53 protein-coding genes (2 of these 53 only partly in view) are annotated in these 57,671 nt (G+C 48.7%); 47 read left to right on the top strand and 6 right to left on the bottom strand.

The genetic code is table 11. From position 1 onward, the window contains the following. The 13 genes from GYMC10_RS17580 to GYMC10_RS17520 form a co-directional block, all read left to right on the top strand. Nucleotides 1–309, top strand: partial view of a LacI family DNA-binding transcriptional regulator gene (locus GYMC10_RS17580; RefSeq protein ID WP_015735763.1) — the final stretch only. 705 nt of this gene lie to the left of the window's left edge; the window shows 309 of its 1,014 coding nt (coding positions 706–1,014); the start codon falls outside the window, past its left edge; its stop codon occupies nucleotides 307–309. A gap of 13 nt (nucleotides 310–322) precedes the next feature. Further along, nucleotides 323–1,765, top strand: coding sequence for an extracellular solute-binding protein (locus tag GYMC10_RS17575; RefSeq protein WP_260871404.1), 1,443 nt, complete (start codon nucleotides 323–325; stop codon nucleotides 1,763–1,765). 69 nt (nucleotides 1,766–1,834) lie between these two features. Then, nucleotides 1,835–2,707 carry an ABC transporter permease subunit gene (locus GYMC10_RS17570; RefSeq protein WP_009592462.1) on the top strand — a complete coding sequence of 291 codons (873 nt, stop codon included), beginning with the start codon at nucleotides 1,835–1,837 and terminating at the stop codon, nucleotides 2,705–2,707. An 8-nt stretch (nucleotides 2,708–2,715) separates the two neighbouring features. Further along, nucleotides 2,716–3,582 carry a carbohydrate ABC transporter permease gene (locus GYMC10_RS17565; protein WP_015735761.1) on the top strand — a complete coding sequence of 289 codons (867 nt, stop codon included), beginning with the start codon at nucleotides 2,716–2,718 and terminating at the stop codon, nucleotides 3,580–3,582. A 22-nt stretch (nucleotides 3,583–3,604) separates the two neighbouring features. Then, nucleotides 3,605–4,918, top strand: a complete 1,314-nt coding sequence (locus GYMC10_RS17560) for a CehA/McbA family metallohydrolase (protein WP_015735760.1) — start codon at nucleotides 3,605–3,607, stop codon at nucleotides 4,916–4,918. A 61-nt stretch (nucleotides 4,919–4,979) separates the two neighbouring features. Further along, nucleotides 4,980–5,564: a TetR/AcrR family transcriptional regulator gene (locus GYMC10_RS17555; RefSeq protein WP_015735759.1), complete on the top strand. Its 585-nt coding sequence runs from the start codon at nucleotides 4,980–4,982 to the stop codon at nucleotides 5,562–5,564. A gap of 137 nt (nucleotides 5,565–5,701) precedes the next feature. Then, the gene (locus GYMC10_RS17550; protein WP_015735758.1) at nucleotides 5,702–6,919 is read left to right on the top strand and encodes an MFS transporter; all 1,218 of its coding nucleotides are present in this window, start codon (nucleotides 5,702–5,704) and stop codon (nucleotides 6,917–6,919) included. 174 nt (nucleotides 6,920–7,093) lie between these two features. Continuing rightward, entirely contained in the window at nucleotides 7,094–8,350 is a 1,257-nt protein-coding gene (locus GYMC10_RS17545) for an MFS transporter (protein WP_015735757.1), read from the top strand. Nucleotides 8,351–8,478: 128 nt separating this feature from the next. Beyond that, nucleotides 8,479–9,435 (top strand): MFS transporter, encoded by a 957-nt coding sequence (locus tag GYMC10_RS17540; protein WP_015735756.1) that lies wholly within the window; start codon nucleotides 8,479–8,481, stop codon nucleotides 9,433–9,435. 429 nt (nucleotides 9,436–9,864) lie between these two features. Continuing rightward, nucleotides 9,865–12,483, top strand: a complete 2,619-nt coding sequence (locus GYMC10_RS17535) for a family 16 glycosylhydrolase (protein ID WP_015735755.1) — start codon at nucleotides 9,865–9,867, stop codon at nucleotides 12,481–12,483. Between the two features lie 340 nt (nucleotides 12,484–12,823). Then, nucleotides 12,824–13,276, top strand: a complete 453-nt coding sequence (locus GYMC10_RS17530) for a hypothetical protein (protein WP_015735754.1) — start codon at nucleotides 12,824–12,826, stop codon at nucleotides 13,274–13,276. A gap of 166 nt (nucleotides 13,277–13,442) precedes the next feature. Then, nucleotides 13,443–13,925 (top strand): DUF2975 domain-containing protein, encoded by a 483-nt coding sequence (locus GYMC10_RS17525; protein WP_015735753.1) that lies wholly within the window; start codon nucleotides 13,443–13,445, stop codon nucleotides 13,923–13,925. 11 nt (nucleotides 13,926–13,936) lie between these two features. Then, nucleotides 13,937–14,158 carry a helix-turn-helix domain-containing protein gene (locus tag GYMC10_RS17520; RefSeq protein WP_015735752.1) on the top strand — a complete coding sequence of 74 codons (222 nt, stop codon included), beginning with the start codon at nucleotides 13,937–13,939 and terminating at the stop codon, nucleotides 14,156–14,158. Between the two features lie 123 nt (nucleotides 14,159–14,281). Here GYMC10_RS17520 and GYMC10_RS17515 read toward each other — a convergent pair whose 3' ends face one another. Then, nucleotides 14,282–15,745, bottom strand: coding sequence for an Msr family ABC-F type ribosomal protection protein (locus GYMC10_RS17515; RefSeq protein ID WP_015735751.1), 1,464 nt, complete (start codon nucleotides 15,743–15,745; stop codon nucleotides 14,282–14,284). Between the two features lie 121 nt (nucleotides 15,746–15,866). Next, nucleotides 15,867–17,078, bottom strand: coding sequence for an MFS transporter (locus GYMC10_RS17510; protein ID WP_015735750.1), 1,212 nt, complete (start codon nucleotides 17,076–17,078; stop codon nucleotides 15,867–15,869). 510 nt (nucleotides 17,079–17,588) lie between these two features. Between GYMC10_RS17510 and GYMC10_RS17505 the strand changes: the two genes are divergently transcribed. From GYMC10_RS17505 to GYMC10_RS17495, 3 genes are all read left to right on the top strand, one after another. Further along, nucleotides 17,589–18,296 carry a DNA alkylation repair protein gene (locus tag GYMC10_RS17505; RefSeq protein WP_041622011.1) on the top strand — a complete coding sequence of 236 codons (708 nt, stop codon included), beginning with the start codon at nucleotides 17,589–17,591 and terminating at the stop codon, nucleotides 18,294–18,296. 331 nt (nucleotides 18,297–18,627) lie between these two features. After that, nucleotides 18,628–19,239 carry a glycoside hydrolase family 11 protein gene (locus GYMC10_RS17500; protein WP_041622010.1) on the top strand — a complete coding sequence of 204 codons (612 nt, stop codon included), beginning with the start codon at nucleotides 18,628–18,630 and terminating at the stop codon, nucleotides 19,237–19,239. A 172-nt stretch (nucleotides 19,240–19,411) separates the two neighbouring features. Next, on the top strand, nucleotides 19,412–20,251 hold the full coding sequence (locus GYMC10_RS17495; protein WP_015735747.1) for a formylglycine-generating enzyme family protein: 840 nt from the start codon (nucleotides 19,412–19,414) through the stop codon (nucleotides 20,249–20,251). Between the two features lie 23 nt (nucleotides 20,252–20,274). On the opposite strand, the gene GYMC10_RS17490 is transcribed toward GYMC10_RS17495, so the two are convergent. Next, nucleotides 20,275–20,616: a winged helix-turn-helix transcriptional regulator gene (locus GYMC10_RS17490; protein WP_015735746.1), complete on the bottom strand. Its 342-nt coding sequence runs from the start codon at nucleotides 20,614–20,616 to the stop codon at nucleotides 20,275–20,277. Nucleotides 20,617–20,721: 105 nt separating this feature from the next. Here GYMC10_RS17490 and GYMC10_RS17485 point away from each other — a divergent pair, with 105 nt between their 5' ends. Next, entirely contained in the window at nucleotides 20,722–21,642 is a 921-nt protein-coding gene (locus GYMC10_RS17485) for an arginase family protein (RefSeq protein WP_015735745.1), read from the top strand. A gap of 106 nt (nucleotides 21,643–21,748) precedes the next feature. Here the strand turns inward: GYMC10_RS17485 and GYMC10_RS17480 are convergent, their stop codons facing one another. Beyond that, the gene (locus GYMC10_RS17480; RefSeq protein WP_015735744.1) at nucleotides 21,749–22,621 is read right to left on the bottom strand and encodes a hypothetical protein; all 873 of its coding nucleotides are present in this window, start codon (nucleotides 22,619–22,621) and stop codon (nucleotides 21,749–21,751) included. A gap of 289 nt (nucleotides 22,622–22,910) precedes the next feature. On the opposite strand from GYMC10_RS17480, the gene GYMC10_RS32770 reads away from it, so the two are divergent. The 12 genes from GYMC10_RS32770 to GYMC10_RS17425 all read left to right on the top strand — a co-directional run bounded on the left by GYMC10_RS32770 (nucleotide 22,911) and on the right by GYMC10_RS17425 (nucleotide 34,092). After that, nucleotides 22,911–23,015, top strand: a complete 105-nt coding sequence (locus GYMC10_RS32770) for a DUF6254 family protein (protein ID WP_015735743.1) — start codon at nucleotides 22,911–22,913, stop codon at nucleotides 23,013–23,015. Nucleotides 23,016–23,225: 210 nt separating this feature from the next. Next, nucleotides 23,226–23,699, top strand: coding sequence for a MerR family transcriptional regulator (locus GYMC10_RS17475; RefSeq protein WP_015735742.1), 474 nt, complete (start codon nucleotides 23,226–23,228; stop codon nucleotides 23,697–23,699). Then, the gene (locus tag GYMC10_RS17470) at nucleotides 23,689–24,135 is read left to right on the top strand and encodes a hypothetical protein (RefSeq protein WP_015735741.1); all 447 of its coding nucleotides are present in this window, start codon (nucleotides 23,689–23,691) and stop codon (nucleotides 24,133–24,135) included. Before GYMC10_RS17475 ends, GYMC10_RS17470 begins: the two co-directional genes overlap by 11 nt. A gap of 287 nt (nucleotides 24,136–24,422) precedes the next feature. Continuing rightward, nucleotides 24,423–25,199, top strand: a complete 777-nt coding sequence (locus tag GYMC10_RS17465) for a TerC family protein (protein WP_009592465.1) — start codon at nucleotides 24,423–24,425, stop codon at nucleotides 25,197–25,199. A 396-nt stretch (nucleotides 25,200–25,595) separates the two neighbouring features. Further along, entirely contained in the window at nucleotides 25,596–25,925 is a 330-nt protein-coding gene (locus tag GYMC10_RS17460; RefSeq protein WP_015735740.1) for an ArsR/SmtB family transcription factor, read from the top strand. Next, nucleotides 25,922–26,320 carry an SRPBCC family protein gene (locus GYMC10_RS17455; RefSeq protein WP_015735739.1) on the top strand — a complete coding sequence of 133 codons (399 nt, stop codon included), beginning with the start codon at nucleotides 25,922–25,924 and terminating at the stop codon, nucleotides 26,318–26,320. Before GYMC10_RS17460 ends, GYMC10_RS17455 begins: the two co-directional genes overlap by 4 nt. A 139-nt stretch (nucleotides 26,321–26,459) precedes the next feature. Beyond that, nucleotides 26,460–28,715 carry an ATP-binding cassette domain-containing protein gene (locus GYMC10_RS17450; protein ID WP_015735738.1) on the top strand — a complete coding sequence of 752 codons (2,256 nt, stop codon included), beginning with the start codon at nucleotides 26,460–26,462 and terminating at the stop codon, nucleotides 28,713–28,715. 14 nt (nucleotides 28,716–28,729) lie between these two features. Then, nucleotides 28,730–29,437: an FAD-dependent oxidoreductase gene (locus GYMC10_RS17445; protein WP_015735737.1), complete on the top strand. Its 708-nt coding sequence runs from the start codon at nucleotides 28,730–28,732 to the stop codon at nucleotides 29,435–29,437. Nucleotides 29,438–29,558: 121 nt separating this feature from the next. After that, entirely contained in the window at nucleotides 29,559–29,927 is a 369-nt protein-coding gene (locus GYMC10_RS17440; protein ID WP_015735736.1) for an iron chaperone, read from the top strand. Between the two features lie 109 nt (nucleotides 29,928–30,036). Continuing rightward, on the top strand, nucleotides 30,037–30,933 hold the full coding sequence (locus tag GYMC10_RS17435) for an effector binding domain-containing protein (RefSeq protein WP_015735735.1): 897 nt from the start codon (nucleotides 30,037–30,039) through the stop codon (nucleotides 30,931–30,933). A gap of 271 nt (nucleotides 30,934–31,204) precedes the next feature. Next, nucleotides 31,205–33,415 (top strand): heavy metal translocating P-type ATPase, encoded by a 2,211-nt coding sequence (locus tag GYMC10_RS17430; RefSeq protein ID WP_015735734.1) that lies wholly within the window; start codon nucleotides 31,205–31,207, stop codon nucleotides 33,413–33,415. Beyond that, complete coding sequence (locus GYMC10_RS17425) at nucleotides 33,406–34,092, top strand: sulfite exporter TauE/SafE family protein (RefSeq protein ID WP_015735733.1); 687 nt, start codon at nucleotides 33,406–33,408, stop codon at nucleotides 34,090–34,092. The genes GYMC10_RS17430 and GYMC10_RS17425 overlap by 10 nt, the downstream gene beginning before the upstream one ends. A gap of 7 nt (nucleotides 34,093–34,099) precedes the next feature. Here GYMC10_RS17425 and GYMC10_RS17420 read toward each other — a convergent pair whose 3' ends face one another. Further along, nucleotides 34,100–34,507, bottom strand: a complete 408-nt coding sequence (locus tag GYMC10_RS17420; RefSeq protein WP_015735732.1) for a FixH family protein — start codon at nucleotides 34,505–34,507, stop codon at nucleotides 34,100–34,102. A gap of 365 nt (nucleotides 34,508–34,872) precedes the next feature. Here GYMC10_RS17420 and GYMC10_RS17415 point away from each other — a divergent pair, with 365 nt between their 5' ends. The 9 genes from GYMC10_RS17415 (at nucleotide 34,873) to GYMC10_RS17375 (ending at nucleotide 45,219) form a co-directional block, all read left to right on the top strand. After that, a complete protein-coding gene (locus GYMC10_RS17415) occupies nucleotides 34,873–35,301 on the top strand; it encodes a disulfide oxidoreductase (RefSeq protein ID WP_041622206.1) in 429 nt (142 codons plus the stop codon). 343 nt (nucleotides 35,302–35,644) lie between these two features. Continuing rightward, the gene (locus GYMC10_RS17410; RefSeq protein ID WP_015735730.1) at nucleotides 35,645–37,000 is read left to right on the top strand and encodes a cytochrome ubiquinol oxidase subunit I; all 1,356 of its coding nucleotides are present in this window, start codon (nucleotides 35,645–35,647) and stop codon (nucleotides 36,998–37,000) included. A gap of 6 nt (nucleotides 37,001–37,006) precedes the next feature. After that, nucleotides 37,007–38,023, top strand: a complete 1,017-nt coding sequence (locus GYMC10_RS17405) for a cytochrome d ubiquinol oxidase subunit II (RefSeq protein ID WP_015735729.1) — start codon at nucleotides 37,007–37,009, stop codon at nucleotides 38,021–38,023. A 54-nt stretch (nucleotides 38,024–38,077) separates the two neighbouring features. Continuing rightward, nucleotides 38,078–39,898: a thiol reductant ABC exporter subunit CydD gene (gene cydD, locus GYMC10_RS17400; RefSeq protein WP_015735728.1), complete on the top strand. Its 1,821-nt coding sequence runs from the start codon at nucleotides 38,078–38,080 to the stop codon at nucleotides 39,896–39,898. Further along, entirely contained in the window at nucleotides 39,895–41,616 is a 1,722-nt protein-coding gene (gene cydC / locus GYMC10_RS17395) for a thiol reductant ABC exporter subunit CydC (RefSeq protein WP_015735727.1), read from the top strand. Before cydD ends, cydC begins: the two co-directional genes overlap by 4 nt. A gap of 438 nt (nucleotides 41,617–42,054) precedes the next feature. Then, nucleotides 42,055–42,960, top strand: coding sequence for a class I SAM-dependent methyltransferase (locus GYMC10_RS17390; RefSeq protein ID WP_015735726.1), 906 nt, complete (start codon nucleotides 42,055–42,057; stop codon nucleotides 42,958–42,960). Nucleotides 42,961–43,075: 115 nt separating this feature from the next. After that, the gene (locus GYMC10_RS17385) at nucleotides 43,076–43,585 is read left to right on the top strand and encodes a GNAT family N-acetyltransferase (RefSeq protein ID WP_015735725.1); all 510 of its coding nucleotides are present in this window, start codon (nucleotides 43,076–43,078) and stop codon (nucleotides 43,583–43,585) included. A 165-nt stretch (nucleotides 43,586–43,750) separates the two neighbouring features. Beyond that, nucleotides 43,751–44,167 carry a VOC family protein gene (locus GYMC10_RS17380; RefSeq protein WP_015735724.1) on the top strand — a complete coding sequence of 139 codons (417 nt, stop codon included), beginning with the start codon at nucleotides 43,751–43,753 and terminating at the stop codon, nucleotides 44,165–44,167. A 170-nt stretch (nucleotides 44,168–44,337) separates the two neighbouring features. Beyond that, nucleotides 44,338–45,219: an ADP-ribosylglycohydrolase family protein gene (locus tag GYMC10_RS17375; protein ID WP_015735723.1), complete on the top strand. Its 882-nt coding sequence runs from the start codon at nucleotides 44,338–44,340 to the stop codon at nucleotides 45,217–45,219. Here GYMC10_RS17375 and GYMC10_RS17370 read toward each other — a convergent pair. After that, entirely contained in the window at nucleotides 45,214–46,098 is an 885-nt protein-coding gene (locus tag GYMC10_RS17370; protein WP_015735722.1) for an aminoglycoside phosphotransferase family protein, read from the bottom strand. The two genes, GYMC10_RS17375 and GYMC10_RS17370, sit on opposite strands and share 6 nt — an antisense overlap. Nucleotides 46,099–46,473: 375 nt before the next feature. Between GYMC10_RS17370 and GYMC10_RS17365 the strand changes: the two genes are divergently transcribed. The 9 genes from GYMC10_RS17365 to GYMC10_RS17325 form a co-directional block, all read left to right on the top strand. Beyond that, complete coding sequence (locus GYMC10_RS17365) at nucleotides 46,474–47,724, top strand: MFS transporter (RefSeq protein WP_015735721.1); 1,251 nt, start codon at nucleotides 46,474–46,476, stop codon at nucleotides 47,722–47,724. A gap of 174 nt (nucleotides 47,725–47,898) precedes the next feature. Beyond that, entirely contained in the window at nucleotides 47,899–48,261 is a 363-nt protein-coding gene (locus GYMC10_RS17360; protein ID WP_015735720.1) for a DUF4181 domain-containing protein, read from the top strand. 231 nt (nucleotides 48,262–48,492) lie between these two features. After that, nucleotides 48,493–49,278 carry a squalene/phytoene synthase family protein gene (locus tag GYMC10_RS17355; protein WP_041622009.1) on the top strand — a complete coding sequence of 262 codons (786 nt, stop codon included), beginning with the start codon at nucleotides 48,493–48,495 and terminating at the stop codon, nucleotides 49,276–49,278. 449 nt (nucleotides 49,279–49,727) lie between these two features. Then, nucleotides 49,728–52,154, top strand: coding sequence for an RNA polymerase recycling motor HelD (helD, locus tag GYMC10_RS17350; protein WP_015735718.1), 2,427 nt, complete (start codon nucleotides 49,728–49,730; stop codon nucleotides 52,152–52,154). A 310-nt stretch (nucleotides 52,155–52,464) separates the two neighbouring features. Then, the gene (locus tag GYMC10_RS17345) at nucleotides 52,465–53,574 is read left to right on the top strand and encodes a hypothetical protein (RefSeq protein ID WP_015735716.1); all 1,110 of its coding nucleotides are present in this window, start codon (nucleotides 52,465–52,467) and stop codon (nucleotides 53,572–53,574) included. Between the two features lie 78 nt (nucleotides 53,575–53,652). Next, nucleotides 53,653–54,246 carry a YdeI/OmpD-associated family protein gene (locus GYMC10_RS17340; RefSeq protein ID WP_015735715.1) on the top strand — a complete coding sequence of 198 codons (594 nt, stop codon included), beginning with the start codon at nucleotides 53,653–53,655 and terminating at the stop codon, nucleotides 54,244–54,246. A gap of 200 nt (nucleotides 54,247–54,446) precedes the next feature. After that, nucleotides 54,447–55,124, top strand: coding sequence for an ArsR/SmtB family transcription factor (locus GYMC10_RS17335; protein ID WP_015735714.1), 678 nt, complete (start codon nucleotides 54,447–54,449; stop codon nucleotides 55,122–55,124). 145 nt (nucleotides 55,125–55,269) lie between these two features. Further along, entirely contained in the window at nucleotides 55,270–56,577 is a 1,308-nt protein-coding gene (locus tag GYMC10_RS17330; RefSeq protein ID WP_015735712.1) for an MFS transporter, read from the top strand. A gap of 430 nt (nucleotides 56,578–57,007) precedes the next feature. Then, nucleotides 57,008–57,671, top strand: partial view of an aldo/keto reductase gene (locus GYMC10_RS17325; RefSeq protein ID WP_015735711.1) — the 5' portion only. Its footprint extends 317 nt past the window's final position; the window shows 664 of its 981 coding nt (coding positions 1–664); it begins with the start codon at nucleotides 57,008–57,010; the stop codon falls past the right edge of the window.

Genomic DNA, 57,671 nt, shown 5'->3' with positions numbered 1-57,671 from the left:
ACTTATGGAAACATGAATTATACGGCAGTCATTACGGATACGGATCGAGTGGCGCTTGGCGTGCTGAGGGCTGCCAGGGAGCTGGATATCGAGGTACCCGAACAGCTATCGGTCATCGCTCTCAGCAATGATGCTATTCTGGCACAGGATATGAATCCAAAGCTGACATCCGTGGAATTGTCGGCAGAGACGCTCGGAGCGGAAGCAGCCAAGCTGTTGTTCGAGAAAATAAGCGATAAACGTATCCACAGGCAAATCATCATACCCGCGCAGCTGGTTGTGAGGGAATCCTGCAAATTTCTTTCTTAACGACAATGAAGGAGTGGTTAGCTTGGTAAAAAGAATCAAGATCATGAGTGCAATCATGGCTGTATCTCTGTTCGGCGGGCTGCTTGCGGGTTGTTCCCCGAACGCAGGCAGCAGTAGTACACAGGAAGGCGGTAATGCCGCGTCCCAAGCTGCATCGAATGCTGAAGAACGTACGCTCAAAATCATGACGGGTGTCATCGGCGGCAAAACGCCTGAAGAGAATACGCAGTTCGAGCAGGAAATCGAGCGTCTAACCGGCATCAAGGTTACGATGAACAAGCCGGCTGCCGACTATGACCAGAAGCTGCTGGCAGCCATCGCTTCCGGGGAAAAGTTCGATCTGCTGCAGATCAGCAAAGAGAAAATGTCCACGTTCATGGATCAAGGAATTCTTACACCGTTGACCGATCAAGTGAACGGCTCCAAGGTGCTTTCGGATCCCAATGTCATTCCCGCCAAGGAGTGGGAACAAGTCAAGACGAAGGATGGCGAGATCTACGGCGTGTTCACCAAGTACCAAGGAGGAACGATGCCGATCGTTCGCAAGGACTGGCTGGACAAATTAAATCTGCCCGAGCCTGAAACGCTGGACGATTACTACAACGTCCTCAAAGCTTTCACCGAACAAGATCCGGACGGCAACGGCAAAAAAGACACGTACGGACTCAGCACGGCCGGCATGTACGAACTGCAGGGCTTCTTCAGCGCCGCAGGCCTGAAACAGCGATATGTCGAAACCGCTGACGGCAAGCTGGACGTTCCGTATTCCACGGATGCGGCCATCCCGGTTTATGAATGGCTGAACATGCTGTTTGAGGAAGGCATTCTGGATCCGAACTTCACCACGAATGACACCGGTAAAATGCGCGACCTGTTCCTTGCCGACCGCGTCGGAATGATTACGTATTGGGACGCTTGGGTCGGCATGCTGAACAACACGCGCCATGAACAAGACCCGAATACGGAATTCGAAGCGAAGGGCTTGCCGGGTGCAGCCGATGCGAACGGCAACCACATGCTGCGCAGGGGCGATCCGGACGTATGGGTTATACCCGTTAATGCGGAGCATCCGAAAACAGCTTTCGAATTCATTGAATGGTGGCATTCCGAGGAAGGGATAACCCTTGGCAGCTTAGGCATCAAGGATGTGGATTACACGGTTGACAACGGCAAGTTTACGCTGACGCAAACCGGTAAAGAGCATGCTTCCGACCATGGCGTTCCTTTCTGGTACAACCGTAATGTCGAAGCGCCTTTCGGTAAACTGCCGGGCGTGGAGGAAGCGCAGGATCTCGTCGATCAATACGCTGCTTTGGAATTAACGCCTTCCCATTGGGCAGATGCCGAGAAGATCATCAATGAACATTCCTTCAAAGCGATCATGGGCGAGATGCCGGCAGCCGACGCCGTAAAGAAAATGCGGGAAGCACTTAAAGCCGGCGGGTATATCGATTAAAGCTTTAAGAGCAGGGGGCGGTGATCACGCCGCTCCCTCTTTATTTTTCGATCATGGTGGTGAATTTCCGTGAAAGCCATATTCAAATACAAAACCTTATATTTTATGATGCTTCCCATCCTGGCCTATTTCCTCATCTTTTCCTTTTATCCGCTGGCCCGGGGACTTGCCATCAGCTTTCAAGATTACCGGCTGATCGGAGACCGGCCCTTTATCGGTTTCGATAACTATCTGAGGGTACTGAAGGATCCGGTGTTTTGGGAAGTTTTTCAAAATACGATCGTGATCGGCGCGGGAGGCTTTATCATCAACTTCTTTTTGCCGCTGATTCTTGCGCTCTCCTTAAATGAAGTGGCTTCCGCCTGGTTCAAAAAAATGACCCAGATGATTGTCTATTTACCTCATTTATTCTCTTGGGTGGTCGTAGGCGGGATGTGGATTCTGCTGTTGTCTCCGGATACAGGCATCGTGAACCAGATCATTCAGCTATTCGGCGGCCAGTCGGTCGGGTTCCTCTCTTCGGATCGTTATGCCCGCATCGTCATGATCCTTACTTCAGGTTGGAAGGAGATGGGATATACCTGCATTATGTACCTGGCCGCCATCGTGAACATTAATCCCTCGTTGTATGAGGCTGCTAGCATGGACGGCGCCAGTCGTTGGCAGAAGGTCCGTTACGTCACCGTTCCGATGCTTCGTTCCACCATGAAAGTGGTCATCATGTTAAATGTATTGGGGATCCTGCGTTTGTTCGATCAAATATTCGTGATGAGTAATGGCGCCATTGCCAAGAAAGTTGACGTCATAATGATGTACACCTATCAAAAAGGGATATTGGAATTTAGCGTTGGACCAGCAACGGCGGCCGGCTTCCTGGTGATTTTGGCAACATTCACGCTGACGTATGTAACAAGAGCGGTGATCCGCTACGATGAAGGGTGAGTCGGTATATGAAATCAACGAATAAATTTAGCTTGCCTGGCCGTTTGTTTGATACGATCAATGTTCTGTTCCTCCTTCTGCTCGTTTTGACCATGGTTATTCCGTTCATAAATACACTCGCGCTTGCATTCTCATCCAATTTTGCTTCCATGCAGCCGGGGATCGTATTCTGGCCCAAGGAATTCAGCCTCGAGGGATTCTCCACCGTATGGAACCGCATGAAGCTTTATTTGCCTTTTACGAACAATGTCATTGTGACCGTTGTCGGTACCTTAGGTCATGTCTTCCTAAGTTCCATGGCGGGCTATGTCCTGATACAGAAAGGACTTCCCGGTAAAAAGTGGATGTTATCCGCGATCCTGCTAACGATGATGATTCCAAGCGAGGCCATCATGATACCGCTCTATATCGTGAATCAGGATTTAGGACTCCTTAACACGCTGTCCTCATTAATACTTTCAGGTTTCGTATCCGGATTCAGTGTCATCCTCATGCGAAATTTCTTTTTGAGCGTTCCTTACGAAATGTCGGAATCTGCCCGGATTGACGGAGCCGGAGATCCTCGGATCTTCTTTACGATGTACTTGCCGCTTGCGAGCGCAGGACTGGCAACGGTTACGCTTTTTGAGTTTGTCAGTCGCTGGAACCAATTCACGCCGGCCGTCCTTTATATCAACGACTCGTCCAAATATACGCTGCAAATCGCGCTGAAATCGCTCATCGTCGATACCGATTCGACCTCGAGCAATTTCATGATCACGACCAATGTCCGAATGGCGGGGATTGTCATTGCTTTGCTCCCGCTCATCATCATCTATCCATATGTGCAAAAGTATTTTGTCAAAGGAATGTTTGTCGGCGCAAATAAAGAATAGGCAGAGAAGAGGAGGAAGCAATATGGCACAACAAATCGAGCGGAGGACCACATCGGTTTACAAAAGATACATTGAGCATTCGGAACAAAGCTCGTACATTGAAATTCCGTTCCAATTGCCACCGGATGTCGAAGAAATCCACGTAAGCTATCAGGTGGATTCCCATGGCGGCGATACCGCCAAAGGGGTCATTGATCTAGGGATACGTGACGCTGAGAGAGTAAGAGGCTGGAGTGGAGGGGCTCGTCAGGAATTCAATATCGGTCTCAATACAGCCACCCCGGGTTATCTGCCCGGACGGTTGGCCACAGGAGAATGGGCTATTCTCCATAATGCTTACAAGGTGCCTGCTGAGGGTTGCTTGGTCACGATCGAAATCGAGTTTATCTACAAAGCATGGCGCTGGCTGAAGGGAGATCTTCACACGCATAGCGTTCATAGCGACGGGTCTTATACGTTGGAAGAAAATGCTGCCATCATGGAAAGCCTGGGCTGCGATTTTTTGGCCATGACCGATCATAATACGAGCAGCCAGAACCTTGCTTATCCGCGCGGGACCTCGGTGCTTATGATACCGGGTACGGAGTTTACGACGAATTATGGTCATAGTAATTTCCTTGGCGTGACGAGCCCCATGGATGATTTTCGAGTATCGGGAATATCCGATGTTCACGAGAAGTTTCGAGTCGCCCGCGAGCGGGGGGCCAAGATTGTGCTGAACCATACGCACTGTGATCACTGCCCGTGGGAGTGGGATTTCGATGTGGATTACGACGGGGTAGAAATTTGGAACGGGCCATGGAGAGAGCACAACAGACGCGCGCTTTCTTGGTGGCAGGAACAGCTTGTCGCAGGGAGACGCCTGGTAGCCGTAGGCGGAAGCGATGTGCATCGCCCGGATTCCTATGTGAAGCATGCGATGCCATGCGTATGGGTCTGGACCCATGAAAATACGGTGGAGGGCGTCCTGAACGGTATTAAGGAAGGCCGCGTCGTGATTACCAATTCGCCTGAAGGCCCTTTTGCCAACCTTCAGTGCGGTGACTACGGCATTGGAGATGAAGTGCCATATGAGCAATCCGGCGAGGTGGTCGTTCAACTGGATGATGTAATGGCGGGCGATCTGATTTGCCTGTACAGCGAGCGGGGTCTTGAGGAAGAGACTGCTGTGGACTCGGAAGGTGAAGTTATACTATCGTTTGACGCTAAGCATAGAAGCTTCTTACGGGCAGAGGTTTGGCGGCAGTTCGGACAGGCGGATGGCATGTCGATGGCGGTAGTGACAAACCGCATCTATTTTGCTTCGAATGGAGGTACGGTGAAAATAAGTGATTGAAAAAATACTGGAATGTTCGTTCCAAATAGTCTATACTCGTGTTGAGAAGGAGGAGGTATGAATGGGACGGACCAAAGAATTTGACCGTGAGCAGGTGCTTCGCAAAGCGATGATCGTTTTTTGGGAGAAAGGGTACGAGGGGGCAAGCATACCGGATTTATTGCAAGCGATGGAATTAAGCAGGTCCAGCATGTACGAAACATTTCAGGATAAACAAACGCTTTATTATGAGGCCATCCAGCAATACAAAAAAATGTCGCAAAAAAAACGCGATCTGATGAACCATGCCCCTTCTGCGATCGCCGGGATCCGCCAATATTTTGAACTGCATATCACGAACGCGTTTGCGACGCACGGTGAAGCTTACCCGAACGGATGTCTGATTACGAACGCTTCCGTGGGTCTGGATGCCATGGATGAGCCCTTGCAGAATACGATTCGCCAGAGCTTTACGGAGCTCGAGCAGTTGTTCTACGAGAAATTAAAAAAGGGACAGGAAACGGGTGAAATTTCCCCCGAGAAAGACATAAAAATGTTATCGTTCCTGCTGCTTAATCTCAATCACAGCATCAACGTGATGGCCAGGATCCAAAGCGACAGCGATCAGGTCCGCGGCATGATGAACGCCGTTATCGAGTCGCTGTAGAGCTTTTTTTCATCATTCTGGAACGATCATTCCGATTAAATCCCCCTTGCTTAAGCACGGAGAGGGAACGTATTCCCATATTGGAATGAACGTTCCAATATAGTTACACTATCATTTTTATAAAAGGAGTGCTTCTCATGAATGTTAATGGAAATGCAAAGGGCAAGTTGGAGATTTCCGCGTCCCCCTGGATTATGCTGATTCTTGCTGTTGCGTGCGGCTTGATCGTTGCCAATCTTTACTATACGCAGCCTTTAGTTGAGTCGATCAGTTCATCTATAGGATTATCTTCAGGAGCCGCAGGGGTTATCGTCACGCTGACCCAAATCGGTTACGGGATCGGCTTGCTGTTCATCGTTCCTTTGGGAGATTTGCTTGAAAATCGCAAACTGGTGGTTACGCTGCTGATGCTGACGGCCGTCGTCTTAATCTTTGCCGCCGCAGCCCGAAACGCCGCTCTGTTTCTTGCCGCCTCCTTGTTTATCGGCGTGGGGTCCGTTGCGGCCCAGATCCTGGTCCCTTATGCAGCGCATCTCTCCCCGGAGGAGACGAGAGGACGCAATGTCGGTAATGTCATGAGCGGACTGTTGTTAGGAATCATGCTGGCCCGTCCGGTTTCGAGTTTGGTGGAAAATTACTTCGGCTGGCATGCTATCTTTATGATGTCATCCGCCATTCTCTTCGTGCTGGCTCTGGTTTTGATCAAAGTATTGCCGGCAAGGAAGCCGCAAACAACCGATAAATACCCTGCAATCATCACATCCATGCTGGGGCTGCTGAAAACGACGCCGATACTACGTCGCAGGGCGCTGTATCACGCTTTTCTGTTCGGGATGTTCAGCCTGTTCTGGACAACGGTTCCGCTTGTATTAACAAGTCCGCTGTATCACTTTTCCTCTGCAGGCGTTGCGTTGTTTGCTTTGGCTGGAGTATCAGGCGCGGCCGCCGCACCGCTTGCCGGCCGCTTTGCGGATAAGGGTCTGATCCGGCCCGCAACCGGAATTGCCATCGTGCTGGTGATACTATCCGGACTTTTGCCGATTGTGTTTGCCGGCGGTTCTCTGCTCTCTATCGTGATCCTGGTACTTGCCGCCATCCTGCTGGATATGGGTGTGTCCGCCAATTTGGTGTTGGGACAACGCGCGATCTTCACTTTGGGAGCCGAGGTACGGAGCCGGCTGAACGGCTTGTATATGGCGATCTTTTTTGCCGGCGGGGCCATAGGCTCCGCAGCAGGGGGATGGGCATACGCTATGGGCGGCTGGAAAGCGGCGATGTGGCTAGGCGTTCTTTTTCCGGCCTTGGCATTGCTCTACTTTCTGACGGAACGCAAGGTGGAGCGCGGCAGCAAATAAGAAAAGGCGATACATGTTTTCATCAAGCGTTTTATAGGATAACTTAGAAATATTCTGTAGGATATATGGATCGTAGATAATCCATAATGAGCAATTAAAAAGAAATGTCGCCTAACGTTAAACGGTATAATGAGTGTAATTCGCGTGAGCGAGATCATACGAAAGGGTGGGACGATGTCAGAAACCGAAGATGCCCAGAAAATCCATTGGAAAAGGAACATCATTCTCTTTTTAAGCAGCCAAACACTCTCGCTGTTCGGGTCTGCCTTGGTTCAATATGCCATTATGTGGCACATTACGCTGACGACGCAGTCGGGCATCATGATGACGCTGTATATTATTTGCGGATTCATTCCGACGTTCGTGCTGTCGCCTTTTGCCGGGGTATGGGCGGACCGCTTCAACCGTAAAACGCTCATTATGATCGCGGATTCTATGATCGCGGTGGTTACGCTGATGTTGGCCATTACGTTTATGCTTGGCTATCAGGCGGTTTGGCTGCTGTTTATCATTTCCGCCGTACGCGCGCTCGGGGCCGGCATTCAGACTCCAGCGGTCGGAGCCATATTGCCTCAAATCGTGCCGCAAGATAAGCTGACGAAAGTAAACGGTATTAACGGCAGCCTACAAGCGCTGATCATGTTCGTAGCGCCCATCGTCAGCGCGGGATTGCTCACCGTAGCAACGATCGAAGCGATTTTTTTTATCGACGTCGTTACGGCTGCGATCGCGATCTTTACATTGTTTGTCTTTCTCAAAATTCCGCTGCACAAAAAGGCGTCGGACACGCAAAGCACGGGCTATCTGGACGATTTCAAAGAGGGCTTGGTCTACATTAAACAGCATGCTTTTCTCAAGTCGTTTTTTATCTTCTTCGCCTTTTTCTTCGTGCTTATGGCGCCTGCAGCCTTTCTGACCCCGCTGCAGGTTACCCGCAGCTTCGGGGACGATGTATGGCGCTTGACGGCAATCGAAATCGCGTTTTCCGTCGGCATGATGGCTGGAGGGGGGATCATTGCTTCCTGGGGCGGCTTTAATAATAAAGTGTACACGATGGCTATAGCCAGCTTCGTCATGGCCGTGTCCACGTTTGCGCTCGGCATTGTGCCTGTTTTCTGGATTTATTTGGCCATCATGGCTGTATTCGGAGTAGCGATGCCCATATTTAATACGCCAACGACCGTCATGCTGCAGGAGAAGGTGGATGAAAATTATCTGGGGCGTATATTCGGTGTCTTCGGGATGATTTCGACTTCCATGATGCCCATCGGGATGCTGATATTCGGTCCGCTTGCCGACGTGGTCAAAATCGAATGGCTGCTGGTCGGTACCGGATTGTTCATGCTCGTGCTTACGGTTTTCTTCATGCGCAATAAGCGATTGGTTGAAGCGGGAATGCCGCTGCCGCAGGAAGAAGCCTCACCGAATTAATTTACTGGATCTCATCTCAGTAACATATAAAGCCGCATGACATATGCGGTTTTTTTGTTCTTAACGCATAATTATGCCGTTTTGTATACCAGGTAAAGTAGTATATCATAGGGATAACATAGATTAAGATGATACATGTGTGCAGGGGGGCTTGGCTTGTCGTTCTGGCCATTCCACTGGGATTAGGGGCGGGTGCTGTGGATGCCGCTTTGAATCATTATGTTGCTGAGAATTATAAGGCGCATCATATGAACTGGTTACATTGCTTTTGGGGTGTCGGGGCAACAATGGGGCCCATTATTATGTCCTCTTACATTGCAGATCATAATTCTTGGAGAAGCGGATATACAGCTGTATCCATAATCCAGTTCTCGCTGGTAATCATTTTGCTCATTACGCTCCCTTTATGGAAACGCGTCGCAGCAATGCGGGAGATTGACCGGCCGCAAACCGAAAATGTAGTCGATAATGAAAAGCGCCAACAGGAGCAGATCGTAAAAGCAGGCATATTTCGAATCAGAGGCGTTAAACCAACGCTTACGGCATTTTTATTCTATTGTGGAGTCGAAACCACGGTGGGGTTGTGGGGAGCTAGTTACCTTGTCGGTGCTAAACATATTTCAGCCGATACGGCTGCCATATGGATTTCTTTATATTACGGAGGAATTACGCTAGGCAGACTGATTACCGGCTTTATCACGCTGAAGGTTGGCAATCGTCTGTTGATCCGCTATGGACAGCTCATCACCATTCTAGGAGCGATTATCCTTGTGCTACCTCTTAGTGCTTCCTTTTCTCTGACGGGATTTATGCTGATTGGACTTGGCCTTGCGCCCATTTATCCTGGACTTCTTCATGAAACGCCGTCTCGGTTCGGAAAAGAACATTCGGCCAAGCTGATGGGTTATCAAATGGCCGTCGCCTATACGGGGACCACGCTGCTTCCCCCCATGTTTGGATTGGTCGCTTCGCAGACAAGCATCGGATTGTTCCCTTCCGTTGTGCTTGCCTTCCTCATCTTCATGTGGCTAAGCGCCGAGAAAGTGAACCGAATTTTGAGCAAGCAAGCGAACCAAGGGACGTAATTGTTAGCGTCCTCCACATGATAACCACAAAGTTGGTGCTATAAGAAAAAGGAGCTAATGAGCATTAGGCCTACAGCTCCTTTATCTATTAGGGCAAGAAAAATGAGGGAATCGATATCAGGCGATCATGAACTTTAAAGTTTACCCAATTAATATTATGTCAACTGATCCAAAAGACAAAAGGCTGCCGAAGAGGCAGCCTTCTGTTCATTGTCGTATGGAAAATAACTCTACACACCATGATTCGTTAATTTCTGACGGAAAGCCTAGTCTTTGCATTTAGTTATCCAAAATATTGAGACCTCAACCTAAATATGGTACCTATTCATCAGATTAGGAATTCGATAGAATGAAGACGTCCTCAGCTGTAAGCGTTTTCCTACAGGCGCTAATGCTGAGAGCACATAATATGAACAAGGGAGGGTATTCATGAAGAGATCTTACGCGACGGAAAGGCGGTACTTGCAAAAGGGATTGAGTTTGTTCTTCGCGGTTGTCATGCTGGCTAGTGTCGGATTATGGCCAGCTTCAAAGGTCGAGGCAGCAGATTTCACGGTTACCTCGATGGATTATTTTTCGGCGGCTGACGGACCGGTCATCTCCAAATCAGGAGTCGGACAGGCCAGCTATGGCTTTGTCATGCCCATATTCAACGGAGGCGCAGCTACTTGGAATGATGTAGCCCAAGACGTGGGCGTCAAAGTGAAAGTGGGCGGCAGCTGGGTCGATATCGATAGTGTGAGCAGCTTTATTTATAATCAGAATTGGGGACATTGGAGCGACGGAGGATTTACAGGTTATTGGTTCACGCTTTCTGCAACGACGGAGATTCAGCTTTACTCGAAAGCGAATGGGGTTACCCTGGATTACAGGCTGGTATTTCAGAACATTAACAAAACCACGATCACAGCCATGACGCCGACGCAAGGGCCGCAGATTACTGCAAGCTTTACGGGTGGCGCCGGTTTTACCTACCCTACGTTCAATAACGATCCGGCCGTGACCTATGCAGCCGTCGCTGATGATCTGAAGGTGTTTGTGAAACCGGTTAACAGCAGCACCTGGATCGACATCGACAACAACGCTGCAAGCGGCTGGATCTATGATCATAATTTCGGACAATTCACCGATGGAGGCGGCGGGTACTGGTTTAACGTTACGGAGTCGATCCACGTCAAATTGGAATCGAAAACCTCCGGGGTTAACGTTGTGTATACCATCACTTTTAATGAAGCCGTACGAAACTCATATGTCATTACGCCTTATGAGGGAACGACCTTTACGGCAGATGCAAACGGTTCGATCGGCATTCCGCTGCCTAAGATTGACGGGGGAGCGCCGATAGGCAAGGAGCTTGATAATTTCGTATACCAGATTAACATCAACGGGCAGTGGGTTGAGCTGGGGAATTCCGGCCAGAGCGGATTTACATACGCTGCCAATGGCTACAACAACATGTCCGATGCGAATCAGTGGGGATATTGGGCCGATTATATTTACGGCCTGTGGTTTCAGCCCATCCAGGAAGATATGCAGATCCGGATCGGCTATCCACTGAACGGGCAAAAAGGCGGCAGCGTGGGCAGCAATTACGTCAACTACACGTTGATCGGCAATCCGGATGCTCCTCGTCCGGATGTAAGCGACCAAGAGGATATTGCGATCGGGACACCAAGCGACCCGGCCATTCAAGGCATGAACCTCATTTGGCAGGATGAATTTAATGGCACGACATTGGATACAAGCAAATGGAACTATGAACAAGGTTATTATCTCAATGATGATCCAAACACCTGGGGCTGGGGCAACGCGGAGCTGCAGCATTATACCGATAGTGCGCAAAATGTGTTCGTGCAGGACGGGAAGCTGAACATCCGCGCACTGAACGATCCCAAGTCTTTCCCGCAGGATCCAAGCCGGTATGCCCAATACTCCTCCGGTAAGATTAACACGAAGAATCATTTTACCCTGAAGTACGGACGAGTCGACTTCCGTGCCAAACTGCCGACAGGAAATGGCGTATGGCCGGCACTATGGATGCTGCCGCAAGACAGCCCTTACGGAACATGGGCAGCATCCGGCGAAATCGACGTGATGGAAGCGAGAGGGAGATTGCCAGGCTCAACGAGCGGTGCCGTGCACTTCGGTGGAACATGGCCGGCGAACCAACATATTTCTGGCGAATATCATTTCCCGGAAGGGCAGAACATCAACAATGACTACCATGTCTATTCCGTCGTATGGGAAGAGGACAACATCAAATGGTATGTGGATGGCAAGTTCTTCTTCAAAGTGACGAATGAACAATGGTATTCATTGGCGGCACCGAACAATCCGAACGCACCTTTCGATCAGCCTTTCTACCTCATCATGAATCTGGCGCTCGGCGGAAATTTTGACGGCGGCATTTCCCCGAATCCGTCCGATATTCCTGTTACGATGCAGGTCGATTATGTGCGGGTTTATAAAGAAAACGGCAGCGGAAATCCCGGAAATGTGCCGGTTACCGGCGTCACGCTGAATCCAACCTCCGCACAAGTGGAAGTGGGTCAGAGTCTTCAGTTAAACGCCGGCATAGCGCCCTCCAATGCAACGAATAAGCAGGTGACTTGGTCCGTTTCGGGTGCGAGTGTTGCCTCTGTGAGTCAGGAAGGCGTCGTGACGGGGCTCGCTCCGGGTACGGCAACCGTTACGGCTACAAGCGTCGATGGCCAGAAAACCGCTTCTTCCACGATTACGGTGGTACCGGCACCATCCAGCGTGATTGTCATCGGCGATGAGGCGAGGGGACTGAAAAAAATCGGCAATGACCTGCTGTTCTATATCAACGGCGCTACCTTTGCCGATCTGCATTACAAGATCAATAACGGCGGGCAGCTGAACGTAGCCATGACCCCAACGGGGAACGGCAACTATACTTACCCTGTAAACAATCTCAAGCAAGGGGACACCGTCGAGTACTTTTTCACCTATAACCCGGGACAAGGAGCCTTGGATACCCCTTGGCTCACCTATATCCATGGCGTGACCCAGGGAATGCCGGAGTAAATCGATACTTCGGCAGATCATGCTATTAACTGGAGATACGGTTAACAAATTCGGTTGCAGGAGTACAATTCACATCCTCTAACAGGCGGGGGCGAAGTCTTACGACTTCCCTCCGTCTGTTATTTTGTTTTTCCTATAAGCATTGCACTGGTACCGCAACTCGGCTTGAAACATCGTGAAGAAACGCATGGGTTTAACAACTCCTTAACAGGAACCATTTTTTTTGAGTCGCTTTACCAAACGATAAGCCTTGTGTTTTGATATAGTTATGGAAGAAGCTGCCGAGACACTCGAAAACAATCTTGTCATTTAATGACTTACCACGAGGGAGGAGATGCGGATGAGCAAGCGCTTTTGGTATGTCTTTTTGGCAATCTGCGTCCTGATCCTGCTTAGCGCGACGGCATATTCGGCAAGTCAAAACCGCACCTCGTTCAAGGAGTTGGTCCTTGATCAGCTGAAGGAGTCCGGCGCGATCCGTGAGCTGGACATTGTAAGAAACCAGAACCGCCCGAACGAGCAGCAGATGAAAATGACGGATCAAGCGGAGATTGATCGCATCGTGAACGGCTTCTCGGAACTCAAACTTCGTAAGAACAGCGTAAGGGATCACAGCGGCGACGAATTTGAGATCCGGTTGAGTACCGAATACGGCCCGACCTTCACAATAGTCGTTTATAGTCCAGACCATATACTGATTTATAACCATTCGAGCAAGCATAAAAGATACGGCAAGGAGTATAAAATCGTGAGCGATTTCGCTTCAGGCGTCTTTGAATCCCTGTTCCGGTAACATTTTGTGGATGAAAGCATTCTTCTTAATGAAGAATGCTTTTTTTCTTTTGCAGAATAAAATCGTGTAACAGCAATAATATAATTAAAAACAATAATGATTTATTGTAAATCGATAAATTATATGTTAAAGTCAAAAATGAAAATATCGAAGTGAGGTGCTCTTGATGAAACAAGTTTCAACGCTCTTTTTAAAGGTGGCTGTTATTCTTATCGGTATTCCGATTCTTGCTTTGTGCATCTTTTTGGTGCCGGAGATCGCGAATTTCGCTGCCGAGCTGTATCCGGATATGAGTTATATTAAATATCTCGTATTCATCGATTTTTATGCCGCGGCGATCCCGTTTTACTATGCGCTGTATCAAGCCTTTAAGCTTTTAAGTTATATTGATAAGAACAAGGCGTTCTCGGAATGGTCTGTACGAGCTTTAAAAATTATAAAATACTGTGCAATCACAATCAGCAGCTTGTTCGTGGTTGGCCTGCCGCTGTTCTATCTTGTCGCGGAGAAAGACGATGCCCCGGGCATCATCTTGATCGGATTGGTCTTGATTTTCGCCTCCATGGTGATTGCCGTTTTTGCCGCCGTCCTTCAAAGACTGTTACAAGAAGCGATCGATATCAAATCGGAAAACGACTTAATAATCTGAGGTGAAACGACATGGCCATAATAATCAATATCGATGTGATGCTGGCTAAACGAAAAATGAGCGTTACGGAGCTTTCGGAGAAGGTTGGAATAACGATGGCCAATCTTTCCATATTGAAGAACGGAAAGGCAAAAGCGATTCGATTATCGACTTTAGAGGCGATTTGTAAGGCTTTGGAATGTCAGCCCGGAGATATTTTAGAATATCGAATGGACGAAGACCAGCTGGAATAAAAATGGAGCATCCTAATTAAACGCAAAAAGGCTTAGGACCCGCCATAAAAGGCTGCCCTAAGCCAAACGGTTTACACAGCGAAACAACATACCCTATTATCCGCTTGAAGACCCGAACGGTGATTAAGCCCTCTGAATGATTTTTTTGTCCTCGATTACATATACGGTATCGGCTACGTTCTCGATCAAACGGACATCGTGCGATATGAATATGATCGTTCCCGCATAGTGCATCATCAATTGTTCCAGCGCTTCCACCGCAGGAAGATCCAGAAAATTGCTGGGTTCATCCATCAGCAGGATGTTGTACCGTCCTAACAGCATTTTGGCAAGCTGCAATTTCATGATTTCTCCGCCGCTCAACACGGATAAAGACTTTCTTACGTCCTGTTGAGAAAATCCCATCGATGCCAGAACGGCTCGGATATCCGACACTTCATAATCACTGTCTTCCAACATGAACTCCATAACCCCTTGATCACGGTCAAACTTGTAACCCGTTTGGGCAAAATAGCCGATTTCCGCTTTAGGGGATACGGAAATACCATGCTCACGATGGAGTATCATCTTGAAAAGCGTCGTTTTCCCGGATCCATTCGCGCCGGTGACCGCAATCTTGGCGCCCAATGGAAACTGGAAGGTGGCCTCCTCGAAAATTTCCTTGCCCTCAAACTGTTTGCAAATGTCTTTCCCTGTAATCGGAAACGGATGATGAAGCTCCAAAGCTTTGCTTTGCCGAAAACGGATGGATCGCATGGCTTCAGGAGGTTTCACCTCACCAAGCGCTTGGATTCGATGCTCCATATTTTTAGCGGCATTATGGAGCTTTTTCTGTTTGCTTCCCGTCGATTTTTGATGAGCCAGACGGCCGCCGCCTTCGGAGCTGTTTTTTCGTGAAGCGCCCTTGGCCTTTTGATCCACTTTTCGAGCCTGGCTAAGCTTTTCGGTAATAGCTTTCTCCAGCCGCTCCCGTTCCGCAGTAAATTGCTTATATTTTGCAGCCTGACTATGCCGCTCCTCTTCTTTTTGGCGCAGGTAATCGGAATATCCGCCCCAGTACTCCGTGATTTTTCCCTCATTCAACTCCCAGATCTTATCGACGACTTGGTCAAGGAAATAACGGTCGTGACTGATGATGAGCAAGGCGCCGGAATAATATTTAAGCTGGTGGATCAGAAAGTCTATGCCATCCCGATCCAGGTGACATGTCGGCTCATCGGCAAAAATTCCGTGCACCTCTCCGGAGAGGGCCTGTGCTATTTTTAGCCGTGTTTCTTCACCGCCGCTCATATATTCCGCTTCACAGCTCTCAATTCCCAGCTTGCCGATTAAAGCGTAATCTTGAATCTCCTGTACAATGACATCATCCAATTGGGGAATATAACGGAAGTTGCCTTCCCGAATGACAGTACCTTGGGACAAAGGAATTTCCCCCAGCAAGGCTTTTAGCAGTGTGCTTTTACCTGCTCCGTTCGCGCCTACGAGACCGATTCGGTCATAGTCGTAAAGCTCTAGTCCATCAATGTCCAGTACATCGCGCCCCGAATATTCCACAACCATATCTTTTGCTTTTATCAAAAATCCCATATGGATTCCTCCTTCAAAAATCGCAGTTTCTGTTCGCAGGATCGCCTGCGATTGAAGAAGAGAGGTTTAAATAAAGAAGAACCAATGGATGGATCTCATAAGAATTTGCCTCATTTCATATTTATTTGTCTGAATTTCGGATAGATGGAAGCAGCACGCATAGAACTGCAATTCCTATGATGCATAGCCCAGATAACATAAACCACGTATGAATTCCAATTCGATCAGCAAATATACCCGACACGATTAATCCGATCGGCATGGCGAAGGACATCATGCTGCCCAATAAGCCGAATACACGCCCTAAATACTCAGGTTGAATTTTCTCTTGAATCAGGGCCATCTGTACGCCATTGTAAAACGGGCTTGAAAAGCCCATCAATGCGCTGCACAGAACGAAGATCAGGAAGCCGTGGATCGGCAGCAGGCCGGAAATGAACAAAGCAATTCCCATCAACGATATGGAAAAAATGATGCTCATCGCTCGGTTCTTGAAGCCGCCCCAAACACTAAGCAACAAGCTGCCAATCAACATTCCAAGAGCAAAGACGATTTCTACGATCGAAGCGTGGGTTGCCGTCCCGCCGAAATAGCTCATGCTCATTAAGGGAAACAATGCGTTGATTGGCATAAAGACAAACATATACAGCGCACCAATCCAGAGCAATGCAAACAACCCCTTGGATTCCCGGAAAATACGAAATCCTTCTTTTACTTCCTCGAAAAATTTACCTTTAACATCTTCGACCGCCGTAACTTGCGTCGGGATAGCAACCATGGCCACGGTGGAGCTGGCAATCAATGCACCTAATACATCCATGGCAATAATGGCGTTTAATTCCCATGTTGCATATAGGAAAGCTCCAATAGCTGGGCTTAGAATATAACTCACAGATTGTACCGATTGGCTGTACCCAGCGCATTTCGTTAATTGATCTTCCGGTACCAGCAAAGGCGTTACGGCACTCAAAGCAGGCGTGTGAAAAGCCGTTCCGATACTACGGACAAATAACACGATCATTACGACCCATACTGGTAGATCGATGAAGAATGCGACCATGGCCAAGGCAGCACCAGCGGCTGCTACCATAAGGTCTGCACCGATCATAACCAATTTCCGATTCCATCGGTCAACCAAAACACCGATCATGGTTCCCAAAACGGCTTGAGGCAAAAAACCTACCATGGTTGCCATGGAAAGCACCATAGCTGATCCTGTAGTCTCGGTTAGGTGCCAAATGATAGCCATTTGAAGGACGGCGCTCGTAATTAGTGAAACCGCCTGACCTGCCCAGATCGTAAAGAAATTTCGCTTCCAATTTTGTTGTATCATGTCCATTCTCCCTGTATTTTTTATTGTCCGGCTGTTTTTTGGCAATAAAAAATACAGATTCGAGTCCACAATGGGGCTTAAATCTGCATGAATAACGAGAGAAGATGGCGATACAAAGGCATAGCAAAAAAGCTAACCGTGTCGCAATCTATGTCTACATACGCAGGAAATAAGCAGCTCAAAAAAAGCCCACATTGTGGTTGGAAAATCCGCTTTTTTATTGCCAGCTTATCTTATACGCATGGAATGTAACATAGATCACGAGCCTCCTCATAAATGATACGTTGAATCATAACATCGACTGCCATTACTGTCAATACAGCAGGAGCAACCTACCATAACAAGGAGCGGGCTGTTCAAAAAGAGTTGACGCAACATGGTTAACTTTGGTTGTAAGGCTGCACAAGCCGACTTATGATATAATTTTTCGTAATTAATATATTTCCATCCTTACCCGGATATCTACGTGATTTGTGAATGAATACTGTACAAAAAAGGAAGTGGATTATATTGGAATTCGACGTGGTTATGCAGGAACTAGAGGCACTCGGCAAGGAACGGATTAAAAAAACCTATATGAGCAATGGTGCACAGGAGCCGCTTTTTGGGGTTGCTACTGGCGCAATGAAGCCGTTAGCAAAGCAAAACAAGAAAAATCAACCTTTAGCAGAGCAGCTTTACGCCACCGGCAATTATGACGCGATGTATTTTGCCGGCATTATTGCAGACCCCATGATCATGACGGAAGCCGATTTCGATCGTTGGATGGATCGCGCTTATTTTTATATGTTGTCAGATTATGTGGTTGCCGTGACTTTGGCCGAAACGGAAATGGCTCAAGCTGTTGCCGATAAGTGGATTGCTAGCGGTGAAGAGCTTAAAATGTCGGCAGGCTGGAGCTGCTACTGCTGGCTTTTGGGTAACCGTGCGGACGCTGCATTTGATACCGTCAAGATCGAGAGCATGCTCGAACAGGTGAAAGACACGATCCACGACTCCCCTGAACGAACGAAATCCGCTATGAACAATTTTATATACACCGTAGGGGTTTCTTATTTGCCAAGCCATGATAAGGCGGTAGAAATCGCGAAGGCCGTCGGCCCAGTCGAAATCAAAAGGGACAAGAAGAAGAGCAGCATCCTGCTGGCTTCCGACAATATTCAAAAAGAGATCGAGAGAGGGAAGATCGGATTTAAACGCAAATATGTAAGGTGTTAGGAACGTCTGCAATAGGAAGAATCGAGCTCAATCGAATAGGGACAAAATATAAGCATGCATAAGTCGCGGGAAACGCGGCTTTTTTTGTTTATGGTATCGGCAAGGTTAGCGGCAAGTTATCAACGAATATCCGTAGCGCCCCATTACTTACTATAATTACCAAGATAATCTATACATCATATTTAATTTGTTAATTTTTATGTAACCGCTGTCATCCTATAATTTGTTTAGAAAGGAGGTAAAAGTAAAAAAAGAGAATCATTCGACATTCGGTTGTACAGAGCAAACATAAAAGAGGAGGTAGATTATCATTAAGTTTAGTAAAAAGGTAATGACGCTGGTGCTGGCAGCTTCCATGAGTTTTGGTTTGTTTGCAACAACCTCAAACGCAGCGACGGACTACTGGCAGAATTGGACCGATGGCGGCGGAACGGTCAATGCCGTTAACGGCTCCGGAGGCAATTACAGCGTAACGTGGCAAAATACCGGGAATTTCGTTGTCGGCAAAGGCTGGAATACCGGATCGCCGAACCGGACGATTAACTACAATGCCGGCGTCTGGGCGCCATCCGGCAACGGGTATTTGACGCTCTACGGGTGGACGAGAAACTCGCTGATCGAATATTACGTCGTTGACAGCTGGGGGACTTACCGGCCTACCGGAACGCATAAAGGCACCGTAACCAGCGATGGGGGCACCTATGACATCTATACAACGATGCGATACAACGCGCCCTCGATTGACGGCACACAAACATTTGCCCAGTATTGGAGCGTTCGGCAATCGAAGAGAGCTACAGGCGTAAACTCCAGCATCACGTTCAGCAACCACGTGAACGCATGGGCAAGCAAAGGAATGAATCTGGGAAGCAGCTGGTCTTACCAGGTGTTAGCGACAGAGGGCTATCAAAGCAGCGGGAGCTCCAACGTAACGGTGTGGTAATCAACCATCAATCATAAGTAAGCCGTCATCCTAACCAATCCGTTATCCGGATGCGTTGCAGGCCGTTCTCTGTTTGAGCAGCGGCCTTCGACGTTGCCGGAGGCGAGTTGCGAACCGGGGCATGACTTATCGGTTCTATCGGTTCTTCTATCAGCTTAAAGGAGATCTATCCATGAGAAAGCTATGCTTGTTTCTTTTTATAGCAGCAATGCTTGTGATCGGTGCTTGTTCGCAGGATAAACCTGATAAGAAGGAAGATCTTGTGTTCGTAGAAGGTGGGCCTATTAAGAACAACAAGTCCAACTACGCTGGACAAAGCGTGTCGGTATCGAGCTTTTATATCGGCAAATATGAGGTCACTCAAAAAGAGTGGGAGGAAGTCATGGGGAGCAATCCCTCGGAATTCGTAGGGGATCAATTGCCGGTTGAAATGGTGAGTTGGTATGACGTTGTGGAGTACTGCAATCGAAGAAGCATACAGGAAGGATTCGAACCGTATTACAACATCCACAAGGATGAAAAAGACGCAAATAATAAGAATGATAATGATCATATCAAATGGACCGTAACGATCAATGAGGGAGCTGACGGCTACCGGCTGCCTACTGAAGCGGAGTGGGAATATGCTGCAAGCGGTGGCCAGGCGAGCAAGGGTTACGCATACAGCGGAAGCCATAATGCCGACGAGGTTGCATGGTATTGGAGAAACGCCGGAGATCAGTACTTATCCGGAGATTGGAACTGGCCCGTCATCGAGAACAACCATAATCAAACCAAATCGATCGGCACCCAGAAGCCCAACGAGTTAGGCATATACGATATGTCAGGCAACGTTAGGGAGTGGTGCTGGGACTGGTACGGCGACTCGAACAGCCAGAGCGGCATCTTTCGGGTGGTGAAGGGCGGCGGCTGGATCGGCGACGTCAGCAACAACGAGATCTCGTTCCGAGGCAAATTCGATGCCAATGGCTTTGGCCCGGATCAAGGGTTTCGGGTCGTTCGCGGAGCGTAGTCAAGGAGCCAGCCGTTCCGATTTTAATCGTATTGATTCTTTACTCCCCACTCGCATAACCCTTCCAAAACGGGTAATAGCGTTACCGCTTTATCCGTGAGGCTATACTCGACTTTAGGGGGGACTTGAGGGTATTCTTTCCGTTTCACGAGTCCATCCGCCTCCAATTCCTTAAGCTGCGAACTCAATGTTTTGTAAGTAATGGCGCCGATCTGTCTCTTCAGATCATTGAAGCGGACCGTTTGGTTTTCTGCAAGAAGGTAGATAATGACCATTTTCCATTTGCCGCCGATCACGGACACCGTATAACCAAAAGGCGTATCTTGAATATTCTTAACTTTACCTTTAAATTCAGCCATGCTCATATTTACACTATCCTTTCGGGTAGTACCTTTCAAATAAGTGCGTACTACTTTTTTATTTGTGCTCAGTCTATACTAACCTTACTTTGAAGTAAAGGAGACAACAGCATGACTAAAAAAACGAAAACGATACGCCTGTTAATGCCGCAATGGCAAGGGGGGAACAACCCCAACTACTCTTTTGGTGCCGAACTGCTTGCTTGGCTGGCTCCGGATAATGATCAACCCCTTATCCATGTTCCCGTCCAAACCTATGATGGAACGCCTCTTGTAAACGAGAACGGTATGAATGGCAGAACACAGCTGCTCGAACAGTTAAAGGCGGCTCATCATCTTATCCATGCACATAAGCCGGATCGCATTGTCATGTTTGGCGGTGATTGCTTGGTCGAACAAGCTCCTTTTGCCTATTTGAACGAACGATACGACGGGGAGTTAGGTTTAATCTGGATCGATGCTCACAGTGATTTGGTGAGGTATGTAGGCTATGACAACGGGCATACGGTACCGCTTGGGAATCTGTTGGGAGAAGGGGATGAGGAGTTTGCCAAACATGTGAACATCCCTCTAAAACCCGAAAACGTCTTTATTGCAGGATTAGCAACGCCTACCGAACAAGAAGCCAAGGTGATCTCGGAAGGATTCCAAAAGCTAGGCATCGGTTTTGCGGAGCTGGACACAGACATGATTCAGAGGCTGGGCATTCGAACTGCTGGCACCGAGGAGTTGAAGAACAGTACTGCGCCTATTAAAGCGTGGATTAAAGAACGCGGCATTAAGCACCTGGCCATTCACCTCGATCTGGACGTGCTTGATCCCAAGGCATTCCGGTCTTTGCTGTTCGCCAATCCTGAAGAACCCTTCAATTTATCTCCCCAGGGAACCATGCAATTGCCGCAGCTGCTTCATCTGCTGAAAGAACTGTCTGAAGAGACCGATGTCGTGGGTTTAGGGATCACGGAGCATCTGCCATGGGATTCTATTTATTTGAAGAAACTGCTGGGTGAAATGCCTATTTTAAATAACTAAAAGCCACTAACCGTTTTATCATAGATGGATCATACGGGACAGAAGTCGCAATGATCAAAAAGGAGGTTTCCTGCAGGCTTAATAGGAAACCTCCTGTCTCGATCATTCAAACCCAATCGCCGAAAATCGCGCGGGCTTTGTTCCAATCGACGCCCATGCTGCCTTGCCAGCCAGCCCAAGGCATCTCCATGTCGGAACGGCCCTTGGTGTTGTCCAGTGCAAACTCGGCATGGATGATTGTTGCTGTGTCCGTCCAGCGGTCCGGAGCGAGCTCCAGGATGCGGTTGGGGAGCACGCCCACCCTAGCTAGCGCCTGGAGCATGCCACGGCGAATGCCCGCGTGACCCTTCAAGATTTTTTCGCCGGTTAACCGCTTCTCATACTGCCCTGGCGTTTCGCCAGCCTCGGCCCGGTCCAAGCTCTGCAGCAGCTTTCTGAAGGCGTGCTTGTCATTGTCCGTTGCCTCAACGGGCTCTTGCTCCAGCAGTTCGACCAACTCGGCCATATCCACGTATGCGCCGAAGCTTGACCCGCTGTAATTGTTGCCCAAATGCATCGCGTAACGTATGTAAGACAGATTGTCCCAGCCTTCATGGCTGTGGCTGAAGCCACAGACCTTGCAAGCCCGAAGCCATTCGGGTTCCACGTAAGCGTGGGGGCGTGCATGAATCATGGCGTGATAACTGGCCAGCGTGGATATGCCTCGGGGCCAGCTTCCACCCACCCCTGCAACAAAGGCATTGCCAATGCTGGACCAGGTCAAGCGAACGTTCGAACGCAGCTCGATCAGTCGGCCCATGATTTCGTCATGCCGAATATACTGCGGATCGTTTGCGACCCATCCGCTGGCCTCCAGCAGCTCCTGCTCTGCCGCAGTAAGTGTTTCTGTATTATATATGCTTACTTCACGCTCCCTGTCATAGTTGTAATTGGTATGATGGTACAGCTTTTTCAACATGCGCATTTGTTTGTTGTCCATGGAAGCTCCTTTCATTCGACGCGGGTTGCACCCGCTCTTCAGGTAACGACGGGTTGTCCATATTCCATTATAAACGGAACAAGCAGCGTAGGACATGCGTTTAAAGGACCAAGCAGAATTGAGCGATAGATGAGCGATCCAATGAGCTTCTCAATGCCATGAAGGTCCTGGGCTTCGCGCGAGTAAAACACGTGGTGTTGTGCATCCTATTTTCATGAATGAACCAAGCCGGGGAATGACAATATAAGATGGTAGTATACATCTCTGTTTCCAAAGGAGGATATCTGTCATGGCTCACCAGAAGAGAAGGAAAGAAGCTGCCTGGAAGTCGCGTAAGCAAGAACAGCATCCCCATGGTAAAATCAAATCGCTCAAGGAACTGTCCAGCGAATAGGTTGGAGAGCATACTACTTGGAAATCAAAAGACTGCCCGGTGAAAGGTACCGGCAGTCTTTTTTATCCTCAACAATCCTTTCCACGTAGTTATTTGTACTTCTGATCATGGTTGCACTAGTAAGTCTAGATTAGATATGACATAAGGTAATGGTGAACTCGTAAAAAAGTGACTTGACACTGGAGTTTACTCCAATGTTATTTTGAATGCATGAAACCATTATATTCAATACAAGAAGTTTCGCAGATTCTTGGAATCCCCAAGGATACACTTCGCTACTATGACCGAATTGGAATCGTATCGCCGGCCCGGGAAGACAATCGGTACCGCAGGTATTCGAGGAGGGACCTCATGGATTTGATGAATATTCAAATCCTGCAGTTTGCTGACTTGTCCCTTAACGAAATCAAGGGGAAGTTTCGATTCCACGGCATGGAGGAGGTTGACCCAGCAGAATGCCTGAAGGTAGCTTCGTTCCTTGATGCCAAGAATGCGGAAACGCGCGAGAAGATTACTCAACTGGAAAAGGTCAGTCAATTGCTTGAGTTAGCAGCCGAAACGCTAAGGGATCTTAATCATGAAAGCGACCGGCGGCTGGCAGCGTTCGTTCGCGAGATTTACCAAACGATTCGCAGGAAGGAGAATGGAATTTCCGAGGAGGGATGTCTTGGACATGAAGATTAAGAATCCATATTATTTAATTGCCGGTATTCTTGCCGTACTATTTGCCATTACGCATGCTTGGAACGGACAATCCGCTGTACTGCCGACACTTCACGCGAGCGAGATCGCCTTGGATTCCGAGATCATATTCACGTATGTCTGGCATATCATCACAGCGGAGAATCTGGTCTTCGGTATCGCGTTCATTCGCATGGCATTCCAAGGCGAACGATCGAAAATCCAGGCAGTTGCATGGATGATTGTATCGCTGCTGATCGTACGACTGATGGTCATTTTAGGCATAACGGCAGTTCAAAATGTTTCGTCATTAACGGACACGGTAGTCGATTCGGTTGCGATCGTAATATATGTCATCTTCATCCTGTTGGGCATTAAAATGAAATCAAAAGAGCCCAAGGATTCAACGCTACTGTCAAGTAAGCGATCCCGGCCCTGATTTGACCCCGGCATATCGATCCATGTTCGATCAAGAGATGTTACCTTCAGCCCCCAAAATGTGGTTTGGTGTTTTTGACCGCCGAATAATGCGAAGCGTTTTGTTTCAAAATAGCATAACCTATAAAATTTTTTTCATTATGATGCCTAATGAATGAAACGAGACATTACTTGACAACGTAATAACGACAGGGAGCAGCGGTGCAATCAAAATTCATTAGCTGAAACGTGGAGCTTGAAGCAACAAATGGGTCCTGAACATTCTAACATAAGAGAGGGGAAGTACCGTTGGAATCACTTTGGTTGGAGTATGCCTGGGCATTACTGATTCTTATCGGTTTGGAAGGTTTATTATCGGCGGATAATGCCCTTGTGCTGGCGGTTATCGCGAAGCACTTACCGGAGGAACAAAAGAAGAAAGCCATCAATTACGGAATCATCATGGCCTTTGTATTTCGCTTCGCCGCCCTGTTTGCGATATCGTTTATCGCGAACGTCTGGCAAATACAGGCGATTGGAGCGGCTTATCTCCTATACCTCGGATTAAAGCACATCATCAAAGCCCGTTTTGGCAAGGAAAACAAAAATATTCGCGAGGACATAAAGAAAGATGCCGCTGGAAAAGGCTTCTGGCCGACCGTTGGAAAGATTGCGGTTGCGGATCTCGCTTTTGCGATTGATTCCATTCTTGCTGCTGTGGCTCTGGCACTGGGCCTCCCAGATTCGCCGCTACCGGATTTCGGCGGGATGGACGGAGGACAATTCCTGGTTGTCGTGCTTGGCGGGATCGCAGGGCTTGTCCTGATTAAATTTGCGGCCACATGGTTTGTTAAGCTGCTTGCTCAACGGCCGGCACTGGAGACCACGGCATATGCCATCGTGGCATGGGTCGGCGTCAAGCTCGCTGTGATCACCCTGGCCCATGAAGATATTGGCGTGTTGGCTCATCATTTCCCGCACAGCACAGGCTGGACCGTCGTTTTCTACGGGGTCTTGGTCGCGATTGCTCTTCTCGGTTGGTTTGCCCCCTCGAATAAAAGGCACACTCAACCTGATCCGCTTTAGGTTGACCTAAGTAAACGAGGCAGTGGAATCGAATTCCACTGCCTCGTTTTATACTTTTCAGATCATAAAAATCCCGAGCCCGATCGATTGACACGACACCAAATGGTGACCTATAATCAAAATGTCACTAAATGGTGTCCGATTACTGAAAATATCGATAAAGTAGAAATTCAGCACCGAGGAACAGCTTATCAATGATAGGGTTACACTTTGATCAGACGGACACAACTCCATTTCATGGACGCGTGGCAAGGATATAGGGCTTAAAGTTTTCCATTTGTTTGCTGCTTCGATTCGCAAGCACTGGCCCCGCGAACGCTCGTCCGAAGGGCCGCACTCTATAGGGGCGGCAAATGAACGGCTGTCCCTCGGCAGTAATATGGAGGAGAGGGTGTTGTGAACGAGAACTACCAGTCGCGCGATGTGTTTAACGCCATTGCAGACCCGACCAGGCGCCAACTGATCCATCTGTTGGCTGAAGCCGATGAGCTGCCGCTGCATGAGTTAACGGCACAGTTTCAAATGGGCCGTACTGCGGTGTCCAAACATTTAACCATACTTAAGGAAGCCGATCTGGTACATGACCGAAAAGTCGGCAGAGAAACACGTTTCAGGCTTAACGCCTCTCCACTCCGAGAAGTTCAAGATTGGGTGGCTTTTTACAACAAGTACTGGAATGCCAACATGCTGCGTTTAAGCCAGCTATTAGAGGAGGAAGATGAATGAGCTTAACACTGTCTATGGATTTTCCGTTCAAAACATCGATCGAGAAGCTGTGGTTAGCCATCACCGATTCAAACCAGCTTGCCAAGTGGATCACGGAAAATGATTTTAAACCCGTCGTAGGGCACCGATTTCAATTTCGCCATGAGCCATCCGAATGGTGGGATGGGATTGTTGAAGGCGAAGTGCTTATCGTGGACGAGCCGAATCTTCTATCCTATACCTGGGCCACCGGTGAGGAAAGACATACGGTTACCTTGACGCTGCAGGATTTAGGAGGCGGAAAGGTTAACCTTCATCTCGAACAAATCGGATTTTCCAACGTTCATGGGCTCGAGGGGGCTAAGCATGGATGGAGTGCATGGGTCGCCAAGCTTGAAAAGGCATTGGCAGATTAACCGCATCCATAGAGGACGTTCATTGAACCTGCCGGCCCGCATCGATATAACCGGCTGCATGCTGCTTGCAGCCGGTTTAATTCTTGGACGAATCATTTGAAAAATTGCTTAAAACACCCATATCGGAAGGATGTTATGCATGAGCGAAACAAATCAGGAGTATATCGTGCTCTCGGGTGCGAGGGAAAACAATCTTAAGAACGTATCCCTGCGCATTCCCAAGCGGAAGATCACGATCTTCACCGGTGTATCCGGATCCGGCAAATCGTCGATTGTCTTCGATACGATCGCCGCAGAATCCACGCGACTGCTGAATGAGAACTTCAGCATGTTCGTTCGTACGTTCCTGCCCCGCGTTCCCCAGCCGGATACGGACGCAATCGAGAATCTGAGCATGGCCGTTATCGTGGATCAGAAGCGGCTTGGCGGCGGTTCCCATTCCACGATGGGCACCATTACCGATATTTCTCCCATTCTCCGTCTTTTATTCTCCCGAGTGGGTCAGCCCCATATCGGACCCGCGCATTTATTCTCCTTCAACGATCCGCAAGGCATGTGCCCGGAGTGCAACGGAATTGGTCGCAAACTTGGCGTCGACATGAGCAAGGCAGTGGACATGACCAAGTCGCTGAATGAAGGTGCTCTGATGCTGCCGGACTATTCGGTGAACGGCTGGGAGTGGAACATGATACTGCAATCGGGCGATTTTGATCCGGACAAAAAGCTGAGCGATTATTCCGATGAGGAATTGGAGCATCTCCTGTATGCCAAGGCAAGAAAAGTAAAGATGGATTTCGCCGGTAAGGCAACGAACATTACGGTGGAAGGCGTCATTGAGAAGTTCACCAACAAATACATCAAGCAGGATGTGAAAACGAAGTCCGAACGCACGCAGAAAGCCGTGATGCCATTTATCACGGAGGGTCCGTGCCCCAGCTGCCGCGGCGCAAGACTCAGCCAAGCGACGCTGAGCTGCAAAATCAATGGACTCCACATTGCGGAGATGTCGGCCATGGAAGTCGGCCAGCTGATCCGCGTTATACGCGAGATCGATGATCCGATAGCCGCACCGATCATCAAATCGTTAACGGAGCGTCTGCAGCATCTGGTGGATATCGGCTTGGATTACTTGACGCTGGACCGCGAGACGGATACCTTGTCGGGCGGCGAGTCGCAGCGCGTCAAAATGGTCAAGCATCTGAGCGGCAGCCTCGTGGATGTCACTTACATCTTCGATGAGCCCAGCGTTGGCTTGCACCCCCGCGATGTACACAGGTTAAATGAACTGCTTCAGAAGCTGCGCGACAAGGGCAACACCGTGATTGTCGTTGAGCATGATCCCGATGTGATCAAGGTGGCGGACCATATCGTCGACGTTGGGCCTTACGCCGGCAGCCGCGGCGGTACCATCGTATATGAGGGAAGCTACTCCGGACTTCTGGAGTCTGCTACTTTAACAGGGACCCATATGAAGCGGCCACTCCAGCTGAAGCACGACTGCAGGCAGCCATCCGGCAAGCTGCCCATCAAGGATGCCACGCTGCACAATCTAATGAACGTGAGCGTCGATATTCCGACCGGAGTGCTGACCGTTGTTACGGGTGTCGCCGGCTCGGGCAAAAGCACCCTGATCAACGAAGTATTTCTCAGCCAGCATCCGGATGCAATCGTCATCGATCAATCGGCGGTAGGCGTATCCACGCGCTCGAATCCAGCCACGTACACGGGCATAATGGATGATGTTCGTAAAGCATTTGCTTCGGCGAACAAGGTGAACCAGGGTTTATTCAGCTTCAACTCGAAGGGAGCCTGCGAGAACTGCCAAGGGCTTGGCGTATTGTATACGGACCTTTCCTTCCTCGACAGCGTAAAGCTGCCATGCGATGTGTGCGGGGGGAGACGCTTCAAGGATGAGGTACTCGAGTACAAACTGAACGGCAAGTCGATTGCCGAAGTGCTGGAGATGACGGTGGAGCAGGCACTGGACTTTTTTGAACTCAAAGAGGTTGTTCGCAAGCTTCAGGCCATGAGCGATGTGGGATTGAACTATATTACGCTCGGCCAGCCGCTCAGCACGCTCTCGGGCGGGGAGTGCCAGCGCATCAAGCTGGCAAGCGAGCTGCATAAGAAAGGCAGCATTTACGTGATGGACGAGCCGACCACCGGTCTGCATATGTCGGATATCGGCCACCTTCTGGAGATCATGAACCGTCTTGTGGACGCAGGCAATACGGTAATTGTCATCGAGCATAACCTCGAGGTGATCAGCCAAGCGGACTGGATCATCGACATGGGACCGGACGGAGGCAGCAAGGGCGGACAAGTGGTGTTCGAGGGCACGCCGGCGCAGATCACTCTAGCGGAGCAGTCGATTACGGGAAGATACTTGATGTAACGAGGGGTGAGATCATGGGTTTTATTAAAGATTTTCTGTCCATAATCCAAAAGCGGGAATTGATATTTATAGAGAGCAGCAAAGAATCGGAAGACGTGTACACTTTTTCATTCGAAAAAGGACAAGATTTAACATGGAAAGCAGGGCAATACGGTTTGTTCAGCATTACGCATAAAACCATGAAGAATGCTACAAAGCCATTCAGCATCAGTTCTGTTCCAACAGAGAACGTTGTTAGCATAACAACGCGCATCGGGGACAACCCAAGCGATTTCAAAAGGGCGCTGCTGGAATTAAAACCAGGCATGCATATGAAAATGAGCGGTCCTGTAGGGTCCTTCCATTTGGATCCTCAAAGTCCCTCGCTCCTGATCGCGGCCGGAATCGGAATGACGCCTTTTCGGTCAATTTTAAAACAAATAACGGCAGCCGGGAATGGTGAGTTGAAACCCATACAACTTCTCTATATGGATAGCAAGAAGTCCTATCTATATAAAGATGAACTTGATGCAATAGCCAGCCATCCTTCGATCCAGGTATCTTATCTTGATTCAAGAAATGATTTAGATCAGGAAATCGATAAGTTCATCGCCCAGCATAAGGATCATGGCAAGTATTTGGTCGCTGGGCCGAAATCCATGGTGGAGTCGGTTACTGCGTACTTGCAAAGTAAGGGTGTGTCCAAGCGGAATATCAAAAAGGATGCTTTTTTTGGATATTAGCAATTGATTTTTACTGATCGTAAAGAGCGGAATCCATGGATTATAGAGAAATCGTGGATAGAGAATTAGCTTAAGCATTATCGCCACATGGATGGCGTCATTTATAGAAGGAGGAAACAACATGGAGGTTTTTGCAGATTTTTTAGCGAAAATCGATAACCCGCAGCATCGGGCGAGAACCGAAGAAGTTTTGGGGTGGGTCGCTGAGAAATTTCCGAATCTGATTCCTAAAATTGCGTGGAATCAGCCAATGTTCACCGACCACGGCACATTTATCATTGGCTTTAGCGTAGCCAAACCTCACTTGGCGGTTGCCCCTGAAAAGGCAGGGATACATCAATTTTCGGATGAAATCGTCCAGGCCGGCTATGATCACACCAAGGAGCTTGTCCGTATTCGGTGGGATCGTCCGGTTGATTTCTCATTGCTGGAGAGAATGATCGAGTTTAATATGCTGGATAAGGCAAACTGTACGACGTTTTGGCGCTGAGAAAAAAGCATCTGCCCGTAGAAACGGGTAGACGAAACTTTACTGAGCACAAATAGTTGCGCTGCGATGCCATAGCAAAACTATACTTTGGTTGAGAGGAGGGAACCAGATGGATTGGCTTATGAGGATGAATCGGGCATTGGATTACATCGAGATGAATTTATCCGAAGAAATTGAATTGGCTGAAGTGGCTCGTAAAGCTTGCTGTTCGTCACATCAGTTTAAGAGAATGTTCTCGTTCATAACGAATGTGACACTTGCGGAATATATTCGGCGAAGACGTCTCACCCTTGCGGCTTTTGAATTGCAGAATAGCGACGCTAAAGTCATTGATATTGCCCTGAAATACGGTTATGAATCACCGGTTTCTTTTGCGCGGGCTTTTCAAATGCTGCATGGTGTCAATCCAGCAATAGCTCGTCAAGAAGGGACCGCTCTAAAGGCCTATCCTCGGATTTCCTTCCTCATTTCAATCAAAGGGGCAGAGGCTATGAATTATCGTATTGAAACGAAGGAAGCCTTACAGATCTTTGGAATCGAAAGAGTGTTTCCAATAAACGGAGATGGCGAAGCGGTGGCTTCGCCCGCAGAATTCTGGAAGGAAAGCCATGCTAATGGCGAGGTTGAAAGACTTGCTGTCCATGCAGGCGACTTGCCTTCTTTTTTAAACAAGGATTTATATAAAGTACATGCGGTTTGCAGTTACAGAAAAACGGAAAATGACTCTTTTCCGTACATGTTGTGCGCATTTAAAAGTGACTCCAGTGATACAAACGGATACACAAACATAACGATACCCGCGCATACTTGGGCTGTTTTTTCATCGGATCCATTCACATGGGACAGCTTTGATGAGATCATTGAGACGTTATATCGACGATTCTTCTCAGAGTGGCTTCCTACGGCGGGATATGAACAAGTCGATGGAATGGAATTTGAAATCTACGGCGGTAGAGACGGTCTTAATTACGTTGAACTATGGTTCGCTGTAAGAAAGATAGCTTAAATTTAATTTCTAAGCTGTCATTAAGGAAATAATGGATCGAGAAGAGACAACATATTATGACTCAAAAAGTCGCGTAATACGCGGCTTTTTCGATTCAAGAACAATAAAGCTATCATTTCATGGCGGCCAGTCTTTGTGATTGATCGCCTTTGCCATGTTGATAGGGCAGGTGTAATTTGGATGGCTCTTTATAGCTATTCTTAATATTCGAACACCTTCATACAATTTATGGACGAGCGATCCCATGAACGAGCGCCGGAGGTGAGCGAATATGAAACTGGAGCAATTACAAGTAAGTGGTATGACATGCGCGGCTTGTGCAACCCGAATTGAAAAAGCGCTTCGCAAGGAGAAGGGGGTTCAAGCTGTTCATGTCAGTTTGGCTTTGTCTCGGGCTACCGTTCACTACGAACCGAGGGAAATTGGAATGCAGGCGATCACCGCCAAAATTGCAAAGCTCGGCTATAAGGCAACGGGCAAGCTCTCGCATCCCCAAGCAGGAATAGAAGCCGAAACTCGCGCCTATCGCACCCGGTTCGCGATCGCTGCGTGTTTGTCCATTCCGCTTTTGTGGGCGATGCTGGCCCATATTTTCATGTGGTTTCAACCATGGACGCCGAATTTATTCATGGAGCCCATGTTTCAATTCCTGATTGCGACGTTTCTTCAGTTTGGCGTGGGCTATCCATTTTATTACGGCGCTTATCAAGCCTTCATCCATCGCAGCGCAAACATGGATACCTTGGTTGCCATCAGCACGTCCGTTGCTTACTTCTACAGCCACTACGCGATGTTTCATGCCGCACACGATGCCTCTCACCCCACCCTGTATTTCGATACGATTGCCATGATTATGACCGTGGTTTTGTTAGGCAAGTGGCTGGAGACCATTGCCAAGGGAAAAGCGCTGAAACAACTGAGTGCCTTATACTCGCTTCAGGTGAAGCTGGTTCGGGTGTTGCGACAGCATGGCGAAGAATGGATTACGGCAGATCAGGCACAAACAGGGGACCGCATTATGGTGAAGAGCGGAGAATGGATATCCGTTGACGGTGTGGTTCATTCGGGAACGGCGGATGCGGATGAATCGATGATGACAGGCGAAAGCACGGCGGTGACCAAATGCAGCGGAGACCGCGTATATGCCGGAACCCGTTGTTTGGTCGGGAGTCTGCATATCATGGTCGATAAGAAGCATAAGGAAACCCGACTTTCCCAGATGATTGCACTGATCGAAGCCGCGCAGCAGAGCAAACCGGCCATTCAAAGAACGGTTGACCGCATTGCGGCGGTTTTTGTACCGGTTATGCTGGGCTGTGCGGCGGTAACATTTGCAGGATGGCTATTGTTTTCCCATGGCCCTGATCTCTCTGAAACCGCAATGCGTCACGCGTTATCTGTTTTACTGGTCGCTTGCCCTTGTGCGCTTGGACTGGCAACCCCGATTTCCATCCTGATTGCAACCGGATCATCTGCCCAAAAGGGCATTCTGTTCAAAGAGGCGCGCTCCTTGGAAAGGTTGCGGCAAATCGATGTCGTATTGCTGGATAAGACGGGAACGCTGACCGAAGGCTTGCCGCAGCTTGTTGCCATCCAAACGGCTGGACAACGTGACGCAGACGTACTTCGCCTGACCTCGGCTCTAGCTTCTCTGTCCATGCATCCACTGGCGCAAGCCATTGTGAAAGCGGCGAAAGACCAACAGGTCCCCATTCCGGAAGCAGCCTCGTTCCACGAACGGCCGGGAAAGGGAATGGAAGGCGATGTGGAAGGAAACAACGTATGCGTGGGGAACCGGAAATGGCTGGAGGAAATGGGCATTCGCTTTTCGGAGGAAAAGAGGTTTGGATTACATCAGGAAGCGGCCTCCGGTCATATAAGACTTTATATAGCCATGAACGGGACATGGATCGGTACGTTTGATATGGCTGACAAACTCAGACGGGATGCGCGAGGCGTCGTGCATGAGCTGAAGCAAAAAGCCGAAGTGTGGATGGTAACTGGCGATGAGGAGCGAACAGCGCTGACCGTGGCTGCCGCGACAGGCATTGAGCTGGTACGCGCCGGCATGCTTCCTGAACAAAAGCTTGCGTTCATACGCGAGCTTCAGCAGCAAGGTCGTTCCGTGGCCATGGTCGGCGACGGCATCAATGATGCGGCTGCGCTGGCCGCCGCCGATGTCGGCATCGCCATGGGCGGTGGAACGGATGCAGCCAAACAGGCAGGAGACGTCGTCCTGATCGGAAGCAGGCTATCCCGAATTCCGGAAGCCTACACCTGGAGTCGTTATACGATGCGGAATGTTCATCAGAATCTACTCTTTGCACTATTGTATAACGTCCTGACCGTACCTTTGGCTGCATTCGGTTATTTGGACCCGCGCATTGCATGCATTGGAATGGCGGCAAGCTCGCTGCTGGTTGTCGGCAACTCGCTGCGGCTCCAGCTGTGGGGAAAACGGGGGGCGAGAGCATGGCCTTGACCGGAAGCGGATTACCGTTAGTGGCATTGGCAGGATTAATGGGGGCGCCGCATTGTCTGGTCATGTGCGGGGGAATCGTTTCTTCTCTGGCACTTGGAAACCAAAGCTCTCCGCTGAAATCCGTATTGGCCTACAATGCGGGCAGAGTTATCACCTACATGGCCATTGGCGGTTTTATGGGAGTGGTGGGCTCCTTCCTGGATGTGGCCGGCAGCTTTGTCGGTTTCCAAGGAGCAGCCAGCATCATTGGAGGAATGCTCATTCTGCTCTGGACCATTCGCCGCTACACATTGCCCATATATAACGCTCATCTGCCGAGACATCCATTTTTTCAAGCGAAACTGGCACGGCTTGGTCAGCGTTATGAGATGCTTGCGACTTTTTTAACCGGCATTCTGCTTGGTTTTCTTCCATGCGGCTTAACCTATGCGATGCAGATGAATGCAGCGGCATCCGGATCCGGCCTGGAAGGTATTATGATTATGCTGGTGTTTGGACTTGCGACATTTCCGATCCTGTTCGTGGTGGCGATGTCTGCCGGCAGCCTGACGAAAAAATGGCGCAGGGGCATGCGCAAATTCGGCGGATTTTTAGCTTTCCTGATGGGAATCCTGTCTATTTTAAAAGGACTAAGCGCCAATGGCTGGATACCGGGCATTCACCCGTGGCTATGGTAAGTGGAGCTCAGCGAACTTTGAACAACGTCCTTACTTTGACATGGCGATCTTCCCAACGCAGAACGGCTTCGGCCTCCCAGAGGCCTTGCATCACAGGGATTGCCGTCGCGCTGTAAACGCCTGGCTTGGATTCGACGACCTCTGCGGGGAACACCCCGCAAAACATATCCGGCATCGCGATGTGAAGTTCAATGTCAGCATCGGTAATCGGCTTCTCGGGAAGCTCGGTCACGAAGAGCTCAAAAACGGTTTCCTGCATGGGTTCAGCAGCAGACGAAACGGTTTGTATTTCCATACGCAGCTGTCCATCGGCATAAAGATCCTTCGTTGGAGTACGATCCTGAACCTGTTGAAACATCAGGATGGCCGCGATCGTGCAGATCAGCAGCAGAGCAATCCCCCATTTGGTCTTCATTCTATCCCTTCCTTCACCTGAAAGCATAAGCTTCCCTCATAGGTATGTAACAAAAGCTCAGAACATGCAAAGTGGGTATTCTTCAATGGAGTGTACAAACCATAAAAGATTTTGTCCCTATTAGCGGCAAAATCTTTTTTTTATTCGCTGGTTTACTTGATACGTTAACATGATGTGTCCATTCACAGAACAAGCTGGCCAGAGCAGCTTATAGCCCAAAGGAGCCATTTTATTATATTTATAATTAAGCGAAAATGAGAAATGTCATCAGCTCGAAGGAAGAGTGGGACGAATTGCAGACCGTAAGATCACATCCATTTCGATATGATGTCGAAACACCAATAGAAGGGACGAAGTTTGAAACCATGAACAAAACCGGAGTTTGGTTGTTTTTTGCCTGGACGGTCGCCACAGTGGCCACTAGCGGAAGTTTGTTTCTAAGCGAAGTGTGGCATTTTACGCCTTGCGTCTTATGCTGGTACCAAAGGATTTTCATGTATCCGTTAGTCATTGTGCTGGGAATCGCAGCTTACCGGCAAAAGACAGATATCGTCCCGTACGTCCTGCCACTGATTCTCATTGGGGGAGGGATATCGACATACCATATCGTCATCCAAAAACTTCCGCACGATCTGAGCGCGGCGGCATGCGGGCCGGTGTCCTGTATGGACGACTACTTGAATTGGTTCGGTTGGTTGACCATCCCGATGCTGGCACTCGCAGCATTTATACTCATAATCTTTGCATTGTTACAGGCTAAGCGTTCGCAGAAACAAGAAGCCGCTCAAGCATGAATTTGTAACATCAACAGGTGGATGGTTATCCGTCATCACAAATAGAATTGTAGTTGTAAGAACCCCGTTTCTTGATCCGCTCATGGGCTAGAAATGGGGTTCTTTTTCGGTTATATGCCACTGCCGCGAATACCATGTATCGTCTGACAATGCAATGGCTCGAACGAGTGGTTTTCTTGTTTTTCACCGAGATGTCAGAAAGATTCGATCCTTTCATGAACGGAGCGCTGATGTGATTCAATTGTGATCATGCTTCGTTATAATAGCCTTTGAATATCGGGTAAGTATAGGTTAGGGTCTGACCCGATTCGAATGAATTGCGTTTGAAAGGAGACATTCTGGCATGGTCGTAGATACGGTGCTGTGGAGCAGATGGTTAACAGGGTTAACCTTGGCATTTCATGTCATATTCGCCACGGTCGGCGTCGGTGTTCCATTAATGATTGCAATTGCCGAATTCGTCGGCATACGAAAGAAGGATGCGCACTACATTCTGATGGCCAAGAGATGGACGAGAGGATTTGTCATTTCCGTGGCCGTCGGCGTTGTAACCGGAACGGCGATTGCCCTGCAGCTGGCATTGGTATGGCCGAACTTTATGCAGTTGGCAGGAAACGTGATCGCTCTTCCATTATTCATGGAGGTTTTTGCTTTCTTTTTTGAAGCCATTTTCCTCGGCATTTATTTGTACACGTGGGATCGCTTCCGCAATCCGTATGTTCACTGGCTGCTAACGTTACCCATTGTAGCCGGCGCAAGCATGTCCGCTTTTTTTATCACGTCGGTGAACGGTTTTATGAATCAGCCTGAAGGCTTTGTTATGGAAGCCGGTCACTTTACGGCGGTTAATCCGCTGCAGGCGATGTTTAATGCGGCAACGCCCTCCAAGGTGTTCCATGTATTATCCTCGGCCTACTTGACGGGGGCAGCCCTGCTGGCGGGCATTGCGGCTTATATTATCCTTAGAAAAGGAGCGTCGGCGTATTACAAAAAAGCGTTGAAGCTGATGATGGGCGCGGTGCTGGTCTTCAGTATGCTGACCACTATTGCCGGCGATATGTCGGCAAAGTTTTTGGCGGAGCATCAACCGGAGAAGCTGGCGGCCGCAGAGTGGCATTTTGAAACGGAACGCGGCGCGGATTTGATCCTGTTGGGACGGCTGAACGCCGAGCAGAAGGTCATGGGGGCTCTTCACATTCCGAAGGCGCTCAGCTTCCTGGCCTTTGGCGACTTTAATGCCGAGGTGAAGGGGCTGGAGGAGTTTCCGCTCGATGAGCGCCCTCCGCTGCTCGTGCATTATTTGTTTGATATGATGGCCGGCATCGGCTTTGTGATGCTCGGCGTTGCGTTCTTGTATTTCTTGTTCGTGATGTGGAAGAAACGGAACGAGCTCAACAAGTGGCTGCTTCGGGCCATCGTTCTTAGCGCGCCGCTGGCGTTCTTAGGGGTAGAGCTGGGCTGGTTCTATGCCGAAGTCGGTAGACAGCCGTGGATTATCCGCGGATACATGCGGGTTGAGGAAGCTGCCACCTCCTCGCCGAATGTGAGGGTTCTCTTTTTCCTTTTCCTCCTTCTGTATATCGTGCTGGGCGTCATGTGTATTTTTGTGCTGCGGCGCTTATTCCGTAACAAGCCGGCAGAAGCCGAGCTTGAAGAACTGTCCAAAGAGAAGCAAATTCATTCCATGGAAAAAGGGTGAGCCGTTATGATCAGTTACGAGTTGATAGGCATTTCCGTGCTTTGGCTGTTTTTGTACGGCTATTTGATCGTGGCCTCCATCGATTACGGCGCCGGATTTTTTGCCTTCTATGCCCGCTTGACGAAGCAGGACCATCTGCTCAATCGTTTGATCTCTCGTTATTTGTCGCCGGTCTGGGAGATCACGAATGTGTTCTTTGTCTTTTTCTTCGTTGGCATCGTCGGGTTCTTTCCCGATACGGCCTATTATTACGGTTCTGCGCTGCTTGTGCCGGGAAGCATCGCCGTCATTTTGCTGGCCATTCGAGGGTCCTTTTACGCATTTGAGAACTATGGCTCCAAAGAAAACATCGTGTATCTGTTTTTATACGGGGCCACGGGATTGCTGATCCCGGCATCGTTGTCGGTGGCACTGACCCTTTCCGAGGGCGGCTTTATCGTGGAGGAAGGCGGGGCCGTTTCTTTAGAGTACTTGTCGCTGATGACAAGCCCGTTGTCGTGGAGCATCGTCGCATTGGCCATTGTATCGGTGCTGTTTATCAGTGGTTCGTTCTTGTCTTATTACGCTTCCCGGGCGGACGACCAGCCTGCGCTCAAGCTGATGCGGACTTATGCCCTGTTCTGGAGCATGCCAACCATCATTGCCGCGCTAACGGCATTCATTTATCTCTCTCAGCATAATGAGCGGCATTTTCAAAACATGATGGACTTATGGTGGCTGCTGGCGCTTTCCGTTGGTTTTTTCATGATGTCCGTATGGCTTCTGTACAGCGGGCGGCGCTACGGACTAGCCTTTATTTGCGTGATGCTTCAGTTTTTCTGTGCCTTTTTTGCTTATGGCATCGGACAATATCCTTATATTCTGGATCCGTATATTACCATTCAAAGCGGTGCCACGCATGAGTCGATGGGCGTTGCGCTGGTGATCGCCTTTATCGGCGGACTGTGTCTGCTGATTCCGTCCCTTATACTGGTCTTCAGGCTATTCTTGTTTGATGCGGATTATGTAAAAGGCAAAAAATAAACCGATGCGTTGTGAAATCACATACAGAGGTCGGCATGAAGGAGGGACGTCATCATGAAGAAAAAAACGGGACTGATCTCCCAGCAAATGTCCGCGCAAAGAAAACCCCTTGTTCTCCTGGGTGGCGTGTCGCTTGCGCTCGGTGCCGCCATCGTGGGCCAGGCCGTGCTGCTCGCAGAATCGGTGGAGAAGATATTTGTGCAGCGTGCTTCGTTATCGTCGGTTGCCGTCATTCTTGTTATTCTGCTGGGCGTCATGGCTGCGCGTACGCTGCTGTCGTATGGCAATGGACGAATCGGTTTGCAGATGGCTGCCCGGGCCAAAACGGATATGCGAGCGGCCGTGCTGCGAAAGCTGACCAAGGCTTCCATGCCGATGGCGCTTCGCGGGCAAACAGGCGGAAAGGTGAGCGTGGCGCTGGATGCCGTGGATGAGGCGGACAGTTATTTCAGCCAGTATGTGCCGCGAATGATGGAATCTGCCATCATTCCTATTCTGATCTTGGCCGTAGTATTTACGCAGCATATGAATTCCGGGTTCATTATGCTGGTTACCGCTCCCTTCATTCCGATATTCATGGTATTGGTGGGGCTCAAAACGAAGAACAAATCGGAGGAGAAATTCGCGCAGTTGGCCGAATTTTCCGGCACGTTTCTCGACTCTCTGCAAGGACTCGTTTCGTTGAAGCTCTTCGGCCGTGCTCGCCATCATCAGCAGGACATCGAACGCAGCAGCCTGGGATACCGGGATGCGACGATGGACATTTTGCGAATTGCGTTCACCAATACCTTCATGCTGGAATCCATCGTCATGCTGGGCATTGGCATCGTTGCGCTTGAGCTGGCGCTTCAGCTCCTGGTCTTCAAATCGCTTTCCTTCCACACCGCCTTTTTGATCCTGCTGCTGGTGCCCGAGTTTTACAGTTTGTTAAAAAACACGGGAACCGCCTTTCACGGGGGCCGCACCAGTATGGGGGCGATCCGTAAGGTGGAAGAGATGCTTGAGGAAACGCAAGATGAAGAAGCGTTAAGCACTCGACGTGAGGGTGCTGATCATAGGGATGGAACAGGCGAGTTAGATTGGACGATTGCGTTGGACAAGCCAGGGACAGCCGGTGGGGGGTTCATTCAAATGCCCCCGTCCATCGAGCTGAGGGATGTCCGGTTTCAGTATGCGCCGGATTCCTTCGAGCTTGCGGTGGGTTCCATATCGTTTGGACCAGGAGAGCATATTGCGATTGTCGGTAAAAGCGGGTCCGGCAAAACAACCTTGCTGCATCTCGTGGCCGGGCTGCTGAAGCCGGTATCAGGTGAAGTGCTGGTGAACGGAAGGGCGCTTAATTCAGACGATGAGGCTTCATGGTTTGATTATGTCAGCTACATTACCCAGCATCCATATATCTTTGCCGGCACGTTTGCCGAGAATATTGCGATTGGCGCGGGCAGGGACGTCTCTAGGGCTGACGTCGAGCAGGCGGCTGAAGCTGCCGGACTTGCTGCGGTTGCGGCTGAGCTCGAGCATGGCTATGACACCTTCGTCGGCGAAGGGGGCAGGGGGTTGTCAGGCGGCGAGAAGCAGCGGCTTGCGCTGGCGCGCGCTTTTTTGAAGCGGCCTGCCGTCATTTTGTTTGATGAGCCCACGGTGGGATTGGATCTCCACACCGAACGCGTGCTGCAGCTGTCCATTGCCGAGCTTGCAAGCCAAGCGACCATGATTACCGTTGCGCACCGCTTGTATACGATAAAAGATGCCGACAAGATCCTGTTTATGGACAACGGAGCCCTGCTTGGCTGCGGGCGCCATGAAGAGCTTCTTGTTCGGCTGCCGCAATATGCCGAAATGGTGGATGCCCATCGGAAAGGGAGGTTCGCATGAATGAGCTGGCAATTCTAACAAAAGCGATGATTGAGGAACGCAAGGATATTGCCATGGCCATCATCGGCGGATTCGTGGCAGGCATCGCAGGTGTATGTCTCTTTTCACTTAGCGGATATCTCATTTCGCAGACGGTATTTGCTCCGCCGCTTTATACCTTGATTGTGTTGACGTCTCTGGTGAAAATCCTCGGTCTGCTGCGGGCGGCCAGCCGCTATGCAGAACGCTTGTATTCCCATCGGGCGACGTTTTCTCTGCTCAGCCGTTTGCGCACATCTTTTTTTGCCAAGCTTGATCCGTTAATGCCAGGGATACTGGGCAAGAAGCGGAGCGGTGAGCTGCTCGCGCGGATCGTAGGGGATGTAGAAAGCTTGCAGCATTATTTTTTGCGCGTTGCTTATCCGCCTATCATCGTTGTTATGGTGTTTTTGGCGACGGTGTTGTTTACTTCCGCTTTCTCGATCTGGATTGCCTGTTTGTTTGTGGCGGGGATGCTGGCAACGGCTTTTGTGGTTCCAGCGCTGGTATTGCTTGGACAGAGAAGAATTCATGGTCGCGTTCGCCGGCAGCGGGCCGCATTTTCCACGGAAGTGACCGAACTGCTCTACGGGTTCCGTGATTTAAAAGTATATGGGCAGCTGAAGCAGCGAGAGAAGCTGCTTCAGCATGCCTCGGCAGTTTTATCAGCGGAGCAGCAGGCATCTGCCGTGCACCTGCTGCGAGGGCAATCGCTGCATACTTTTGTGACGTATCTCATTTCTTGGGGCGTGCTGATTCTCGGTGCTTATCTGATTATGGACGGCTCCCTTGCCGGCGTGTTTCTCGCCATGCTGGTCATGGCTTCGCTTACGGTGTTCGAAGAGGCGGCGCCAATGGCCACGCTGCCGGCTTATAAGCAGGACAGCGAGCACGCGGCCAAGCGGCTCGCGGAAATCGTTCATGCTGCCGATGTGATGGCGCCGCAGCCGAGCGGCATTCTACCCGTCAATCAAGCCGTTTCGGTGGAGCTGCGCAGGGTTACGTTCCAATATGAAGATGAATGGCGTCCTGCACTCCAAAACGTATCCCTCCATTTTCCCGCTGGTTCCAAAACGGCCATTGTCGGGCCGAGCGGGTCAGGGAAATCAACGATCGTCGAATTGCTGCTCAAGCTGCGTACCCCGACAAGCGGCGAGATTCGTTTGCATGATGTTTCGATTCAGGAATTGGATGAAGCGAGCATTTGGCAAGCGTCGAATGTAGTGCTTCAGCACAGTCATTTCTTCCGGGGAACCATTCGAGACAACCTGCTGCTGGATGCCGAACATCACGACGACCATGAGTTGTCCGCTATACTGGATAAAGTCCAACTGCCGAATCAATCTCTGGACGCTGCGGTATATGAGAAGGGCGAGAACTTGTCCGACGGAGAAAAGCAACGGCTGGCCTTGGCGCGTGCCATGCTCCGGAAAGGGCGTTTGTGGCTTTTGGACGAACCGACGTCTTCACTGGATTACATCACCGAGCAGCGCGTTTTCAGTCAATTGCTGGCGCAAGCGCAGGATGATACGCTTATTCTCATATGTCATCGGCTGACCGGCTTGGAAGAAATGGACCGGATCGTGGTCATGGTTCAAGGCAGAATCATGGAAGCAGGCACGTATTCGCAGCTTATGGAGCAAAAGGGCTACTTCTATGAGATGAAACAAATTGCGCGGCAAATGATAGGCGAAGCCTGATCTTGCCATTGAAGTGTCGGGTGAATTTCTACCTTCGCGTCACCGACATGTAAGACAAGCAAAATTGATCAACTCCAATTCACTAAGTAAACATCAGAAGCACAGCCGATTTTCCTCCGGAGGAAGATCGGCTGTATAACCTTAACGGAGATATTGATTTCAGACGATTGGTGGAATAGGCGAGCATTTTTTATGAGCGGCTATGTTCAAGCTATGTTGCCAGCGGCAGTGTGCCAACTGCAGATTAATCAAAAAAAAGGGCATTGCAAATGGGGGATGAATCATATATTATGGATAAAGTAGATCCGTAATTAACTTTTTGTCAGTATGCTGAAACGGGAAGTAATATACTTCTCGTGCGCGACAATTATGGATATTAAATATCCATAATTGTTATACCATGCACCATAAACCATAACGGAAAGCGAGAGGGATGTCTTGAACGATTTTTTTAATGAAGCCATATGGGAACAAGCTTGGAAGGAACATGGCGACAGCGTCATCAACAAAATGAAAAAAGCCGGAATCGAACCGGCCCGAGCATTTGATCATAAGGCCCGGACTTTCAATGAGCAATCATTTAATGAAGAAGGGAGAAAAAGGACTTCGCGCATCATGAACTGGCTTGAAGGGCAAGGCGTCCGATTCGATAATGCCTCCGTTCTGGATATCGGGGCCGCTTCGGGCGTGTTTTCGGTTCCTTTTGCAGAGCGCGGGGCGGATGTAACGGCCGTGGAGTCTTCGCTGCCATTGATCGATCTGCTGAAAGAGAATATAACAAATTTTCCGCAGGATCAGGTGAAGATCGTTCCCGAACGTTTTGAAGATATTGACGTACAGGCCAAAGGCTGGAGCCAGGCGTTCGATCTCGTTTTTCTCTCGATGTGCCCGGTCATCGTGGATTGGCAGAGCGTAGAGAAGGTACTGCAATGCGCCCGGGAGTTTTGTTATATCAGTATGCCCGCAGGTTCCACCGAGATCAGCCTGATGAATGAAATCTGGCCGCTCATCACCGATCAGCCTTACCGATCGAAACACATGGAATTCGGGTATTTGCTTCACCTGCTGTATCTTAAAGGATATTCCTACGAGTCCCTTGTGACGCGGGAAACGAAAACGACGGAAGTCTCAAGCGAAGCTGCGCTGCAGGAAATCATGAACTGGCTTCGCGGTCATGGTCAAGTCCCAGATGATCAGAAGCGGAAATTGATAACGGATTATTTGGAGCAAGCGTATCCGTCCGGAAAAGTCACCATCCGGCAGAGTGGGCGTTACGGCAAGGTATTGGTTCGATTGCAGGATGAAAGCATGTACTCGGGAAACGGACTTAAGGCATTATCCTGATAAGTATTCCAATAACAATCTTTCCCGGCTCACCCAACCATTCTTGAACCCACCGGGGATCGGATGATATGGTAGTAGAGCGTGAACCAACGATCCGGGAGAGGCGGGAAGATGTATGAAACTGAAATTTACGCATGTAAAAACGGTGGAAGAAATCGCTGAGGTTGCCCGACTGGCGGCAGACATTTGGCGCGAATATTACGTATCCATCATTTCTATGGAGCAGATCGAATATATGATCGGCAAATATCAAGCTGTCCCGGCGATTACGGATCAGATCCGGCATCAGGACTACGAATATTACTTGATCCATTCGGCAGACTCCTCCACCGTCGGTTATATGTCGGTCAGACAAGAAGAGGACAAGCTCTTCCTGAGCAAGTTTTACATTAGCAGGGAGCACCGCGGACGCGGCTATGCCAGTCAAGCGATGGCATTCCTGGAAGAGCTGTGTAAAGACCGAAGCTTAAGCCATATTTGGCTGACGGTCAATCGACATAATGAATCCAGTATCGCCGTATATGAGAAAAAAGGCTATCGGACCGTGAGGGAACAAATCGCGGATATCGGGAATGGATTCGTGATGGACGATTATATTATGGAAAAGGAAATTTCGGTTTCATAAGGTGCACGGCTTAATATCCATGCTAAAAAAAACGATGCAACCCAAGCCCATTCGCTTGGGTTGCTTTTATAAAGGGGATGGCTAGCCTGATTTTCAAGATAGCAATCCATAAGAAACCCATTCTTGGTTGTTTTGCTATGATTGAAAAAAAGGAGTTGATTGAGGATGACAGTCAAACTTACCCCTTATTTAAATATGGAAGGGAATGCAAGGGAAGCTATCCGCTTCTATGAACAAGCTTTAGATGCCGAAGTCCTTTCCATCATTACTTACGGAGACATGCCGGAAATGCCGAACACATACACGGATGCATTAAATCAGCTTGTCGCACATGCGAAGCTGCGGATTGGCGAAGCTGAACTCATGTTCTCGGATGCACCGACCGGCACCTCGATTCCGAAAGGCAAACAGGTCACCATCTGCATTTCAACGAACAGCGTGGAGACATCCAAACGATTTTTTGAAGCCTTGGAGCAAGAGGGTCAAGTGAATATGCCGTTCGAGGAAGCCCCTTTTTGCTCAGGCTTTGGCGATGTAACCGATAAATTCGGCGTGACCTTCCAGATTTATACTGAGGATTAATGCCTTTTCATGAACTGCGAAACTGACTTTAAGTACTAAACCTAGTCCGTTACCAAGGCTGGGTTTACTGCTTTTTACGGAGTTTCGATTGCGTGGGGATGGCATCTGCGACAATCACTTGGATAAGATACTGCGGGTGGTTCAATAAGAACAGAATGTGAGGTATTTGCATGGACAACAAATATTTAGACCGCATCAAGGGCGGACTATACGGGGTGGCCGTGGGCGACGCTTTGGGCGGGACGACGGAGTTTATGAGTACGCGGGAGATCGAAGCACAGTACGGTTATTTGACGGAAATCATCGGCGGCGGGGTCTGGAATCTGGAACCGGGAGAAGTGACCGACGATACGATGATGACGCTTTGCGTCGCCGCAGGCATTATCGAGAATCCTGCAGAGCCGATGGAAGCGATCGGGCGTTTCTTTATGGAATGGTATCAATCGCGTCCCAAAGACATCGGGAATATCATCCGTCATGTTTTTCAAACCTACGAGGGGGATTGGCTCGAAGCGGCTTTTGTTGCGCATATGGATATGGGGCAAAGCGGGGGGAATGGATCCCTCATGCGCTGCCTGCCGGCGGCTCTGGCCTATAAGGATTCGGCGGACATGGAACGAGTGACGATTCTGCAGTCGAGGATGACGCATTACGATCCAAGGTGCGCCGATGCCTGCCTCATGTACAACCGAATCGCGTGGCGCCTTTTGCAGGGTGAAAACTTAAGGGCTGCCGTCATGGCCGAGGTGGCGGGAAGCGAATACGAACACTTGATTGAAGCCGAGCCCGATTGTCCGGCAAGCGGTTTTGTGGTGCATACCTTCCGCTGGGTACTGCATATTTTGCTCAATACGTCAGATTTTGCAGGAGTCGTACAGAAGGCGGCCAATCTAGGGAATGATTCCGATACGATCGGCGCCATCGCCGGCGGGCTGGCGGGTATTTACTACGGGTATGAAGGCATACCAGCCCGATATGCGGAAGCGATCCTCATCAAAGAGCGGCTCGACAGAACGGTTTCGCAGCTGTATGCGTTGAAAGCATCATCATAAACCGTGCTTTTTATAGTCTCGGATAATGGCATCCATTACATGCTTCCCCCAATTCGAGGCTTCCGAACCATGCTCGTTCCAAGCGAAGGTGATGAGTGCTTTCCACAAGGCCCATCCTCGTGCGCGATGAACGGTGTTATCATCAAAATTCATGCGGTTTAGGAAAATCCGGCGACTGTCGTCGTCAAAAAAGTTCCATGCCATCACGAGGTCGCTTGAAGGATCGCCGACACCCATAGTCCCGAAGTCGATAACGCCGCACAGCCGTCCATCCTTTACGAGCAGATTGCCTACCGCCACATCGCCGTGCAGCCACATCGGTGCGGATTGATATTTTGTCGTAAGGGAGAGTTCCCAAATTTCCGTTAAAAGCGCTTGATCGTATTCGTCGGAAAGCGTTTCGATGATGGATCTGGTCTCATTGTCGTAGACGGCAAGGTTTCCTCCGCGATGAAAATTTTGGATGCCCGCCGGTACGCCGCCGCTTGCGTCGATCGCCTGCAGCTCCTTCAAAAATGCAGCGAGGTCTTCGGCAAATTCGTTAACATCCCGAATGTTGGCATGCGATACGGTTTCGCCTTCAATCCAGCGATTGATCGACCATGGAAGAGGATACTCTTCCGTAGGCTCTCCTTTTGCAACCGGAGCCGGAATGGGCAAGGACAAATGGGGTTTGAAGACCGGGAGCCATGTCAGCTCTTTCTCGACAGCCGAAGCGTAGCGATCGTGACTTGGCAGACGAACGGTCATATCGTTACCCAGCCGATAGGTACGATTATCGTGTCCGCTTTTTTCCACTGGGTTGATGGTTAAATCCTTCCATTGGGGGAATTGACTATGGATTAACCGGCGTACAAGTTCGGTGGTAATTTCAATCATACGTTCAACGCCTCCTGGGGTGAATTTTTAATAAAAGCTGCAGTTGGTTTATTCAATATACACCGTTTCAGATTCTGGATTCCGTTGGCATCCATTCACCGAAGCTGCCGATTGATGCAATCAAGCTTACGGAGTTTATTCAACGAGCTGGCGTGGTACCATCATTATAATTCCCGATTCCGAACAGGTACAAGGGAGAGAATGGATATAAAAAAAAGCTGGAATTGAACGGAATTTAGCGGAACTACATAAGTAAAAATTCAGTCTTAAGTAGGAGGTGAACGATGATGCGGTCCGTATAATTAGATCATGAAAGGAGAGTCATTCCATTACACAAGAAATGCATTTTCATTGACAAATTGGAGGTAGAAAAGATTGACTAGGCACGATAAAAGCACCCAAGCACCAAGCCTGCTTCGCAATCGGTTCCTGCAGACGATTTTATTATCTAGCGTGCTCCTGCAGATCGGGATCTGGGTACGTAATTTTGCGATTCTCCTGTACGTTGCGGATCGAACGAATAATGATCCATATGCGATCTCGTTAATCAGCGTAGCAGAATTCGCTCCTATTTTTGTTTTTTCGTTCATCGGAGGTACATTTGCCGACCGTTGGCGGCCTAAGCGAACAATGATCTGGTGCGACTTGTTATCCGCAGTATCGGTATTCGTTGTCCTTCTGACCATACATTACGGTTCTTGGCATTCCGTTTACCTCGTTGCGTTTATCTCGGCTATCCTTTCACAATTCTCGCAGCCGTCAAGCATGCGTTTGTTTAAGTATCATGTGGCAGAAGAACAACTGCAGCAAGGGATGGCTTTATTCCAATCGTTGATGGCCATCTTCATGGTGCTCGGCCCTATGCTTGGCACCTTCGTTTACAGCACGTTCGGCCTTGAAACATCGATTGCGATCATGGGCGCGGTATTTCTGCTGTCCGCACTCGTCCTTGTTCGTCTGCCGGAGGATAATATGAAGCCGCAGACCATCGCCGCTAAAGGCCAGTTCCGTGGAGATTTCGTTGAGGGCTTCCGCTATGTGTGGCAAAGCCAGGTGCTGCGAATGCTTGGACTCGCGTTTGTTCTCGCGGGACTCGCGGTTGGCGTAGCTCAAGCCCTCAACCTGTTTATCGTAACCGAGCGGCTGGGCAGGAGCGAGGAGTTCCTGCAATATCTGCTGATGGTGAATGGTGCAGCCATGCTGATCGGCGGCGGGATCGTAGCCGTCTTTGCGAAGCGGGTACCGCCGCAATTACTTCTTGCCATAGGCATGCTGTCTGGCGCCGTCTGCACGACAATTGTCGGGTATTCGACGAGCATTCCGCTGACACTGACGGTTCAATTTCTAAATGGGCTCGTGTTCCCTTGCATTCATATCGGGATCAGCACGATGATTCTGAAATGGTCCAATGCTTCCATCGTCGGACGGGTGAACGGGGTTTTGAATCCGATGTTCGTTGGCATGATGGTCATTTCGATGTCTTTCGCCGGCGCGTTAAAGGATGCCTTCTCACTGAGCACGATCTATAGCGGGGCAGGACTATTATTCCTTCTTGGCTCACTGGTCATGGTACCGATCATGAATCAAAAAGCGCCGGATCACGCACATCTTGCACAACAAACCTAAGCTTTAACATTTTCATTCGGAAGAACCGGCCAGGATCATGGCCGGTTTTTTTTCGACATCTTGTGTTCAGCAATACAAATCAAATTTATTCCATAATCATGTAATTGTGGAAAACCTATCATGAAGATGTTAAGCTGATAATGACTGCTACTTTATGAAAGGGGGACCTCATGAATGTTCCTCATCACAATCATGTTGTATGTAATCATCTTCTTTTGCGGCTACGTTTGGATCAAAAAAAAGCTGAAGGTATCCTCCACGTCAGACGGACTGCTATATAAGCATATCAATCGATTTCATTTAATTGGAGAGCTTATCCTTGTAGTCGCTGCCCTCATTGCCATTTTCGTTATGAGATATGTATTGGAATGGAGAGTGTGGGCTCATCAGGATATTATTCTTGTTGTTGCTATTCTGCATGCGTTCCGTTCCGTTGTAGAAAGACGCTATATGAAGGATACCAAACAACATTTCCTCAGTGCTTATGCAAGTGTCAGCGGTTTACTGCTCTTTCTTGGCCTGGAGCTATTTGCATAACAAGACAAGAAGAACGGAATCCGCTAAGCTGCTAAGTTCGCCGTGTTTAATAGGATAAGATTATACATGCATAGAAAGCCGTGGAAACCGCGGCTTTTTTTGTTTTAACGATGTACGTCAGCAAATTTGCTTTAACCATATCTATGTATGTTATCATAGTAATAATTAATATAAAGCTGAGCCTGATACTTGGAGGGAATACTCATTAGTAACGTTACCCTGAATGAAGCGATGATCATGTTAAAGAAGACGAGCCGGACTTTTTATATACCCATAAGTTATTTGGAACTGGGATTAAAGGAGGCTGTTACATCTGCCTATCTATGCATGAGGGCAATTGACGAAATCGAGGACCATAAAGAACTCGCGGACGAATTGAAAGTGAAACTGCTGCTGGGCATTCATGATATATTCAAATCAGAGGATACCATGGTAACCCAAACACAACATTTGCTCTCACCTTACCAAGAAATATTACCGGACGTTACGATGCAGATCGATGACTGGGCGCTTCTTTGTCCGTCATCCGGCGCCCCGATCGTAAATCGTTACATCGCGAAGATGTCGTTACATATGGCGCAGTGGGTTCAAAGCGGGTGGAATATCCACACGGAAGAGGATTTGGACAGATATACTTATAGCGTGGCTGGGATGGTTGGAGAAATGTTATCCGAGCTTTGGCTCTGGCATGACGGGACGCAGTCTGATTCAACCAAAGCAATTGCCTTCGGAAGAGGACTGCAAGCGGTAAATATCCTTCGCAATAGAGAAGAGGATCTTCATCGCGGCGTCGACTTCTACCCGGATGGTTGGGGATTTAAGGAGATGCAGCAATACACACGCCGAAATTTACAAATTGCCGATTCATATATTGCCGATTTGAAGGATGGTCCAGCATTGAAATTTTGCAAAATCCCATTATCCTTAGCTCATGCCACGGTAAATCTCATATCTGCTGGCGGAAGCAAATTAACGCGGGATGCCGTACTGAAAATCGTGAATCGCGTAACCGGCTAATCGTATTGTTCATATGTATACCGGGTATGATAGTAACTTATTCACAGGCAAGTGAATGAACTGCAAGAAATCCGAAAGATCCATATTGAGAAGGCAGCCGACGCGTAATCGGCTGCTTTTTTGTTAAGTACTATTAAATTCCCTCCATGAAACGGACGGATGGATCGTTGGTGAGAAGTGGATACGCGAAGGGACAAGGAATTATGAGGTAGAGCGGAGAAGTTCGTCATATGGAGAAATAAAAAAGCTTGGCCATAAGCCAAGCGACAATAAAAAAATAATTGAACATGGAAAAGACGCTATGTTATAATCAATAGCGCAATTGAAAAAAATCAAGTTAACTGGCATTATCATTACTATTCCTAATTTGATTGTACACCAGTGACCTCTGATTTGTCAATGCTCTTTTTTATCCCCACAAAATGGTAAAAGGAGTGTGTCAGAACAACATGGAAGCAAAAGAATGGCAGACAGAACAAGAACGGCTGGAACAGGTCAGGGAAAAGCTGAAAGCAAGGATTGGCGTGTTGGAACCTGTGGTTACCGGGCTAAGCGACCAGGCTGCTGAGATACGCAGACGATTCTGGGAAGAAGTAACGGTCAACACAAGCACGGATGAAGAATTCGAAGAAACATTCTATACGATCAAACAACAGGCCGCGATATTATCCGAACGGGAACGCCGGCAGCGGCTTCTGACCCAGCAATGGAAGAACTTCAATCAGTTGCTGCCTTCTCCCTACTTCGGGCGCGTCGATTTTTTGGAAGACGGCATGAACCTGAGCGAGCAGATTTATATCGGTGTATCATCCTTCATCGATGAAGATGGAATGAACTTTCTGGTGTATGATTGGCGTACTCCCATCGCAAGTCTTTACTACGACCACTCCCCAGGTGCGGCCTCATATATCACGCCAATGGGGCAGATTTCGGGTAGGATGGAGCTGAAACGGCAGTATCAGATTCACAACGGTCAAATTCGAAATATGTTTGATGCGAACCTGACGATCGGCGACGAGCTGCTCCAGCAAATGCTAGCCAAGGGCGCAGATTCACAGATGAAAAGCATCGTATCCACCATTCAGCGGGAGCAAAACGCCATCATCCGAAACGATCGCAGCCGGCTTCTGATCGTACAAGGCGCAGCCGGCAGCGGGAAGACCTCTGCGGCCTTGCAGCGCGTGGCGTACTTGCTGTACAAAAACCGCGATTCGCTGAAGGCTGACCAGATTGTTCTTTTCTCGCCGAACCCGATTTTTAACAGCTATGTATCCTCTGTTCTTCCCGAGCTCGGCGAGGAGAACATGCAGCAGACGACGCTGCAGGAATATCTCGAATACTGGCTGGGTCCATCCTTGCGACTGGAGGATCCCTTTGATCAGATCGAATATGTGCTGACCGCACAATCAACCCCGAATTACGAGACACGTCTGCAGGGAATTCAATACAAGGCATCGGAGTCTTTCATGAAAGCCTTGCAGAATTATGCACAGTGGCTGGGCCGGGAAGGGATGCTATTTAAAGGCATTCGATTCCGGGAGCGTGATCTGATTACGGCGGAGCAAATGAGGACCCAATTTTACAGCTACGACCCTTCCTTGAGCTTGGCCAATCGGGTTGAGCAGCTACAGAAATGGCTGCTGAAGGAGCTATCGCTACTGGAACGCAAGGAGCTTAAGGCGTCCTGGGTAGTCGAGGAGCTGAGTTACCTCGATACGGAGCTCTATGCGGAAGTGTTCGGCGAGCTGCACAAGGATCGGGAAGTCTTTGACATTGCCGAGCATTACGCCGTAGTGAACGAGATAAAAAGCAATAAACGCCGGGGGGATGAAGGCGACTTTGACTTCGCCGGACGGGAAGAGGAATTGCTCAGCCAGCGGATCGTGAAGAAGAGTTTCAAACCGCTGAGGCAAACCGTGAGGAAATTATCGTTTATTGATGCCCACGGCTTATACGTCCAATTATTCGGCGATGTAGCTGCATATCGGGAAAAAACGAAGGAATCCGATATCCCTGCTATGTGGCCTGAAATCTGCAAGCAAACCAAAGAAAAGCTGGATCGGCTCGAATTGTTCTATGAGGATGCGACTCCATATTTGTATTTAAAAGAATTGATCGAAGGCGTTCGGACGAACACCGAGATTCGGCATGTCTTCGTCGATGAGGGACAGGATTACTCGCCGTTTCAATACGAGTATATCAAGAAACTATTCCCTCGTGCCCGCATGTCGGTACTCGGCGATTTCGGGCAGGCGATCTTCATGCAGTCCACAAAGCTGCAAGGGGACGATTCGCCTCTGCTTCGGCTTTATGGTGAAGCCGATACAAGCTTGATTCGTCTAGTGCGCAGTTATCGTTCTACACGGGAGATCGTGGAATTCACGAAAGAACTGCTTATCGATGAGTCGGACATCGTACCCTTTGAGAGGAGCGGACCGAAGCCTGTTCTTGCTAGGTTTGAAGGCAGAGAGAGACGTGATGCGCAGTTGCTGAAGGACATCGCGGCACTTAAAGCCGACGGCATCGACTCTATTGCCATCATTACGAAGACTGCGGCCGAAAGCCGACAAGCATTGGAATCATTACAGTTGCAGGGATGCGAAGCCTTGCAGCTCATTACGAAGGAGACCGTCACCTATCAAAACGGGGTGATGGTTGTCCCCGTATATCTCGCAAAGGGCATCGAGTTCGATGCGGTCTTGGTCTATGATGCTTCGTCCGAAGCCTACGGCAGGGAAAATGAACGCAAGCTTCTTTATACGGCCTGTACGCGGGCCATGCACCGACTGTATCTTTACGCGACTAGCGAGTGGTCTCCGTTCGTGCAAGCAGTGCCTGAGCATTTGTATAAGAAAACAACAAAATTTGCTCTTTAACCAGGCTATTAGACCATCTAGAATACGATGAGCGCAGTAGAAATAGGTAAGGGAGCAACGCAAGCCCTTTACTCAAAACCAAACCGATCGGAGCCGAAGGGACGATGCAGCCTCCGCTCATCGTGAATCGTCTCCGAATTGCTCGTATGTCAATAACCTTGGCCTTTAAGTCGGCCAAGGTTATTTTTTTGTTATGACAATCAAGCAAAAAAAGATTGTGAATAATCACTGTAGGGCAAGAGGACAAAAAAGGTGAAATTTAGCTTTGTGTCGAATTGCTTGTCAATCATAATGTAAAAAGGAGCCCAAAATGGTTGATAAAGAATATTATTTGAAATTAAGTAAGGAAGCGCAAGATAATTATAAATTTTATAAAGAAGAGGCTGAGTCTTCAATTTGTAGGAGAGAATATACCATAAGCAAACGTTATGATATTTCTCCGTATTGGTATGGGCGACAAAGTACGGTTCCAGGGGAAATTACTGAAGAGGAGACGGACACTTATTATGAATTCGATAATCATGATAGACTTCGCATTTCAGCTTGTGATGAATTAATTGATGGATACGCTTATACCGTCTACGAAGAAAACCGAATCATCACTAGATTATATGTCCGTGGAGTATTGGACTCTATAAAGGAATATTTGATATACGATGGTTTTATCAAGCGATGCATAGAATATTCTGCTCGGAATGATAAATTACAGTACGAAGATTACATATATGAGGGTGAACGGTTGATCCAAGTATATCAGCCTCAATACGAAAGTAATTCAGGTTACTTTGAACACTTAGTTCGAACCTATTTTGAGTATGATGAGAAAGGCATTCTCAGTCGAGTATTAGATGGCACAAAAGGTGTAATTTATGTGATGATGTTGGCTGAAGAGGTGGCGCTTCTCCGAGAGGAAGTTAAAAAAGGACTAATAGCAGCTTTAAGAGAGATAATTGGTAATGTGTCCCGAGTATTAGTAGATAGAAGCTGTTGTTTTCTTGCCATCTTTCTACATGATGAAGCTCATACGGTATACTCGCCGATTTTCCAACCTGGCTTGCAAAATATACGAGATGAGCAAGTGGATAACAAAAAGGACTATGAGACCATCTGGAATTCGGGAGAGCATCCTGTGAAGTACCAACAAGAACTTACAGATCAAGAACTAATTCAGAAACTTAGAAATCTGATTATGTTTTGGCGTAATACAGATGATTGGTGGGAGGAAGGTATGAAGTTGTGGCAGGAAGTGGCCTATTCATTAAATGAAACGAATTGGTCCGAAAACTTCATACTTGCTGAAGACTTTATTGTGTTTGTCGATCGTGAGGGCTTGGATGTAACAAATGGCGAACTTGAAAAAAGTATACCTCTAGTGAAATTAGAGTTACTTAGATCAAAGGGGCTTGTGCCAGTCCATTAGAATCCATATTGTACTGATCAGATATATCGAACCGCAAACGAGAAAGCCAGAACCACCAAAAGCAGAGGAGGCACCTTGATGACAAGAGGTGAAAGGAATACAAAGATTGATCCGTATTTTAATAAGCTTAAAAAGTGGAAGGAAGAGTTCGGGCTATTGAGAGAAATTGCGCTGGACTGCGGGCTGACCGAGGATTTTAAGTGGATGCATCCTTGTTACACGTTCGACGGTAAAAACATCGTGTTGATCCACGGTTTTAAGGATTACTGTGCGCTTCTGTTTCACAAAGGCGCATTATTAAAAGATCCCCATGGGATCCTGATCCAGCAAACGGAGAACGTTCAGGCCGCACGCCAGATTCGGTTTACCAGTGCTCAAGATATAGATGAAATGCAACTGATCGTGAGAGCCTATATTACGGAAGCCATTGAAGTGGAGAAAGCCGGTCTGCAAGTAAATTTTAAAAAGAATACGGATTACACCATACCTGAAGAGCTGGAAAATAAATTCGAGGAAATGCCTAACCTAAAAGAGGCTTTTGAAGCATTGACGCCAGGTCGGCAAAGAGCGTACATTCTGCATTTCTCCGCACCCAAGCAAGCCAAAACACGAGAGTCCAGGGTTGAAAAATATATCCCGCATATCCTGAATGGAAAGGGATTAAACGATTAGTTGTTTTTACATATTGGGGATTACACGCTGCGCTAACCGCGTAGTTCTTCTAAACAAGAATACACGCCAAGGTAACAGGCTGTTGGTTCATTCAACCGGCAGCCTGTTTTCTTTGCCAAAAGAATATTGACGTAAGACAGAATGCCACTTAAACTATTCAATATATCAATTGAATAGTTTATTACAGGGGGGTTGAATCGATGAACGAAAGAGAGCTTAAAGACGAATTATACAAGGAATATACACGAATTGGAAAATGCCTCTCCAGCCCAAAACGTTTAGAAATTCTGGATGTTTTGACACAAGGACCAAAATCCGTAGAAGTTATATCGAAAATCACATCCATGTCTATAGCGAATGTCTCTCAACACTTGCAGACCCTCCATCATGCCAAACTAGTCGATTATAAGAAACGAGGGAATTTCGTTATTTATGAAATCGCTGATCCTGCAGTCTTGCACTTTTTAGATTCTCTGTATGGTTTATCTGAAAAACAACTTATTGAAGTCCAGCATATTAAAAATGAATTCCTGGGTCAGCTATCGGATATAGAAGAAGTATCGTTTGAAGAACTCATGAGCCGCATGGAAGCAGGGGAAGTAACGCTGATCGATGTTCGTCCAAAGGACGAATATGAAGCTGCTCATATTCCTGGCGCTATCTCGATACCTATAGAAGAGCTGGCCGAACAGCTACATGCGTTGCCGGCAAAGGCCAAAGTCGTAGCCTATTGCCGGGGTCCTCACTGTTTAATGTCTATCAAAGCCATCGAGATACTAAAGTCCAAAGGAATCGATGCGGCTCGCTTAAGCAAGAGGGTTCAGGACTGGGAAGCATTTACGAATAAGCGAAACAGCGAAGAGCAGGCCATTTCGTGAAACAAGTTTCCAATTTATCAATTCACCCAATCATGAAGGTATACGACGACGAATTGGAGAGCTTAAGGTCTGTGGAACCGGCCGCGATTCAAGGAAATCAGACGGGCAACTTCATATCGTATTTCTACGGAAGGATGTCATTTGAATGTATTCGAAAAAAGACATGACGAAGCTGCCGGCTTCACTGCAAGGCTATGTGGATTCACCCGAAAAACAACGTAAATTGTACCGGCGGACACTAAACATCGTTGTTGTTTCACAAATTTTCGGGGGCGCTGGTCTTGCGGCAGGCATTACCGTAGGGGCGCTTTTGGCTCAGGATATGCTGGGAACCGACAACTTTACGGGTATACCAACGGCACTGTTTACGTTAGGCTCAGCAGGTGCGGCCTTGCTGGTTGGCCGTCTTTCCCAGCGATATGGACGCAGTTTGGGATTGGGACTCGGTTTTCTGGCGGGAGGCATAGGAGCGATTGGAGTCGTGTTAGCAGCCGTGTTGAATAGCCTGACTCTGCTCTTAATCTCACTATTGATATATGGTGCAGGCACCGCAACGAATTTGCAGGCACGCTATGCCGGGACGGACCTGGCCAACTCTAAGCAACGAGCAACCGCCGCCAGTACGGCCATGGTATTCACTACCTTTGGTGCAGTAGCAGGCCCGAATTTAGTCAATGTCACTGGCGATTTCGCCCTGTCGGTGGGGATACCGAGTTTGGCCGGACCCTTTTTATTGGCAGCTGCGGCATATATTCTCGCAGGCATCGTTTTGCTATTTTTTCTACGTCCCGATCCTTTGCTGGTAGCGAATGCTATAGCCATGCAGGGAAATTCGGATGAGCATGCCGGTTCTGCAAAAGAAATGGGTACTGCGGGATCAGGAAAGCGTGGAATCGCAATCGGCGCTGTGGTTATGATCTTAACGCAAATTATAATGGTAGCTATTATGACCATGACGCCCGTACATATGAGACATCATGGTCATGGACTAAGCGAAGTGGGGCTTGTCATTGGTTTTCATATCGGATCGATGTATCTTCCATCCCTTATAACCGGTATCCTGGTCGATAAAATCGGACGTAAGGCAATGGCAATGGCTTCTGGAGTTACGCTTTTGCTTGCAGGGGTCATTGCCGCCATGGCACCGGCTGATTCCATGACCGTATTGATTGTCGCCCTATCTCTTCTAGGGTTGGGATGGAATTTTGGCTTGATCAGCGGAACGGCATTGATCGTAGATGCAACAACCTCAACAACCCGCGCGAAAGTGCAAGGGTCTGTTGACGTATTGATTGCCCTCGCGGGGGCATCAGGTGGGGCCCTTTCAGGTATGGTGGTTGCTCATTCCAGTTATGCCACACTTTCATTTGCCGGGAGCATACTCGCCCTGCTTCTGATCCCGGTTATGCTATGGCAAGGTCAGGATAAAAACGAAAAATCCATCTCTTTCTAACGCAAACCCGACTCTACCATGTAGAGTCGGGTTTTTTGAGTCTTGTCCGGCGGGATCCAAGCGGCCAACCTGCTGATCGATGATATCGTGCGGCTATGGAAGGCCTGTAGCAGACTAACCCGCAAGAAGCTCCTCTTGTGAAAAAGGCGGAGCTTCTTATCGTTGATTTTTCACCTTTCATATGTCCGCATGTTTCTGACAAAAGGGGCCGCTTGATGAACATACGGTGGTAAGCCAGGGAGGGATTTCATGTGAAGCGTTTAGCAGGACGCATAAGTTGGCAATACATAATCCTGCAGCAAAAACTCCGTGATGAACGCGGAGTTTTTGTTTTTGCAGGTTAGAGTCAAACGGAACATCATGAGTGTTTATTGCGTATTGACCTGGAGTTAACTCCAAGTGATAAACTTAAGTCTAAGGAGGGATTATGATGGAGTATGTGAAACTAGGGAACACCGGTCTCGATGTTTCCCGCATCTGTCTTGGGTGCATGGGATTTGGCGTAGCAGAGCGCTGGGTGCATCAATGGGTGTTAAATGAAGAGAGCAGCCGTCCTATTATTAAAAAGGCATTGGAGCTTGGCATCAATTTCTTTGATACGGCGAATGTCTACTCGGACGGTACAAGCGAGGAAATTGTCGGCCGCGCCTTGAAAGAATATGCGAATCGCGACGAAATCGTCCTGGCGACAAAGGTTCATTTCCGTATGCACGAGGGCCCCAATGGGATGGGGCTGTCCCGGAAGGCAATCATGAGCGAAATCGACAAGAGCCTCAAGCGGCTGGGTACCGATTATGTCGATCTGTACCAGATTCATCGATGGGATTATGATACGCCTATCGAAGAAACGATGGAGGCCCTTCATGATGTGGTGAAAGCCGGAAAGGTTCGCTACATCGGAGCTTCAGCCATGTATGCATGGCAGTTTCTCAAGGCCCAGCATACCGCTGAAAAGAATGGCTGGACCCGGTTCGTTTCGATGCAGAACCATTACAACCTCATTTACCGCGAAGAAGAGCGCGAAATGCTGCCGTTGTGCCAATCCGAAAAAATCGGCGTGATCCCCTACAGCCCACTAGCATCGGGAAGATTGA

The sequence above is a fragment of the Paenibacillus sp. Y412MC10 genome (assembly GCF_000024685.1).
Lineage (GTDB): Bacteria > Bacillota > Bacilli > Paenibacillales > Paenibacillaceae > Paenibacillus_AQ > Paenibacillus_AQ lautus_A.
The sequence above is the reverse complement of the archived record's forward strand: the minus strand, read 5'-3'. Positions and strand labels throughout refer to the sequence as shown.

Bases quoted from the DNA above. Each gene is read 5' to 3' on its own strand.
- GYMC10_RS17565 (WP_015735761.1), top strand. From the start codon at position 2,716: ATGAAATCAACGAATAAATTTAGCTTGCCTGGCCGTTTGTTTGATACG.
- GYMC10_RS17560 (WP_015735760.1), top strand. From the start codon at position 3,605: ATGGCACAACAAATCGAGCGGAGGACCACATCGGTTTACAAAAGATAC.
- GYMC10_RS17555 (WP_015735759.1), top strand. From the start codon at position 4,980: ATGGGACGGACCAAAGAATTTGACCGTGAGCAGGTGCTTCGCAAAGCG.
- GYMC10_RS17550 (WP_015735758.1), top strand. From the start codon at position 5,702: ATGAATGTTAATGGAAATGCAAAGGGCAAGTTGGAGATTTCCGCGTCC.
- GYMC10_RS17545 (WP_015735757.1), top strand. From the start codon at position 7,094: ATGTCAGAAACCGAAGATGCCCAGAAAATCCATTGGAAAAGGAACATC.
- GYMC10_RS17540 (WP_015735756.1), top strand. From the start codon at position 8,479: ATGATACATGTGTGCAGGGGGGCTTGGCTTGTCGTTCTGGCCATTCCA.
- GYMC10_RS17535 (WP_015735755.1), top strand. From the start codon at position 9,865: ATGAAGAGATCTTACGCGACGGAAAGGCGGTACTTGCAAAAGGGATTG.
- GYMC10_RS17530 (WP_015735754.1), top strand. From the start codon at position 12,824: ATGAGCAAGCGCTTTTGGTATGTCTTTTTGGCAATCTGCGTCCTGATC.
- GYMC10_RS17525 (WP_015735753.1), top strand. From the start codon at position 13,443: ATGAAACAAGTTTCAACGCTCTTTTTAAAGGTGGCTGTTATTCTTATC.
- GYMC10_RS17520 (WP_015735752.1), top strand. From the start codon at position 13,937: ATGGCCATAATAATCAATATCGATGTGATGCTGGCTAAACGAAAAATG.
- GYMC10_RS17515 (WP_015735751.1), bottom strand. From the start codon at position 15,745: ATGGGATTTTTGATAAAAGCAAAAGATATGGTTGTGGAATATTCGGGG.
- GYMC10_RS17510 (WP_015735750.1), bottom strand. From the start codon at position 17,078: ATGATACAACAAAATTGGAAGCGAAATTTCTTTACGATCTGGGCAGGT.
- GYMC10_RS17500 (WP_041622010.1), top strand. From the start codon at position 18,628: ATGACGCTGGTGCTGGCAGCTTCCATGAGTTTTGGTTTGTTTGCAACA.
- GYMC10_RS17495 (WP_015735747.1), top strand. From the start codon at position 19,412: ATGAGAAAGCTATGCTTGTTTCTTTTTATAGCAGCAATGCTTGTGATC.
- GYMC10_RS17490 (WP_015735746.1), bottom strand. From the start codon at position 20,616: ATGAGCATGGCTGAATTTAAAGGTAAAGTTAAGAATATTCAAGATACG.
- GYMC10_RS17485 (WP_015735745.1), top strand. From the start codon at position 20,722: ATGACTAAAAAAACGAAAACGATACGCCTGTTAATGCCGCAATGGCAA.
- GYMC10_RS17480 (WP_015735744.1), bottom strand. From the start codon at position 22,621: ATGGACAACAAACAAATGCGCATGTTGAAAAAGCTGTACCATCATACC.
- GYMC10_RS32770 (WP_015735743.1), top strand. From the start codon at position 22,911: ATGGCTCACCAGAAGAGAAGGAAAGAAGCTGCCTGGAAGTCGCGTAAG.
- GYMC10_RS17475 (WP_015735742.1), top strand. From the start codon at position 23,226: ATGAAACCATTATATTCAATACAAGAAGTTTCGCAGATTCTTGGAATC.
- GYMC10_RS17470 (WP_015735741.1), top strand. From the start codon at position 23,689: ATGAAGATTAAGAATCCATATTATTTAATTGCCGGTATTCTTGCCGTA.
- GYMC10_RS17455 (WP_015735739.1), top strand. From the start codon at position 25,922: ATGAGCTTAACACTGTCTATGGATTTTCCGTTCAAAACATCGATCGAG.
- GYMC10_RS17450 (WP_015735738.1), top strand. From the start codon at position 26,460: ATGAGCGAAACAAATCAGGAGTATATCGTGCTCTCGGGTGCGAGGGAA.
- GYMC10_RS17445 (WP_015735737.1), top strand. From the start codon at position 28,730: ATGGGTTTTATTAAAGATTTTCTGTCCATAATCCAAAAGCGGGAATTG.
- GYMC10_RS17440 (WP_015735736.1), top strand. From the start codon at position 29,559: ATGGAGGTTTTTGCAGATTTTTTAGCGAAAATCGATAACCCGCAGCAT.
- GYMC10_RS17435 (WP_015735735.1), top strand. From the start codon at position 30,037: ATGGATTGGCTTATGAGGATGAATCGGGCATTGGATTACATCGAGATG.
- GYMC10_RS17430 (WP_015735734.1), top strand. From the start codon at position 31,205: ATGAAACTGGAGCAATTACAAGTAAGTGGTATGACATGCGCGGCTTGT.
- GYMC10_RS17425 (WP_015735733.1), top strand. From the start codon at position 33,406: ATGGCCTTGACCGGAAGCGGATTACCGTTAGTGGCATTGGCAGGATTA.
- GYMC10_RS17420 (WP_015735732.1), bottom strand. From the start codon at position 34,507: ATGAAGACCAAATGGGGGATTGCTCTGCTGCTGATCTGCACGATCGCG.
- GYMC10_RS17415 (WP_041622206.1), top strand. From the start codon at position 34,873: ATGAACAAAACCGGAGTTTGGTTGTTTTTTGCCTGGACGGTCGCCACA.
- GYMC10_RS17410 (WP_015735730.1), top strand. From the start codon at position 35,645: ATGGTCGTAGATACGGTGCTGTGGAGCAGATGGTTAACAGGGTTAACC.
- GYMC10_RS17405 (WP_015735729.1), top strand. From the start codon at position 37,007: ATGATCAGTTACGAGTTGATAGGCATTTCCGTGCTTTGGCTGTTTTTG.
- cydD (WP_015735728.1), top strand. From the start codon at position 38,078: ATGAAGAAAAAAACGGGACTGATCTCCCAGCAAATGTCCGCGCAAAGA.
- cydC (WP_015735727.1), top strand. From the start codon at position 39,895: ATGAATGAGCTGGCAATTCTAACAAAAGCGATGATTGAGGAACGCAAG.
- GYMC10_RS17385 (WP_015735725.1), top strand. From the start codon at position 43,076: ATGAAACTGAAATTTACGCATGTAAAAACGGTGGAAGAAATCGCTGAG.
- GYMC10_RS17380 (WP_015735724.1), top strand. From the start codon at position 43,751: ATGACAGTCAAACTTACCCCTTATTTAAATATGGAAGGGAATGCAAGG.
- GYMC10_RS17375 (WP_015735723.1), top strand. From the start codon at position 44,338: ATGGACAACAAATATTTAGACCGCATCAAGGGCGGACTATACGGGGTG.
- GYMC10_RS17370 (WP_015735722.1), bottom strand. From the start codon at position 46,098: ATGATTGAAATTACCACCGAACTTGTACGCCGGTTAATCCATAGTCAA.
- GYMC10_RS17360 (WP_015735720.1), top strand. From the start codon at position 47,899: ATGTTCCTCATCACAATCATGTTGTATGTAATCATCTTCTTTTGCGGC.
- GYMC10_RS17355 (WP_041622009.1), top strand. From the start codon at position 48,493: ATGATCATGTTAAAGAAGACGAGCCGGACTTTTTATATACCCATAAGT.
- helD (WP_015735718.1), top strand. From the start codon at position 49,728: ATGGAAGCAAAAGAATGGCAGACAGAACAAGAACGGCTGGAACAGGTC.
- GYMC10_RS17345 (WP_015735716.1), top strand. From the start codon at position 52,465: ATGGTTGATAAAGAATATTATTTGAAATTAAGTAAGGAAGCGCAAGAT.
- GYMC10_RS17340 (WP_015735715.1), top strand. From the start codon at position 53,653: ATGACAAGAGGTGAAAGGAATACAAAGATTGATCCGTATTTTAATAAG.
- GYMC10_RS17335 (WP_015735714.1), top strand. From the start codon at position 54,447: ATGAACGAAAGAGAGCTTAAAGACGAATTATACAAGGAATATACACGA.
- GYMC10_RS17330 (WP_015735712.1), top strand. From the start codon at position 55,270: ATGTATTCGAAAAAAGACATGACGAAGCTGCCGGCTTCACTGCAAGGC.